We start from the raw sequence: 55,804 nt of genomic DNA, 5'->3' as shown, positions 1-55,804 counted from the left end.
AACCCGAACGACCTCATCGAGGCGGTGCGGGACTCCGGCGTGAAGGACCTCACCGTCGTGTCCAACAACATGGGCGTGGACGGCAAGGGCCTCGGGATCCTGCTGGAGAACGACCAGGTCCGGCGTGTCCTGTCGTCGTACGTCGGGGAGAACAAGCTGTTCGCCCAGCGGTACCTGGACGGCGACCTCGAGGTGGAGTTCGTGCCGCAGGGCACGCTCGCCGAGCGGCTGCGCGCCGGCGGCGCCGGCATCCCCGCCTTCTACACGCCGACGGGCGTCGGCACCCCGGTCGCCGAGGGCAAGCCGGTCGACGAGATCGACGGCCGGCGGTACGTGCTGGAGCGCGCGATCGTCGCGGACCTGTCGCTCGTGCACGCCCGCCGCGCCGACCGGTTCGGCAACCTCGTCTACCGGTACACGGCCCGCAACTTCAACCCGGTCGTCGCGACGGCCGGGCGGGTCACGGTGGTCGAGGCGGAGGAGATCAGCGACGAGCCCATCGACCCGGACGTTGTGGTCACGCCCGGGATCTACACGAAGCGGCTGGTGCGGGCGCGCGAGCGCGTCAAGGACATCGAGCAGCGCACGGTGCGCCCGGCGGCCGCCGACGCGGCGGTCGGCACGGGCTCGACGACGGCGACGACGGGAGGCGTGCGATGAGCTGGACGCGCGACGAGATGGCGGCCGTGGCGGCCACCGAGCTGCACGACGGCGACTACGTCAACCTCGGCATCGGCATCCCGACCCTGGTGGCCAACCACCTGCCCCCCGGCGTCTCCATCACCCTGCAGAGCGAGAACGGGCTGCTCGGCATCGGGCCGTTCCCGGTCGAGGGCACGGAGGACGCCGACCTCATCAACGCCGGCAAGCAGACCGTCACGGCGCTGCCGGGGGCGAGCTTCTTCGACGCCGCCGAGTCGTTCGCGATGATCCGCGGCGGCAAGGTGGACATCGCGATCCTCGGCGCGCTGCAGGTCTCGGCGCGGGGCGACCTCGCGAGCTGGACCGTGCCGGGCAAGCTCGTCAAGGGCATGGGCGGCGCGATGGACCTCGTGGTCGGGGCGCGTCGCATCGTCGTGCTCATGGACCACGTGGCCCGCGACGGCACGCCCAAGCTGCGCACCGGCTGCACCCTGCCGCTCACCGGCGAGGGCGTCGTCGACCGCGTCGTCACCGACCGGGCCGTGCTGGACGTCGGGCCGGACGGCCTGGTGCTGCGCCGGCTCGCGCCGGGCGTCACCGTCGACGAGGTGCTCGAGGCCACCGAGGCGGACGTCACCGTGAGGCTGGACGAGACCGAGGAGCTGTCGTCATGACCGTGATCGTGGGGTATCGCCGCACGCCGTTCGTGCGGTCCAACGGGGCGTTCGCGAACGTGCCCGCGACGGCGCTGGGGGCGCACGCCGTCGCGGCGGCGCTCGCCGACGCGGGCTTCGAGCCCGGCGAGGTGGACGTCACCGTCGGCGGGCAGGTGCTGCAGGGCGGCGCCGGTCAGAACCCGGCCCGGCAGGCCGCCGTCGGTGCGGGGGTGCCGATGACGTCGCCCGCCGTCACCCTGAACGCCGTCTGCCTCTCCGGCGCGGAGGCCGTCGTCCAGGGGCACCGGCTGATCGCGGCGGGGGAGGCGCGCGTCGTGGTGGCCGTGGGGATGGAGTCGATGACGCTCGCGCCGCACGCCTGGGTCGGCTCGCGCGCCGGGAAGAAGTTCGGGCCGGTGGAGCTCGTGGACACGATGGCGCACGACGGCCTGACCGACGCCTTCGAGGGCGACTCCATGGGGCTGAGCACCGAGCGGCACGGGGAGCCCTTCGCCGGGAAGGCGTGGGCCACCCGCGAGGCGCAGGACGCGTTCGCGGTCTCGTCGCACGAGCGCGCCGCGGCCGCCGCGCCCCTGCTCAAGGACGAGATCACGCCGTACGAGGTGCCGGGCCGCCGCGGCACGGTCACGGTCGACGCCGACGACGGCGTGCGGCCCGACGCCACGACCGACGGCCTGGCGCGGCTGCGCCCGGCGTTCCGTCCGGACGGCACGATCACGGCGGGCAACGCGTCGCAGATCTCCGACGGCGCGGCGGCGCTCGTGCTCGTCGCGGACGACCTCGCCGCCGAGCGAGGGCTGACCGGTGCGCGCATCCGGTCCCACGGGCTGGTGTCCGGGCCGGACGCGGGCCTGCACGCCCAGCCGGCCAACGCGATCGTCGCGGCCTGCGGCCGGGCGGGGATCGTGCCGGCCGACCTGGCCGCCGTCGAGATCAACGAGGCGTTCGCCGCCGTCGTCCTCGCGTCGGTCGACGCGCTGGGTCTGAACGCGGACATCGTGAACGCCAACGGCGGGGCGATCGCGCTCGGCCACCCGATCGGGGCCTCCGGAGCGCGGCTCGTGGGGCACCTGGCCCGCCGGCTGCGCGAGCTCGGGCCGGGCTCCGTCGGCGCCGCCGCCCTGTGCGGAGGCGGGGGCCAGGGCTCGGCGGTCGTCCTGGAGGTGTGACCCGGATCTTCCCTTTGAGAACGCCCTTGTGGACGAAACCCGGGCTGGTTTCGTCCACGAGGGCGTTCTCAAGGGGAGATCCGGGCGGAGCGGGGGCTGCCCTCGATGTCCGTCAGCGCGCGGCGGCGACCGTCACGAGCACGAACCCGGCGACGATGAGGGCGAGCCGCACCAGGTGGAGGCGGTCCCACCGGGTCGACTGCTCGCGGTGGTCGGCGGGCGCGGTCTCGGGGGTCCAGGTCTTCGAACGGTCGTTGATCGGCACCAGCAGCGTGACGGACAGGACCACGCTGGCGACGAGCAGCCCGACCGCGGTCCAGGCTGCCGCCGCACCGGCGGGGACCACGAGCGCCGTGCCCGCGACGAGCAGGGTCGAGCCGATGTACCAGAACGGCATGAGGCGCCCGAGCATCCGGCCCCCGTGGGCGCGGGCGAGCACCCTGGCGTCCTCGGGCAGGGCGTCGGTGATCGGGTTGATCACGAACGCGACCGACAGCTCCACCCCCACCATCAGCCCGACGACCACGACGGCGACGATCGGCAACCACTCCATGACGGCCTCTTCCTCAGGACGGGATCTAGCAGTGCTAGGGAACCTATCAGCGATTCCCTAGCAGTGCTAGAGTCGGCGTCATGACGACCCCCGCCGCAGCACGACGAGCACGGCGGACCGAGGAGCGACGGGAGCGGATCGTCGCCGCGGCGCGTGCTCTCGCCGAGGAGCAGGGGTGGGAGGCCGTGACGACCCGGCGGCTCGCGGAGGCCATCGAGTACAGCCAGCCCGTGCTCTACGGGCACTTCCCGCAGGGCCGGACGGAGATCGTCACCGCCGTCGCCCTCGCCGGGTTCGAGGAGCTGGCGGCCGCGCTCGCGCCGTCGACGCTCGGCGACGCAGGGAGCGACGACGGGCGGATCCGTGCTCTGGTGGGCGCCTATCTCGACTTCGCCGCGCGGCACCCGGCGACCTACGACGCGATGTTCCTGCTCCCGGTGCTCGTCCCGTTCGCGTCCCGGGAGACTCCGGCGGTCCTGCGCGAGGGCTTCGAGGCCATCGCGGGCACGCTGCGCCGCCTCGACGACCCGCCCGCGGACGTCGAGACCACCGCGGAGGTGCTCTGGGGCGCCGTGCACGGCCTCGTCGCGCTGCACCGGGCCGGCCGCCTCTCAGTCGAGAACGGGGACCGCCGGGTCGACACGCTCGTGCGCCTCGTCACCGGCTGACCTGCGTCCCCATCCCCTTCGAGAACGCCCTCGTGGACGAAACCCGCCCGGGTTTCGTCCACGAGGGCGTTCTCGAAGGGGATGCCCCGCGGGGCCGGGCTACTGGATGTTCGCCAGCAGCGCGCTCAGCGCGCTCGCCTGGGTGCGCCAGTCGAACACGTTGCCCTTCTCCGACCCGTCGCCGCCGGCCCAGCGCAGGCCGAGACGGTCGTCGCCGTTGCGGTCCTCGGCCCAGATCGAGGCCGCCTGACGGTCGAGGAACTCCGTGTACGGGGCGCCCGAGAGCGAGCGGTTCAGGTCGTCGACGTACCGGACGAAGATGCCCTTGAACTGCTTGGCGTTGTCGTCGCAGGTGCCGGCCGGGTCGCACTCCTCGGTGAGGATCCCGTCCGTGACCAGCTCCGGGTCCGTCGTGCCGGCGTCGGCCAGCTCGCGGACCGTCTCCAGCACGGCCTCGTCGCCCGTGGCCCGGTACAGCTCGAGCCCGCCGCCGAGGAAGACCCCCTGGTTGTACGTCCAGACCGTGCCGCCGTTGTTCTCGCAGTCGTCGGTGAGGCCGTCGTTGACCAGCCCGTCCGCGTTGATCATGCCGCTGGAGGTGATCCAGTCCCAGCCGGCCTGCGAGCGCTCCAGCCACTGCGTGTCGCCCGGGATGCGCTGGTGGAGCTCCGCCGACAGCCGCACCCACAGCCCGTTCGTGACGGCGTTCTTGTAGGTGCGCTCGTGGTCCCACCACACGCCGCCGCCGCAGGTGCCGGTGTCCCAGTACCCGTGCACGAACTCGCCGATCGTCTCGGCCATGTCCAGGTACTTCTGGTCGCCGGTGAGGTCGTAGGCCTGCACCCAGGCGAGGCCCCACCACTCCGCGTCGTCGATGGCGCGGCTGGTGAAGTTGCCCCACAGCTCGTCGCCGGACAGCTCGCCCGCGGGGAACGTGCCCTTGTTGCGCTCGAACGTGCGGTCCACCTGCGGCAGGTAGCTCTCGTCGCCGGTGCGCTGCATGTACTCGATGACGGTCTCCGTCGCGACGGCGGAGTTCCACCAGCTCGAGGGCCACCAGGCCTTCTCGTCGTCCCGGTCGGCCATCAGCACCGCGGCCGCACGGGTCGCCCGCTCCACCGACGGCGGGGAGGCGATCAGCGCGTCGACGAGCGGCAGGAGCGCGTCCTTGGCCTGCCGGCTGACGTGCTGCGGCTTGGCGTCGGCGACGGTCGAGCGCAGCCGGGTGAGCGTCGCGGCCAGGTCGACCGCGTGGCTCCCGTCGACCTGCTCCTGCGCCCGGGAGATCAGCCCGACCAGGTCCCGCGAGACCCGCTTGGCGACGTCGCCGCTGCGGGTCAGCTCGCCCACCTGCGCGCGGAGCTGGTCCAGCCCGGCGCCCGGCGCCAGCCACTGGGAGATCACCAGCTCGAGGTCCTCGCGGACGTCGTCGCCGAGCTCGCGGGCGGTCATCGTGTCGATCGCCGCCTTGAGGGCGCGCACCTGGGTGCGGACCCCGTCGGCGTCGCCCGCGTCCTCGGCCTCCTGCGCGGCGGCCACGAGGTCGCCGAGCTCCCGGGCGGTGCGGCCGGAGATGTCGTGGTCACGACGCGCGTCGTCGACCACCTCGGCGAGCTCGCCGACCTGGGGGCGGTGGGCGAGCACCTCGAGCTCGGACAGCGCCACCGGGCCCTCGGCCGCGGTGACCACGAGCCGGTAGTGCCGGTAGATCCCGGGCCGGTCGATCGAGAACGCCCGCGTGTACCGGCGCTCGGCGAACGTCTCGCCGGTGCGGGTGTCGAGCGTGCGCCACCGCTTCCCGTCGCGAGAGCCCTGCAGCTCCCAGGCCGTCGGGTCCGCGCCCGCGTCCTTCGCCGACGTGAGCGTGTACATCCTCGCCCGCGCCGTCGGCCCGTCCAGCGCGAACGAGACGGTGGGCGTTGCCGACGAGAACGTGGCCTGCGTGGCCGACGTGTCGTCGAACAGCACCGCGGCGTCCGCCTGCTCGTCGTCGGTGCTCGCCGTGCCCTTCGCCGCGCCGGTCACGTCGGCGAGCGGGTCGGGGACCTTGTCGCCGGAGGTGATCGACGGCGGCACGTCGTCGTCGCCGGTGCCCCAGTCGGAGGGCTCGGGGCCCATGTCGAAGACGATCTCGCCGCCGCCGGCGAGCTGGTCGTGGGTGAAGGACGACGTGGTCTGCGGCTCGCCGTTCACCGTGACGCCCTGCACGTAGACGTTCTCAGCGCTGTTCTCCGGCGCGCTGATGACGAGGTCCTTGCCCCCGGCGAGGTGGATCGTCGCCTTGGTGAACAGCGGCGAGCCGATCGAGTAGTGCGGGCTGCCCACCTGCAGCGGGTAGAAGCCGAGCGCGTTGAACACCTGCCACGCCGACATCTCGCCGTTGTCCTCGTCGCCGGGGTAGCCCTGCCCGATCTCGCTGCCGACGAACCCGCGGGCGAGCGCCTCGCGGACGATCGCCTGCGTCTTGTACGGCTGGCCGGCGTGGTTGTACAGGAACGGGACGTGGTGCGAGACCTGGTTGCTCAGGCCCCACTGGCCCATCCGCACGGCCTTGGCCTCGCGCATCTCGTGGATGACGCCGCCGTACGACCCGGGCTTGTCCGCGTCCTCCGGCGTCGCGAAGAACTCGTCGAGCTTGTCGGCGAGGCCGTCACGACCCCCGTAGAGGTTGGCGAGCCCCTGGCCGTCCTGGACGGCGTGGAACGCGAAGTTCCAGCCGTTCGTCTCGGTGAACTCGTGGCCCCACACCTCGGGGTCGAACTCCGCGGCCGGCTGGTGCCAGCCGCCGTCGGCGTCCTTGGCGCGGAAGAAGCCGGTGGCCGGGTCGAACAGGTGCACGTAGTTCTGCGCCCGGTTGAGGTAGTACTCGTGGTTGTCCGCGTACTCCTGGTACCGCGGGTCGGACTCGTCCGTCTCGTCCAGGAGCTTCTGCGACATCAGCGCGATGCCGTAGTCGTTGAGGTAGTCCTCCAGCGACCAGGACGCGCTCTCGTGCGTGGACGCCGGCGTGTACCCGAGGAAGACGGCCCGGTCGTGACCCTTGCGGCCCACGTTCTCGTTCGGGGGCGCCACCGACGCGTTCTTCAGCGCGGCGTCGTACGCCCGCTGCACGTCGATGTCCTCGACGCCCTTGAGGTAGGCGTCGGCGAACGCCACGTCGGAGCTGGTGCCGGTCATCGAGTTGGCGTAGCCCGGCGCCGACCAGCGGGCGACCCAGCCGCCGTCGTCGTACTGCTGGGTGAAGCCGTCCACCAGCTCGGCCGCCTGCTCCGGGTAGAGGAGGGAGTAGGCGGGCCAGGCGGTGCGGTACGTGTCCCAGAAGCCGTTGTTGACGTAGACCTTGCCGTCCACGATCTCGGCGCCGGTCTCGGTCGCGGTGGCGCCGCCGCGGGCGGTGTCGGTGGACGTCGAGGACTGGTTGACGTGCTTCCACTCCGGCGCCGCCGCGGTGCCGACGTTCTCGTGCGCCGAGTTCGGGTACAGGTTGAGGCGGTACAGGTCCGAGTAGAGCGTGGTGAGCTGGTCGGCACTGGCGCCCTCGACCTCGATCACGCCGAGCTTGGCGTCCCACTGCGTCTGCGCGCGCTCCATGACCGACTCGAACGTGTCGTCGCCGGAGATCTCGAGCTCGAGGTTGCGCTGCGCCTGCTCGACGCTCATGAGCGACGTCGCGATCCGCATCTCGACGACCTTGTCGGACGACGTGTCGAGCGTCAGGTGGCCGGCGACCTTGTCGCGCCCGCCCGGGGCGAGCTTCCCGCCGCCGGTGACCGCGCCGTCGACCGTCGCGTAGACGAACATGCGCGTGGAGCCCGCGGCCTGGTCGCCGCTGATGACGTCGGTGTACCCGGTGAGCGTGCCTGCCTGCGGGTCGAGCGTAAGCCCGCCGGAGTTGTTGACGTTGTCGAAGATGAGGTTCGACTCGTCGCCGGTGAACGTGAAGCGGAACATCGCCGCGTGGTCGGTCGGCGTGATCTCGGTCTTCAGGCCGTCGTCGAACGTGACGCCGTAATAGTGCGCGCGGGCGGTCTCGTTCGCGTGGTCGAAGGGCAGCCGGCGGGCGTCGCGGTTCGCGTCCGGCACGCCCGCCTGCGGCGACGGCATGACCTGGAACGTCTGCCGGTCACCGATCCACGGGCTCGGCTCGTGGCTGAGCGAGAACGCCTCCAGCGTGGGCCGGTTCTGCGCGTCGTTGCGCCGCTGGTACTCGTACAGCCAGCGGTAGGTGCCGGCGTCGGTGGTCGGCGTCCAGAAGTTGAAGCCGTGCGGCACGGCCGTGGCGGGGAAGTTGTTGCCGCGGGAGAAGTCGCCGCTGGAGTTGGTGCCGCGCGTCGTCACGACGTGGTCGGACGGCCGCGTCGCGGCGTCGTCCTCGGCGGCCCCGGACCCTGCGGTGATGGCGATGTCGTCGATCCAGCCGCTGAAGTCTGCGGGGCCGGTGTCCTTGTCGTAGCCGACGAGGACCCGGTCGACCGTCTTGCCCGCGGCCACCTCGCCGAGGCGCGCGCGCACCGCGTTCCACTGGTTGGTGTGCAGCACCTTCGAGGCGCCCTGCCCCTGAGGGCTCAGGCCGAAGCCGTGCTGGTCGACGGCGCCGAGCTCGCTGAGGTAGGTGCCGTCGGTGAAGGCGAGGTCGACGGCGACGTGGGTGCTGGCCCACGTCCGGTCGGCGTCCGACGCCTCCGGGAAGATCACGTACGACAGCTCGGAGGCCTCGCCGACGGGGACGTCGACGTCGAGCACGCGGTTGTACGCGTACCCGCGGCCGTCGACGGCGTGGCTGCCGGCGTAGTGCAGCGCGTGCAGCCCGGTCCAGCCGGCCTCGGTCTTCGCGGTGGGGGCGCTGGCCGGGCCCGAGCCGACGGTGGTCGTCATGTTCGAGTCGGCGGCCGCCTCGGTGGAGATCAGCCATTCGGCGAGCTGGGTGGCCTGGCTGCCGGAGTTCTCGGTCACGTCGAGACGGTAGAACCGGAAGGGCCGCGGCTCCGCCACCGTGAACTGGCGGGTCTCGAACCGGTCGGTGAAGGTCTGGTTGGCGCGCTCGTCGAGCGTGGTCCACTCCTCGCCGTCGTCCGAGCCCTGCAGCCGCCAGGCGCGCGGGTCGCGGTCGGCGGCGTCGTTCGCGGAGGCGAGCGCGTAGGTGGCGATCGCGGCCGGCTCGGCGAGCTCGTAGGTGGCGTGGGCCGTGGGCGAGCCGGCGAACCACTTGGTGCCGACGTCGCCGTCGGCCAGGTTCGCCGCCCCCTCGGCCGGCGGGTTCTCCGCGGAGGCGGTGACGCCCGCGACCGTGCCGGTGACGTCGCCGGGGAACTCGACGTCGCCCGGCACGAGCCGGCGGACGGACGTCCCGGACACGACGGCGCCGATCTCGCCGGCGGCGTGCGTGCGGACCTGGAACTGGGGCCTGCCGCCGCCGTCCGCGGGCCGCGTGAAGTCGACCGTGAGGGTCTGCGGGTCGTCGGACAGGGTGACCTCCTCGCCGCCGACGTCGCGGCTGCCGCTGTACACGTTCAGGAATACCTTGCCGCGGCCGGTCAGCGTGACCTCGCCGCGCAGCGGGGTGGCCCGCTCCAGGTCGGGCATCGGCACCTGGATCCACGTCTCGCCGGCGGACGTCATCGTCCAGCGGACCGCGGCCGGGTCGCCGTCCGTCGGCTCGACGGTGCCCGGCACGGACCCGACGCCGTTCTGGAACGGGCCCTCCCAGCCGAGCTCGGACGTCGGGGCACCCAGCAGGTCGTCCCCGGCAGGGGTGCTCGGGGAGCGGTCGAGGATCGTCGTGCCGACCACCCCGGAGACCTTGGGGCCGCTCGTGGTCTGCTCGGGCTCGCTGAGCCAGTCGGGCTGCGGGTCGTCGGGCTCGAGCGACGTCGCGTAGTCCCCGGCGGCCGCCGTGGCGGCGGGGGCGAGCGCCGTGGTCGCGACCCCCACGCCGGTGACGCCGAGGGCGAGGGCGAGGGCGGAGGAGACCGTGCGGCGGAGCGCAGGCGGGAGCCCCCGGGGCGGGGCGAGCTGCGGGCTGCTGTGCTGCTGGGTCGGGCGAGAAGGCATCGGTGACCTCGTGCTCGGGGGCGGGTCCGTCCCCGCCACGGCTTGACAGCGCTGTCAAGCGTTCAGCCTGCCAGTCGGCCCGGGGGCGGTCAAGAGGGAGCGACCGCGGAGCGTGCAGGATGGGGGCGTGACGACGACGCGCATCCTTGTCCTGGCCGGCCGCGGCCGGCACGAAGACCCCTGGCACGACCACGCCGCCACCTCCCACCGGCTGGCCCTGCTGCTCGCCGGCCTCGACGTCGGGGGGCGGACGGCGGACCTCGCCGTGCGCTCCACGTTCCCCGACGCGCTCGACGACCTCGACGACGTCGACCTGCTCGTCGTCAACGCGGGGACCTCGTGGCCCGGGCTGCGGGAGGCCGGCATCGGGCCCGACGACGAGGCGTGGGCGCCGTTCCACGCACGGCTCGACGCCTGGGCGCGCGACGGCGGCCGCATCCTCGCCGTGCACCAGGCGGCCAACGCGTTCGGCGACCGGCCGGAGTGGGAGGAGGTGCTCGGCGGGCGCTGGGTGCCGGGGGAGTCCATGCACCCGCCGCTCGGCGCGACCACCGTGCCCCTCGCCGTCGGTGCGCACCCGATCACCGAGGGCCTCGCCGCCGTCGACGTGGTCGACGAGCGGTACTGCCGGCTGCGGGTCGCGCCCACGTCCCAGGTGCTCGGCTGGGTCACCGACGACGACGGCGAACGGCACCCGGCCCTCTGGGTCGCGGACGGGCACGGCGGTCGCACCGTCTACAGCGCGCTGGGGCACGACGTGCGCGCGTACGACTCGCCGTCGCACGCCGAGCTGCTGCTGCGCTCCGCCACCTGGCTGCTGGAGGGCTGAACCGTGCGACTTCATCACGTGCAGGTGGCATGTCCGACCGGCGGCGAGGACGCGGCCCGCGTGTTCTACGGCGCGGGGCTCGGGCTGACCGAGGTGGCGAAGCCGCCGGAGCTCGCCGGTCGGGGTGGCTGCTGGTTCCGAGGCTACGACGCCGCCGGCGAGGTGGTCGCCGAGATCCACGTCGGCGTCGAGGAACCGTTCGCTCCGGCACGCAAGGCGCACCCGGCGCTGGTGACGGACGACGTCGCCGCCCTGGACGCGACGGCCGACCGGCTCGAGGCAGCGGGCTTCGCCGTCGACCGGACCGAGCGAGAGTCGTTCACCGGCTTCCTGCGGTTCCACACCCGTGACGGCGCGGGCAACCGGGTCGAGGTGATGGCTCCGCGCCCGGGAAACGGCGGCGCATGACGAGGGGCGGCCGGGCTGGTGCCCGGCCGCCCCTCGCGGCCGATGACGCCGAGGATCAGCTGCCCGCGTTGGCTCCGGCCTCGATCACCTGCTCGTTGATCTCGCGGACCGGGCCCGGGTCGACCTTGAGGTCCTTGCGGTCGTAGGTCCAGAACCCGTTGAGCTCGGTCTCCAGGTCGGTGACCTGGGTGTAGACCGAGCCGGAGAGGTCGTCGCCGGCGCGCTGCAGGTAGAACTCGCGCGTGTTGTCGACGTACTTCTGCGTGAGCGCGGCCTTGTCCTCCACGCCGCTGTAGATGGCGGCGGGTGCGCCGGGCCACTGGTGACCGGGCGTGCGCAGCGTGAACCCGCCGTGCTCGCCGTCCATCGCCATGCGGGCCTCGTCCGGGAACGGCGGGTCGGTGTTGGTGTAGTCGTGGTGGTCGACCACGTCGCCCCTGCCCGAGTCGCCGAGCGAGTCGCAGCAGTTGACGCCGCTGTGCGCGTTGACGATGCGGCTCGGGTCGAGCTCGGCGACCTCGTCCGCGATCTGGCCGGTGACCTCGCGGTCCCACTCGCCCCAGCCCTCGTTGAAGTTGACCCAGCCGATCACCGAGGGCGAGCTGTGCAGCTGGTCCATCATCTCCTTCGCCTCGTCGAACCAGGCCGTCTGGCCCGCCTCGGTCGGCAGGTCGCCGGAGACGAAGTCCTGCCACACCAGCAGGCCCATCCGGTCGGCGTGGTAGTACCACCGCATCGGCTCGACCTTGATGTGCTTGCGCACCGAGTTGAAGCCGAGGTCCTTCTGCCCCTTCAGGTCGAAGACCAGCGCCTCGTCGCTCGGCTGGGTGTACAGGCCGTCGGGGTAGAACCCCTGGTCGAGCATCGCGAGGGAGAAGATCGGCTCCCCGTTGAGCACCATCTTGGGCACGCCGCCGACGTCCTCGACGCCGACGGACCGCATGGCGAAGTAGCTCGACACCTTGTCGGTGCGGCCGCCGTCGCGCAGCCGCACGTCGAGGTCGTACAGGTACGGGTCGTCGGGGCTCCACAGGCGCGTGCCCGCGGAGTCGTCGAGCTGCAGCGTGAGCGGCTCGTCGGCAGGTCCCGTGACGCTCCCCACGCGGCGGCCGTCGTCGTCCCGCGCGACCGCCGTGACGACGGCGTCGTGGGACGCGGACGCGGACGCCACCTCGACCTCGAGGCTGTCGCCGGCGACGTCGGGGGTGGTGCGCACGTCGTCGATGGCGGCCGCCGGCACCGGCTCCATCCATACCGTCTGCCAGATGCCGGACGACGGGGTGTACGTGATCGCGCCGGGGTTGAGGGTCTGCTTGCCCTTCGGCTGGTCGTCGCCGGTGAGGTCGGTGGCCGTGACCACGATCTCCTGCGTGCCGCCGCGCTCGAGGGCGTCGGTGATGTCGGCGCTGAACGCGGTGTAGCCGCCGGTGTGCTCGGCCACCTGCTCGCCGTTGACGTAGACGGCCGCCTCGTAGTCCACGGCGCCGAAGTTCAGCCGGACCCGCTGGTCGCCCGCGCGCCACGACCGCGGCACCTGGACCTCCTTGCGGTACACCATGTGCGGCTCGTGGCGCTCGATCCCCGACAGCTGCGACTCGACCGGGAACGGCACGACGATCTCCTCGTCGAGGTCCTGGCCGAACGTGGGCCGCTCGCCTTCGCGGACCCCGGCGAACTGCCACGGGCCGTTGAGGTTGAGCCACCGGTCGCGCACCTGCTGGGGGCGCGGGTACTCGGGCAGCGGGTGCTCGCGGTCGAGCTTCTCGCCCCAGGGGGTCAGCAGCCGGTGCGTGGAGCTGTTGGTCGCGTCGCGCAGGAGCTGCGGCACCGGCTCGCCGCCCACCGCGAGCCCGCCGTCGCCGTCGTAGGAGAACCGCACGCGCTGGTCCTGCTGGACGGGCGCGTCGAGGTCGACGACCACGCGGGTGTCGTCGGCCGGGTCGACGCGCACGTCCGAGACGGGGAACGGGACGGTGTCCACCTCGACGGCGAGGTGGTCGGCGAGCTCGCCCAGGTCGGTGACCGGTTCGGCGAACCGGGCGACGACCTGCCGCTCGCCGGCGGTCAGCTCGACGGGGTAGACCTCGTAGTCGTCCGGCGGGGTGAACATCGAGCTCGGCACGATCTCCTTGTCGATGCCGGGCCCGGACCAGCGCAGGAACAGGTTGGCGCCGCCGACGTCCTGGAAGTGCTCCATGCGGATCGTGTGCTCACCGGCCTCGAGGGCCACCTTCTCGCTGGTCTGCTCGACGTCCCAGACGTCGGGGTTCCAGTGGTCGATGACGAGCTCGTCGTCGATGAAGAGTCGGAACCCGTTGTCGCCGGTCGCGTAGAAGGTGTAGTCGCCGGTGGTCGGCGCCGTGACGTTCCCGGTCCACCTCGCAGTGGTGTGCTCGGCCTGCCCGGTGAGCGACTCGAAGGTCGGCACCAGGTTGGGCAGGTCGATGTTCGGGTCGAGGGCGACGCCCCCGAGCTCGGCGAAGTCGCGGGCCTCGGGCGCGGACGCGGAGAAGTACTCGCCCTTGAGGCCGTGGACCACGATCTCGTCCCCGTCTGCCTGGGCGAGCGGGGCGGCGGCGAGCCCCGCGAGCGCCGTGGCCGTGGCCGCCAGGGCGGCGCAGAGGGCGCGTGGTCGCGATGGTGACAGCGCTGACATCACAGACATCCTTGTCTCTCGGTCGACGTGCTTCACGTGCGGATACCGCACCACAGATCGCCCGGGGCGACAACAGGAAGGGGCCGGGCCCCGCCGGTCACTGCTTGGTCGGCAGCGGGTGCCCTTCGGAGGCCTGGACGACGACGAAGCCGTTGCCCGTGAGCCCGAGCTGGTACGCCTCGCCGGACCCGCGCCCGATCGCGGCGCCGAGCTTCGCCGTCTTGCGCACCGAGCTGGTGAGGGACGTGGACCAGAGCACCGCGCTCTGCATGTCGACGAACGTCGGCTCGTCGACGTTCAGCACCACCGGGGTGCCGTAGGCGGTGACCGCGAGCGCCCCGGTGCCCGTGAATGTCGTGTTGAACAGCCCGCCCGTCATCATCGACGCGCCCTCGACGCGGTTGATGTCCCACGTGAGCGAGCTCTCGAACGCGAGGATGCTCGAGCCGCTGACGGTGACGCTCTCGCCCTCCAGGTACAGCACGAACACCTCGTCGGCGTCCTGGGCGAGGAAGACGTCGCCGCTGCCCGAGACCTTCATCAGCGACATGCCCTCGCCGGTGAACGCCTTCTTCAGGAACTTCGACATGCCGCCGCTGCCCTCGTAGGCGAAGTCGACGTCACCCTGGTAGGCGACCATCGACCCCTGCTTGGCGTAGAAGAACCCGCCGCTGCCGGCGAGGTCGACCTTGAGCATCTTGCCGTTGGCGAGGACGAAGCTGCCGGGCTCGCCCTCGGGCTCCGTGTGGTGGAAGAGGCTGCTGCGCATGGCCCCATCCTGCCGCGTGCACGCAGCTCGCGGTATCCGTCGAAAGTATCCAAGGGGTCGGCCGGAGGGGCGACCGTGGCCTCAGCCGTCGCGGCCAGCCGGGTGACGACGGGCGATGGCCTCCTCGGTCAGCTCGATTTCGAGCGGCGAGTCCGACCCGAGGTCGAGCGCCGGGATCAGCGCATGGACGTGGTGCCGGCCGGGGGCGACACGGGCCCATTCGGCGGCGCTGATCGTGACAGCCTCGCGCGCGTACTCGCCCGGGTCCAACGGCACGGCCGTGCGCTGGCCCGCGTGGTAACCGAAGGAGACGGCCCCGCGGCCCTCGTCGACCGGTCGCAGAAAGCCCAGTGCGACGAAGTTCTCCCCCTGCTGCGGTGACCAGCGATCGGGGCCTTCGTTGACGACGTCGACCGCCAGGACGTCGAGGTCGGGTGTCGATCTCGTCGGCCCGGCCCACCGCAAACGCAGCCCCTGACCCCGCTCCGCCCGGCTCGGGCGCAGCGGGACGGCGTCGTCGCGGGCGCGCCACACGGGTGGCGCGCCCCCCGCCCGGCGCGACACCAGGCCGATCCACCAGCGGGTCGCGCCGTCGTCCACGGGCGACCCCAGCACCACCGTGCCAGGTGCCGTGCTGCTCAGCTCGCGCCACCCGTCCGGCGGAAGGCCGCCCGACGTCGTCGCGGGGTCCGGCGCGCCCAGCTCGGCGAGCAGCTCACGAAGCTCGCGGCCGGGCGCGGTCAGGGCGGCCGGGTCGACACTGACGTCGCCCACCCGGGGCCACTCGCGTGGGGAGCTCACGGGCAGAGCATCCCATGAGTGCCCGACGCTGCTCAGGCGCCGCGGCGGCGCGAGATGGTGCGACCGAGCCAGACCAGGGGGTCGTAGCGACGGTCGGCGACGCGCTCCTTCATGGGGATGAGCGCGTTGTCGGTGATCTTGATGCCCTCGGGGCACACGTCCGTGCAGCACTTGGTGATGTTGCACCGGCCGAGGCCGTGCTCGTCCTGCGCCGCCGGCACCCGGTCGGCGACGTCGAGCGGGTGCATCTCGAGCTCCGCGACCCGCATGAGGAAGCGGGGCCCGGCGAACGCCTCCTTGTTCTCCTCGTGGTCGCGGACCACGTGGCACACGTCCTGGCACAGGAAGCACTCGATGCACTTGCGGAACTCCTGGGACCGCTCGACGTCGACCTGCGCCATCCGGTACTCGCCCGGGGCCAGGTCGGCCGGCGGCGTGAACGACGGGATCTCGCGCGCCTTCGCGTAGTTGAACGACACGTCGGTGACGAGGTCGCGGATCACCGGGAACGTGCGCAGGGGCGTCACGACGAGCTCGTCGTATTCGGTGAACACGGACATCCGCGTCATGCACAGCAGCCGCGGCCGGCCGTTGATCTCCGCCGAGCACGACCCGCACTTGCCCGCCTTGCAGTTCCAGCGCACGGCGAGGTCCGGTGCCTGGGTGGCCTGGATCCGGTGCAGGACGTCGAGCATCACCTCGCCCTCGTTGACCTCCACCCGGAAGTCCACGAGCTCCCCGTCGTCGGCGTCGCCGCGCCAGACGCGGACGAGTCGCGTGTCGCTCATGTCGTGCCCCTCTCGCCTGAGCCCTGCGGGTGGGCGGTCAGCTCGGCCGGCGTGTAGTACTTGCCGAGCTCGTCGATCTCGAAGAGCGCGAGCAGGTCGCCGCGCATCGGGTCCCGCTCGGCCGCCTCGACCTCGACGCGCGGCACCACGCCGTCGCGGCCACCCGGGGTGCCGGGCACACAACGGGTGACCAGCACCCGGTGGCGCCACTGCGCATCGAGCGCCGGGTGGTCGTCGCGGGTGTGCCCGCCACGGCTCTCGGTGCGGCGCAGCGCCGACGCCGCCACCGCCTCGCCGACCATGAGCATGTTGCGCAGGTCGAGCGCCAGGTGCCAGCCCGGGTTGTACTGCCGGTGCCCGGAGACGACGACGTCGCGCAGCCGGGCGCGCAGCTCGCCGAGCCGGTCGAGGGCGGCCCTCATCTCCGCCTCGGTGCGGATGATGCCGACGAGGTCGTTCATGGTCCGCTGCAGGTCGGCGTGCAGGGTGTACGGGTTCTCGCCGGACCCGGCGTCGGTCCCGGCCCCCGCGAACGGCGCCACGGCCAGCGCCGCGGCGGCGTCGACGTCCTCGTCGCGGACGGCGGGCCGCCCGGCGCCACGTCCCGCGTCCCGGCCCGCCAGGCCGGCGACGTGCTCGGCCGCGCCGATCCCCGCGCGGCGCCCGAACACGAGCAGGTCGGACAGCGAGTTGCCCCCGAGCCGGTTCGAGCCGTGCATCCCGCCCGCGCACTCGCCGGCGGCGAACAGCCCCGGCACGCTCGTGGCACCCGTGTCCGGGTCGACGTCGATCCCGCCCATGACGTAGTGGCACGTGGGGCCGACCTCCATCGACTCCGCCGTGATGTCGACGTCCGCCAGCTCCCTGAACTGGTGGTACATCGACGGCAGGCGCCGCTGGATCTCCTCGGGCGCCATGCGGCTCGCGATGTCGAGGTAGACGCCGCCGTGCGGCGACCCCCGGCCCTCCTTGACCTCCGTGTTGATCGCGCGGGCCACCTCGTCGCGCGGCAGCAGGTCGGGGGTGCGGCGGTTGTTCTCCTGGTCGTCGTACCAGCGGTCGGCCTCGTCCTCCGTCTGCGCGTACTGGCCCTTGAACACGTCCGGCACGTACCGGAACATGAAGCGCTCGCCGTCGGCGTTCCGCAGCACGCCCCCGTCGCCGCGCACCCCCTCGGTCACGAGGATGCCCTTGACGCTGGGCGGCCACACCATGCCGGTGGGGTGGAACTGGACGAACTCCATGTCGACGAGGTCCGCGCCCGCGCGCAGCGCCAGCGCCTGGCCGTCGCCCGTGTACTCCCACGAGTTGGACGTCACCTGGAACGACTTGCCGATCCCGCCCGTGGCGAGCACCACGGCGGGCGCGGAGAACACCACGAACCGCCCCGACTCGCGCCAGTACCCGAACGCGCCCGCGACCGCGCCGTCGTCGTCGCGCAGGAGCTCCGTGACGGTGCACTCGGCGAACACGCGCAGCCGCGCCTCGAAGTCACCGGTCTCGGCGTGGTCGGCCTGCTGCAGCGCCACGATGCGCTGCTGCAGGGTGCGGATGAGCTCGAGCCCGGTCCGGTCGCCGACGTGCGCGAGGCGCGGATAGGTGTGCCCGCCGAAGTTGCGCTGGTGGATCCGGCCGTCGGCCGTGCGGTCGAAGAGCGCGCCCCACGTCTCGAGCTCCCAGACGCGGTCGGGGGCCTCCTTCGCGTGCAGCTCCGCCATCCGCCAGCTGTTGAGGAACTTCCCGCCACGCATGGTGTCGCGGAAGTGCACCTGCCACGAGTCGTTCTCCGCGACGTTGCCCATCGCCGCCGCGCACCCGCCCTCGGCCATCACGGTGTGCGCCTTGCCGAACAGCGACTTGCAGACGATCGCCACCCGCAGCCCGCGCTCGCGCGCCTCGATCGCCGCGCGCAGGCCGGCGCCGCCCGCGCCGATGACCAGGACGTCGTAGTCGTGGCGTTCGGTCTCCGTCAACTCTCGTCTCCTGTCCCGTCCGGTCCGGCGCTCAGCCGACGAGCCGCAGGTCGGTGATGGTCCCCGCCGCCACGAGCGCCACGTAGAGGTCGGTGAGCACGAGCGTGCCGAGCGTGACCCACGCGAAGAGCATGTGCCGCGTGTTCAGCGCCGACACCCAGGTCCACAGCCGGTACCGCACGGGGTGCTTCGAGAAGTGCGTGAGGCGCCCGCCCATCACGTGCCGGCACGAGTGGCACGACACCGTGTAGCACCACAGCAGCGCCACGTTCACCAGCAGCACGAGGTTCCCGACGCCGACGACGAACCCGTCCGTGGGATGGCGGAACGCCACGACCGCGTCGTAGGTGTTGATCAGCGACACGAGCAGCGCGACGTAGAAGAAGTACCGGTGGACGTTCTGCAGGACCAGCGGGAACCGCGTCTCGCCCGTGTACGTCGCGTGCGGCTCCGGCACGGCGCACGCCGGCGGCGACAGCCAGATCGAGCGGTAGTACGCCTTGCGGTAGTAGTAGCAGGTCAGCCGGAAGCCGAGCAGGAACGGCAGGCTCAGCGCCGCGTACGGGATGAGCGGGCTGTCCGGCAGGAACATGCCGAAGTGCGCGGCGCCCGGCTCGGACGCGCAGCCGAGCGAGACGCACGGCGAGTAGAACGGCGTCAGGTAGCGCTCGTCCGCGAAGAAGTACTGCTGCTGGAACGCCCGCACCCCGCCGTACACGAGGAAGGCCAGCAGGCCCGCGGTGGTCGCCGCGGGTGCCAGCCACCAGCGGTCCGCGCGCAGCGTCCCCGACCCGACGGCGGCGCGCCCGGGGGAGTGCACCCCGCGCGCGTCGACGCCGCGCGCGGTCGTCACGTGCGGTCGCCGTGGTAGCCGCCGACACCCTCGTCGTCGGCGTCGCTCCACATGGTCTCGTCGAGCGGGGTGTCGGGGACGACGACGTGCTCCGGCACCTCGGCTCCCGGCTGCCGCACCGGCGGCGACGACGCGAGGTCGCCGGCGTCGATCTCCAGCCGCTCGAGGTCGTTCGCGAGGCGGCGGACCGCCGGCGCGTCGCCGAAGGCCCGGTGCACCTCGGCGATGCCGTGCCGCAACTGCTCGATCGAGTGCTGGAGCGTCGCAATCTCAGGGCTGGTCACACGCCACCTCCTCGGCGTCGTGCCCACCACGGTGTGAGGCACGTCACTGACGACTCTCCCGCGAATGCCCCGGTCCGGCAAGGGCGCGCCAGGCGTGCGGGAGGGGCGCGGGGAGCGGCGCCGGAGGTCAGGCGCCGGCGAACCCCGTCTGCCGCCACGCCTCGTAGACCGCGACGGACGCGGCGTTGGTGAGGTTGAGCGACCGGCGCCCGGGCAGCATCGGGATCTTCACGCGGTCCGTGACGCGGGGGTGGGCGAGCACGTCGTCTGGCAGGCCCGTCGGCTCCGGGCCGAAGAGGAGCACGTCGCCCGGCTCGTACGCGACGTCCGTGTGCGTCGTCGCCGCGTGGGCGGTGAAGGCGAAGACGCGCGCGCCCGGCAGGGCGTCGAGCGCGGCGTCGAACGTCGGGTGCACGTCCATGACGGCGAGGTCGTGGTAGTCCAGCCCGGCCCGGCGGAGCTTGGCCTCCGACAGGTCGAAGCCCAGGGGCTCCACCAGGTGCAGGCGCGCCCCGGTCACGGCGGCCAGCCGGATCGCGGAGCCCGTGTTCCCGGGGATCCGGGGCTCGAAGTAGACGACGTGCGCGAACGGTGCGGACGGCGGGGCGGGCGAGGGGGCGTCGGCGGGCACGGCCCGATTCTCCCACCCGGGTGACTTGCCCCCCGCAGCCGATGACGGATCGGCCCGGTGGCCCCTAGTCTCGTTCGATGACGGCTGTCCCAGAGGTGATGAAGGCGGTCCAGCTCGTCGGCCACGGTGGCCTCGACCAGCTGCTCTACCGCGACGACGTGCCCACGCCGGAGCCCGCGCCGGGCGAGGTGCTGGTCGACGTCCATGCGTGCGGCATGAACAACACCGACGTGTGGGTGCGCGAGGGCGCCTACGGCACCGAGACCGACGCGGCGGAGGTCTCCACCTGGAGACGCGGCCGGTCCACGCTCACGTTTCCCCGCATCCAGGGCGCGGACACCGTCGGCGTCATCGCGGCGGTCGGCGAGGGCGTGCCTGCGGAGCGGGTCGGCCAGCGGGTGATGGTCGACTTCAGCATCTACCACCGCCCCGAGGGCGACGACAGCCTGGCCGACATCGACTACATGGGCCACGGGCGCGACGGCGGGTACGCCGAGTACCAGGCCGTGCCGGCGGAGAACGCGTACGAGATCACCGCCGACATCACCGACGCGGAGCTGGCCACGTTCTGCTGCGCGTACCTCACGGCGGAGCAGATGCTCGTGCGCGCCCGGCTCGCGGCGGGCGAGCGGGTGCTGGTGACCGGCGCCTCCGGCGGGGTCGGTTCCGCGATCGTCCAGCTCGCCCGGGTGCGCGGCGCCGTCCCGTACGCGGTGACCAGCGCGGGCAAGGAGGCGGCGCTGCGGGAGATCGGGGCGCAGGACGTCGTCCTGCGCGACGTGGACGACCTCGTGGCCGAGGTCGAGCGCGTCGCAGGCGGCCCGGTCGACGTCGTCGCGGACCTGGTGGCCGGGCCGATGTTCAACGACCTGCTGCGCGTCCTGCGGCCCGAGGGGCGGTACACGACGGCGGGCGCCATCGGCGGCCCGGTGGTGCAGCTCGACCTGCGCACGATGTACCTCAAACAGCTGGAGCTGCACGGCTCCTCGCAGGGCACGCGCACGGCGTTCCGGCGGCTGGTGCGCTACATCGCAGGCGGCGAGGTCCGGCCGCTGCTCGACCGCACGTTCCGGCTCTCGGAGTTCCACGACGCGCAGCGCGCGTTCATGTCCAAGTCCTACGTCGGCAAGCTGGTGGTGGTCCCGGACCGGCACTGGGAGCAGGTCGGGGCGCACCATGCGGCACCGTGAGCGCACCCTGCAGCTGATCGACACCCAGTCGGGAGGCGACGTCAGCCGCATCGTCACGTCCGGCGTCGAGCCGCTGCCGGGCGCCACCGTGCTCGAGAAGGCCCGTTGGCTGCAGAACGAGGGCGACGGGCTGCGCCGGCTGCTGCTGTCCGAGCCGTACGGCGACCCCGCGATGTCCGTCGACCTGATCGTGGAGCCGGCGCACCCGGAGGCGCAGGCCGGCTACATCATCATGGAGGCGATGGGGTACCCCCTGTACTCGGGCTCCAACACGATCTGCACCGCCACGGCCTTGCTGGCCAGCGGCGCGATCCCGATGACGGAGGGCCTGCAGGACGTCGTGCTGGAGTCGCCGGCGGGGCTGGCGCGCATCTCCGCGCGGGTCACGGACGGGCGGGTCGTGTCGATCACCACGCAGGGCGAACCGGCGTTCGTCGCCGAGGAAGGGCTGTCCGTCGAGGTGCCGCACTACGGCACGGTGCGCTTCGACCTCGTCTGGAGCGGCGCCTACTACGCGATGGTCGACGCGACCGAGCACGGGTTCACCCTCGGCGCGGCCGAGCAGATCGCCCTGACCGCGTTCGGCGACGCCTTCGTGCGGGCCGCGCGCCCGGGTCTGCGGCACGAGCATCCCGAGCTGGGCGACGTCGGGCCCCTGCCGTTCGCGCACTTCATGGGGCCGCTGCGCACGTCCGGCGACGGCGCGTACGAGTCGCCGTCGGCCACCTACGTCCACCCCGGCGTGCTGTGCCGCAGCCCGACCGGCACGGGCACGTCGGCCCGCATGGCGCTGATGGCCCGCCGCGGCGAGATCGGCGAGGGCGACACGCTGGAGACCGTCTCGCCGCGCGGCAGCCGGTTCGTCGGCACCGTGCTGCAGGAGGCGCGGGTCGGGGCGTTCCCCGCGCTGCACTCGACCATCACGGGCACCGCCCGCCTGATCGCACACTCGCACCTCACCGTCGACCTGGACGACCCGCTGGTGGACGGCTCCGACCTGGAGCACGTGCTGTCCGTGCAGTCCGACGCCGGCCTGACGTCGGCCTGACGTCCGACGTCGCCGGGCCGCACGGCGGCGTATCCTCGGCCTGTGCTGAAGCGCAACGACTGGTGGTGGCTGCACCCGCAGCCCTGACCTGTCGCGCCCCCACGCCCACGTCCCGAGCTGCCCGTCGCAGCCGGGACGTCGTCGTGTCCGGGCCCGGCGGGCGGCGCCCGCAGAAGGAGCCCACCATGCTCGTCCCCACCGCCGCCGGCACTCCCGCCGCCCCCGCCGGCTCTCCCGCCGACACCGCCCCGTCCGTCTCGGCAAGCACCGCCGTCGCGCAGGCGCGCTCCACCGAGGTCGAGGAGCAGCTCGCCCGCGACCCCGGCCGCTTTCGCGTCCTGACCGGCGACCGCCCGACGGGCGCCCTGCACCTCGGGCACCTGCTCGCCACACTCGACAACCGTGTGCGGCTGCAGGACGCCGGCGTCGACGTCGTCCTCGTCGTCGCGGACTACCAGGTCATCACCGACCGGGACGACGCCGGCGACCTGCCCGCCGTCGTGCGCGAGGTGGTGCTGGACTACCTCGCGGCCGGCATCGACCCGGCCCGGAGCACGGTCTTCACGCACTCGGCGGTGCCCGCGCTGAACCAGCTGCTGCTGCCGTTCCTGTCGCTGGTGAGCGTGGCCGAGCTGGAGCGCAACCCCACCGTCAAGGCGGAGGCGGTGGACGCCGAGCGGCGCCAGGGCCGCGGCATGTCGGGGCTGCTGTTCACCTACCCCGTGCACCAGGCCGCGGACATCCTGTTCTGCCGCGCGAACCTCGTGCCGGTGGGTCAGGACCAGCTCCCGCACCTGGAGACCACCCGGACCGTGGCGCGGCGGTTCAACCAGCGCTACGCGCCCACGACGGGCTACTTCCCCGAGCCCGAGGCCCTGCTCACCCCGTCGCTGACGGTGCTGGGCGACGACGGCGCCAAGATGAGCAAGTCGCGCGGCAACGCCCTGGAGCTGCGCGCGTCCGAGGACGAGACCGTGCGCTTCTTCCGCCGCGCCCGGACCGACTCCGAGCGCCACATCACGTACGAGCCGGAGCGCCGGCCCGAGGTGGCGAACCTGCTGCGCATCGGCGCGCACCTGGCGGGCACCACGCCGGGCGAGCTGGCCGACGCGGTGGGCGCGGCGGGGGCCGGGCGGCTCAAGACGGTCGTGACGGAGGCGGTCGTCGAGGGGCTGCGGCCGCTGCGCGAGCGCCGGGCGGCGCTGGCCGCGGACGGCCCCGCCGTCGTGCGCGACGTCCTGGCACGGGGCAACGCGCGGGCGAACGAGATCGCCGACCGCACCCTGGCGGACGTGCGCGAGCTCATGGGCACCATGTACTCATGAGCACCCTGGCGTTCCGCCGCACGCGTCGCGACGACCTGCCGCGCCTCCAGGCGTGGCTGCGCCGGCCGCACGTGGCGCGCTACTGGGCGCACGACACGAGCGACGCGGCGGTGGAGCGCGACTTCGCGGGCAGCTTCCTCGGCACCGAGCCCTCCGAGGACTTCGTGGTGTCCGCCGACGGCGTCCCGGTGGGCTTCGTCCAGCGGTGCCGCATCCACGACTACGCCGACGAGGAGCGCGAGCTGATCGAGCTGGTGGACGTGCCCGCCGGCGCCCTGACGATCGACTACTTCGTCGGCGAGCCGGACCGCGTCGGGCAGGGCCTCGGCACCCACCTGATCAGGGAGTTCGTCGCGCTGTGCTGGCGCGACCACCCCCGGGCGCCGGCGATCGTCGTGCCCGTGGCGGCGGGGAACGTCGCGTCGTGGCGGGCGCTGCGCTCTGCCGGGTTCGGGTGGGTCGCCACCGGGTACCTGACCCCGGACAACCCGGTCGACGACGGTCGCCACCACGTGTACCGGCTCGACCGGCCCTCCGGGCCGGCGTAGGCCGGGCCGAGCGTGCCGGAGCGTGCAGGACCGGCGCGGGCACGGCAGGATGTGCGCGTGACGACCCAAGCAGACCAGGCGGTCGCCGAGGTGGACGGACCGTCGACGAGGCCGGGCGACCTCGTCGCGCTCGTGGGGCTCGGGGACGACGCCGTCGAGGTCGTGCGGGACATGGCGGCCCGGCTGGGGGTGCTGCCCGGCTGCGCGGGCCTCGCCGGGGGGGACGGCCTCCTGCGCCTCGACAGCCGTCGCGACGCCGTCGAGGCGCGGGCCATGGCGGTCCGGGCCGGCACGTCCGCGGTCCTCGCCGTCGGGACGGGGCCGGACGGCGAGGTCGCGACCGCGATCCTCCCGCGGCTGGAGCCCGACGAGGTGTGGGTGGTCGTCGACGCGTCCCGCAAGCCGGACGACACGCAGACGTGGGTCGGCGTCGTCCACCGGACCGCCGTCGTGCGGGCGATGGCGGTGGTCGGGCGGGAGCTCACCGCGTCGCCGCGGACCGTGGACGCGCTCCGGCTGCCCGACGGCTGGACGACCGACGGGTGACGGCCGTCGCCGTTACGGTGGGTCGATGACGTCGGTCAGACAGGTCCAGGTCACCTTCGACTGCGCCGAGCCCGAGCGGGTCGCCCGCTTCTGGTGCGAGGTGCTGGGTTACGTCGTCCCGCCGCCGCCCGAGGGGTTCGCGTCGTGGGGCGACTTCGACCGCTCCCTCCCGCCCGAGGACCAGGGGTCCGCGTTCGCCTGCGTCGACCCGACCGGGGTGGGACCGCGGCTGTTCTTCCAGCGCGTGCCCGAGGGCAAGGTCGTCAAGAACCGCGTGCACCTCGACGTGCGGGTCGGCACGGGTCTCGTGGGCGACGAGCGGCTGGCCACGCTGGAGGCGGAGCGTGACCGTCTCGTCGCGCTGGGCGCGACGCACGTGCGCACGATGCTCGCCGACGGCGTGGAGGAGTCCTGCATCGTGATGCAGGACGTCGAGGGCAACGAGTTCGACCTCGACTGAGGAGCGCCGCCCCGGACGCGGGGCGGGGAGGTTCGGGTCCGCCGGTGCCTCAATCCCGGCGGACCCGAGTCGTGGAGGGCCGACGCGCGTCAGGACGCGCCGTCGAGCCGTTCGGTGAGGCGGGCGAGCTGCGCCCACAGCTGGACCGGCACCTTGCCGCCGAAGGTCTCGAAGAACTCGGCGGTCAGCTCGGCCTCCGCCCGCCACGGGGCGGCCGGGACGTCGAACAGTGCGGCGAGGTCGTCGTCCGACAGCTCGAGACCGTCCGTGCGCAGCGCGCCCGGCGCGGGCAGCAGCCCGACGGGGGAGTGCACGGCGCCGGCGTCGGTGCGCAGGCCGCGCGACCGGTCGACCTGGGTGACGATCCACTCGATCACGCGCGAGTTCTCGCCGAACCCGGGCCACAGGAAAGAGCCGTCGTCGCCCTTGCGGAACCAGTTGACCTGGAAGACCTTGGGGCGCTTGTCGGCCTCGAGGGCCTCGCCGACCCGCAGCCAGTGGGCCCAGTGGTCGGCCATGTTGTAGCCGCAGAAGGGCAGCATCGCGAACGGGTCGCGACGCAGCTCGCCGACGGCCCCCTCGGCCGCGGCGGTGCGCTCGGAGCTGATGGTGGCGCCCATGAAGACGCCGTGGTCCCAGCTCAGCGCCTGCGTCACCAGGGGCACGTTGGTGGCCCGGCGGCCGCCGAAGACGATGGCGTCCAGGGGCACGCCGTCCGGGTCCTCCCAGGAGTCCGCGATCGACGGGCACTGCGCGGCGGCCACGGTGAACCGTGAGTTCGGGTGCGCGGCGGGCGTCTCGGAGTCCGGCGTCCAGTCGTTGCCCCGCCAGTCGACGAGGTGCGCCGGCGGCTCGGGCGTCAGACCCTCCCACCACACGTCGCCGTCGTCGGTGAGCGCGACGTTGGTGAAGATCGCGTCGTGCGTGAACGTCTCGACGGCGGTGGGGTTGGTCTCGGCGCCGGTGCCGGGCGCGACGCCGAAGAAGCCGGCCTCCGGGTTGATGGCCCGCAGGCGCCCGTCGGGGCCGGGGCGCATCCACACGATGTCGTCGCCGAGCGTCTCGACGGTCCAGCCGGGGATGGTGGGCCGCAGCATCGCGAGGTTCGTCTTGCCGCAGGCGCTGGGGAACGCGGCCGCCAGGTGGTAGCGGCGCCCCTCGGGCGACGTCGCGCGGATCAGCAGCATGTGCTCCGCCAGCCAGCCCTCGTCGCGGGCGATGGCCGACGCGATGCGCAGGGCGAAGCACTTCTTGCCCAGGAGGGCGTTGCCGCCGTACCCGGAGCCGTACGACCAGATCTCGCGCGTCTCGGGGTAGTGGACGATGTACTTGGTGTCGTTGCAGGGCCACGGGACGTCCTGCTCGCCGCGGGCCAGCGGTGCGCCCACCGAGTGCACGGCCGGCACCCACTGGCGGCCCGCGTCGATCAGCTCCATCACCTGCGCCGACACACGCGTCATGACGTGCATCGAGACGACGACGTACGGCGAGTCGGTGACCTCGATGCCGACCTGGGAGATCGGCCCGCCGACCGGGCCCATGGAGAACGGCACCACGTACATGGTCCGGCCGCGCATCGACCCGGCGAAGACGTCGCGCAGCTCGGCGCGCATCGCGGCCGGGGCGCGCCAGTTGCTGGTCGGCCCGGCGTCCTCCTCGCGCTCGGAGCAGATGAAGGTGCGCGACTCGACGCGGGCGACGTCGGACGGGTCGGACCGGGCGAGGTAGGAGTTCGGGCGCTTGACCTCGTCGAGCTTGAGGAGCGTCCCCGCCTCGACCATCTCGTCGAGGAGCCGCTGCTTCTCCGCGGGGGAACCGTCGCACCACACGACCTCGTCCGGCTGCGTGAGCGCGGCGATCTCCGCGACCCAGGCACGGGCGTCCTGCGGGCGCCTCGCCGCGGCGCCGGTCGCGCCGGTCGCTGCACCGGTGGCCGGTGCGCCGGCCGTCTCGCGCAGCACGGTGTCGGGGGCGAGCTCGGCGATGGCGAGTCGCGTCCGGCGCGGGTTCGCGGTGAAGGTCATGACTGCTCCGTCCGTCGGCGTGACCCACGGTGCGTGCCGGGGCCCTGCATCCAGCCTCCCGGTCCGGCAGCACAACTTTCCAACGGTTCACCCGTGAAGATTCGACGATCTTCACGTACCGTGAAACCCATGGCCGCACGAGACACCTCCGCCCCTGCCGACGGCGCCGCGGGGGAGGCGCCGGACCTCATCACGCTCGGGCGCCGCATCCGCCACGCGCGCACGTCGCGAGGGCTGACGCTGGAGGCGCTCGGGGAGCGTGTCGGCTCGGCGCCGAGCCTGCTCTCGCTGGTCGAGAACGGGCGGCGGGAGCCGCGGCTGTCCCTGCTGCGCGCCATCGCCGAGGCGGTCGGCGTCCCCGTGCCCGACCTGCTCGCGGAGGAGCCGCCGTCGCGCCGTGCCGAGCTCGAGATCGCGCTCGAGCGCGCGCAGCGGGGGCCGATCTTCGCGTCGCTGCGGCTGCCCGGGATCAAGCCGAGCCAGCGCCTGTCGATGCCGGTCCTGGAGCACCTCGTCGGACTGCACGCGGAGCTCGCGCGGCGCGAGGAGGAGGCGATCGCCACCCCCGAGGAGGCGCGGCGCGCCAACACCGAGCTGCGCCGCGAGCGCGAGGACCGGGACAACTACCTGCCGCAGCTGGAGGCGGTCGCCGAGGAGCTGACCGTCAAGGCCGGGTACGCCGGGGCCGGGGCCCTGACCCACCGCACGGTGGCGCGCATGGCCGAGCAGATGGGCTTCACGATCCTGCACGTGGACGACCTGCCGCGCTCGGCCCGGTCGGTCACTGACCTCAAGAACGGGCGCATCTACCTGCCGCCGGCCTCCATCCCCGGCGGACACGGCCTGCGGTCGCTGGCCCTGCAGGCGATCGCGCACCGGGTGCTGGGCCACGAGCGTCCGCGCTCCTACGCCGAGTTCCTGCGCCAGCGCGTCGAGATCACCTACTTCGCCGCGAGCTGCCTCATCCCGCAGTCCGTCGCCGTCGAGTTCCTCACGCGGCGCAAGCGGGAGAAGGACCTCGCGGTCGAGGACTTCCGGGACGCCTTCGGCGTCACGCACGAGGCGGCCGCGATGCGCATGACCAACCTGGCGACGGTCCACCTCGGCATCCCGCTGCACTTCCTGCGCGTGGGCGACGACGGTGCGCTGTTCCGCGGGTACGCGAACGACGGGCTGCCGCTGCCCCGCGACGTCACCGGCGCGATCGAGGGGCAGCTCGTGTGCCGGTGGTGGGCCGGGCGCGAGGCGTTCACCCGCCGCGACCGGGCCACCGAGTCCTACCAGTACACCGACACCCCGGCGGGGACGTTCTGGGACTCGGTGCAGACGGGCACCGCCGCGGACGGCCGGCAGTTCTCCATCACGGTCGGCGTGCCGTACGCGCACGCCAAGTGGTTCCGCGGCCGGGACACCCACGTGCGGCGCAGCTCCACCTGCCCCGATCCCGCCTGCTGTCAGCGCCCGCCGGCCGACCTCGCCGACCGGTGGGAGGGCGTCGCGTGGCCCAGCGCGCGCATGCACCAGCAGGTGCTGGCCGCGCTGCCGCGCGGCGCGTTCCCGGGCGTCGACGACACCGACGTCTTCGCATTCCTCCAGCAGCACGCGCCGCCGGACGACGGCGCCTCCTGACGCCCTCCGCCCCGCCGGGTGCGTTGCTGCGAGGCCGACAGGTCCGGTGTAGCGTCGAGACGTGGGTGATCGACAGGTCGGCCCGCACGAGGCCGCTCGCAGAGAGTCGTCGACGGAAGCGCAGAGCTCCCGTCGTGAGAAGGAAGCCGCCGTCGCGCGGTGGAAGGACGACGGTGGCATGGTCCCCGACGTGGTGACCGGCGCCGACCCCGACCCCGACACGAACGAAGCCGGCGAGGCCCGCTGAGAGGCCGGCCGAGAGGCGCCGTCGAGATCACGGCGGTGCATGTCAGCAGGCGCTGAGCGCCCCTCCGGCGGAGGTGCGTTCGCGCGGCAGGAGCAGAGGCAGCACCGTGTCAGATTCGAGCCACCATACGACCGCACCGGTGAGTGCGGCCCCGGGGACGACTGCCCCCGGGGCGACGGCGCCCACGACGGCGCCCCGGACACCCGCCGCCCGACAGGTGACGCGCGACTACTCCGTGCTGGCGAAGATCGTCCGCCAGTCGGGCCTGCTCCGGCGGCGCTACGCGTACTACTGGGCGCGGCTCATCCTCACCGTGATCGCGCTAGGAGCGGTCTGGGCAGGGATCGTCCTCCTCGGCGACACGTGGTGGCAGCTCCTGCTCGCGGTGGCGCTGGCCGTCGTGCTGGTCCAGCTGGCGTTCCTCGGGCACGACAGCGCGCACCGGCAGGTCTTCCGGTCGCGGGCCTGGAACGACTGGACCGCCCGCATCCTGGCCAACGTCTTCGTCGGCCTGAGCCACGCGTGGTGGACCACGAAGCATGACGCCCACCACGCCGCGCCGAACAAGGAGGGCAGCGACCCGGACGTCTCCCCGGGGGTCATCGCGTTCACCCCGGCGGTCCTGGCCAGCCGCCAGGGCTGGCGGGGCTGGTTCGCCCACCGGCAGGGGTGGTTCTTCTTCCCCCTGCTGACGCTCGAAGGGCTGAACCTGCACGTGGCGAGCGTGCGCACCGTCCTCGGCCGCGGCGTCGTGCCGCACCGTCGGGTGGAGGCCCCGCTGCTCCTGGCGCGCCTCGTCCTGTACGTCGGGGCGATCGTGCTCCTGCTGCCGCCGGCGATCGCCGGCGCGTTCCTCGCGGTGCAGCTCGGCCTGTTCGGGGTGCTCCTCGGCGGCGCGTTCGCCCCGAACCACAAGGGCATGCCCATCGTCCCGGCGGACGCCGACGTCGACTTCCTGCGCCGGCAGGTGCTCATGAGCCGCAACATCCGGGGGAGCGTCGTCGTCGTCTTCTTCATGGGCGGGCTCAACCGGCAGATCGAGCACCACCTCTTCCCGAGCATGCCGCGCCCCAACCTCAGGTACGTCCAGCCCATCGTCCGGGAGTACTGCTCCACGCTCGGCGTGACGTACACCGAGGTCGGGTTCTTCACGTCCTACCGGATCGTCGTCAGCTACCTCAACGACGTCGGGCACCAGGCGCGCGACCCCTTCTCGTGCCCGCTGGCGGCCCAGCTGGGCCGCTAGCTGTCGTTCCCCGAGCGGGACGAAAGGGGCGTACGGTCGGAACATCCGGGACGAAGGCCCCCCACCTGAGGTGCTTGGGCCCGGAGATGCGAGGAGGCCGTCATGGCCACCGCCCCCAACCCTGTCCCGCCCCTGGCGTCGGCGACCAACGGCAACCCCAGCAGGCCGGTGTCCGGATCGTCCGGGTCGCGCCGGGTCGCCCCCGCGAGCTCCCGGACCGGGAAGACCCCACGCAGCCGCGCCGGCGCCGTCTGGGTCGGCATCTGCATCGCAGCGGTCGTCCTCGTCGCCCTGATCGTCTTCATGCTGCAGAACACCCAGGAGGTCCTGGTCTCGTTCCTGGGGATGGAGGGCTCCGTCCCGCTCGCCGTCGCGCTGCTCATCGCGGGCGTCGGCGTCGGCGTCGTCGCGCTGGTCATCGGCACCGTCCGCATCACGCAGCTACGGCGTCGCGTCCACCACCCGGACCGAGCAGGCCGCGGAGCGTGACCGCGGTCGCAGAGCGCATGCGTCAGCGGAAGCGCTGCGCCGCCAGCGGCGCGGCCGTGGCCAGGTCGCGGACGGCGACGTGCGCGTCGTCGTCGCCGGCGGCGGCGAGGATCTGCGGCAGCGGACCGGACGCGACGAAGACGCCGTCCGCGAGGACGTGCACGGTGGGGCACAGGCGGCCCACGAGCTCGACGTCGTGCGACACCAGCAGCACGGCGGTCGACTGCTCGCGGGCCGTGTCCGCGAGGCGGCGCGCGATCTCGCCCCGCATCGACGGGTCGACGGCGGTGAGGGGCTCGTCGAGCAGCAGCACGTCCGGACGGGTCGTGAGGGCCAGCCCGAGGGCGAGCCGCTGCTTCTCGCCGCCTGAGAGCGAGTGCACGGTGCGCGAGGCGAGGCGCGGCTCCAGCGCGACGTCCTCCAGCAGGTCCGCGACCGAGCGCCCGTTGGCGCGGCCGGCCTTGCGCGCGTCGGTCAGCGCGCCGGTGAGTGCCCGGTCCACGGTCCAGCGCAGGTCGATGTCGAGGCCGTTCTGGGCCACCGTCCGCACGGCGCCGCGGAAGCGCTTCTTGTCGCGCCGGCCGAGCCTGGAGACCGTGCGCCCCTCGAACGTCACCTGGCCGCCCGTCGGGCGCACCTGACCGACCAGCGCCTGCACCAGCGTGGACTTGCCCACCCCCGACTCGCCGAGGATCCCGACCGGCGCGGCGCCCGGCGTCAGCTCGAGGCCGACGCCGCGCAGGACCGCCGGCCCCCCGTAGCCGGCGACCAGCTCCGTGGCGCGCAGGATCGGGGTGGGGGAGGTCGCGCTCATGTGGTCACCTTCTGGCTCGAGTGGTGCGGGCCGCGCGGGAGCGGCCGGTACGTCCGACGAACGACGGTACCCGCTGGTTCCCGACCGTCCGGCACACGGGACTCCCGACCGCCCAGCCGGAGGCCGCGTCCGGCCTGCCGTGCCGGCCCGGCGCGCGCCATACTGCTCGGATGGCGGTGGACCGGGAGTCGGTGCAGCAGTGGGTGGCGGCGTACGAGGACGCGTGGCGCAGCGGTGACGACGGCGCCGTCGAGCGCCTGTTCACGCCGGACGCGCGGTACGCCCGCTCGCCCTACGACCCCGACGAGCTGCACGGGCACGCGGCGATCCGCGGGTTCTGGCTCGTCGACGAGGGCGCCACGTTCGCCGTGACGGCCGAGCCGCTGGCCGTCGAGGGCGACGTCGCCGTCGTCCGGCTCGAGGTGCGCTACCTCGAGCCCGAGGCGCAGGAGTACCGCGACCTGTGGGTGCTGCGCTTCGCCCCCGACGGGCGCGTGGCCGACTTCGAGGAGTGGGCGTACTGGCCCGGCAAGGCCTGGACGGCTTCCTGACTCACGCGCCGTCCGACTCCCAGTAGTCCAGCTCGACCTTCCAGGGCCGGGGGAGTGCGGCTGCCAGCGCGTCGCGCAGCGCCTCGGCCTCCGCGCGGTGCGCGGCGGCCACCCGGGGGTCGTCCCAGCCGTGCTCGTGGTGGAAGTGCTCGTTGAACGCCCCCGCCCATGCCCGCAACCGTGCGGCGAGGTCGTCGTCCACTGCCGCGTCCCCCGCGGCTTCGGCCGCGGGGTCGAGCGTCCATATCGGCCAGTCGGCGTTGTAGTCGTTCATCAGCTTCACGAGGTGCCGGTCAAGTGGCGGTGGGCTGGGTGCGTCGCCCGTGGACCGCCGCGGCACGAACACTTCGCCGGTCCGCGGCGCACAGGCGTACCAGCCGTAGTTGCCGCGGTCGTCGTTCGTCCCCATGGCGGACAGCGTCGCACGCCTGTGCCGTCACGTCGCCGGCCGGCTCGCGCTCGATCGCGGTGGCCGTGCACCACCTCGGAGGGCGGTGGTGCTACCTCGCGGGGAGGGCGCCGCCGCGGGAGTCCATCCGGGCCAGCAGGCGCGGGAAGATGTCGCCCAGGCGCAGCCCGTCGTGCTCGAACTCGTTGGTGACCCACGCGCGGGCGTTGCCGACGTGCGAGGCGGTCTCCAGGGAGGCGCCGGCGTCGACGAACATGTCGTCGAAGTACACGGCCGCTTCCATCGGCACCTCGCTGCCGGCGAGGACGTCGAGGTCGTACAGGTCGCCCCAGTCGGTGCGCGCGGCCAGCGCCTCGGCCGCGTCGCGGAACGGGCGCAGCGCGGCGATCTGCTCGAACATCCAGGGGTAGATCATCTCGCCGGTGAAGAGCAGCGGGCGGGCCGACGTCGCGAAGGCCGGCGCGTCGTCGCGCACCCGCTGCGCGGCCCATGCCGTCGCGCCGGACGCGGACTGGCCGTAGATCGACTCGTGCAGCACCGCGTACATCGGGTTGGTGGCGAAACCGGTCGCGGCCTCCACCTCGGCGAGGAACGTGTCGGTGAGCTCGTCCTCGTGGCCGGGCGCGTCGTCGAACGCCTCGTCGACGACCCAGTGCACGCGCTCGAAGCCGGGGCCCATGCCGAACGCCGTGCCGAGGGTCTGGAACCGCTCCACGGTGAGCTGGTCGCCGCCCGGCAGCCGCACGTCGCCTGCGGCGATGCGGTCGGCGATGCGCGCCACCTGCTCGACGTCGTCCGGGTACCGCTCCCGGTAGAGCGCGTTCTTGGCGACGACGCGCGGCTGGGTGCGCCGGTACACGTCCTCGGCGCTCGCGGTGAGGCCCACGAGCCCACCGGTGACGTACGACGCCGCCACGCCCTCGGGAGCCCGGGAGAGGTACGTCAGCGTGAGGAAACCGCCGTACGACTGCCCGAGCGTCGACCAGCGCCGCCCGCCGTAGACGGCCTTCCGCACGTGCTCGGCGTCGGCGACGATCGAGTCGGCGCGGAAGTGGGCGAGGTAGTCGGCCTGGGCGGCGCCGTCGCCGAGCGCCGTCAGCGCGCCCGCGCGCACCGCCGTCGACCGGCCGGTGCCGCGCTGGTCCAGCAGCACCACGCGGAACCGCTCCAGCGCGGTGCCGAGCCAGCCGTCCGGGCCGGTGGGCCGGGGCCCCTTGCCGCCCGGGCCGCCCTGCAGGAAGACGAGGAGCGGCAGGTCCTCGCGCCGCTTCGTCGGGTCGACGACCTCGCGCACGAACACCGACAGGGTGCGGCCGTCGTCGGGCCGGCTCCAGTCCAGCGGCACCTGCACGGTGCGGTCGGTGACATGGACGCCGGGGATCGTGTACTCGCGCGTCGCGGTGACGGTTCCGTTGCTCACCGGCCCAGCCTAGGCCGGGTTGCATTAGTGGAGTATCTGCTCCAACAATTGTCCTCGTGTCGACCCTCACCCCCTCCGAGGTGCGCCAGCCCCGCTGGGTGCCGCTCCTCCTGCTGCTCGCGACCGCCGCCCTCGGCGTCGGGCTGGGCTACCTGCTCCCGCCGCTCGCCCGCTGGCTGCACGGGCTGCTCCAGCGGAGCCCCCTGCCGAGCATCGGACCGGTCGAGCTGCTCGCGGGCCTGCCCCTCGCGTGGTCCGTGCCGATCCTCGGCGGGCTGGGCGTGGTGGGCGGCGTCCTCCTGGCGCTGACCACGATCGGGGAGTCGCTGCGGCTGACCGTCGCCGACGACCACCTTGAGCACCGCACGGACGACCATGAGGGGTGGATCGAGCGGTCCGACGTCACCGACGTCTTCCGGGACGGCCGCCACCTGGTGCTCCTCGGCTCGACCGGGGCACCGTGGGCCCGGCTCGACGCGGACACGCTGCGCCGGGCCGAGATCCGGGCCGCCTTCGAGGCGCACGGGTGGCCGTGGCGGGACGCCGACCCCCACGAGGGCGCCTACGAGCGGTGGATGGACGGGCGGCCGGGGTTCTCGGCGGCCGAGCACGGGCTGCTGCGCCGCCGGCTCGCCGAGCGCAAGGACGCCGCGGCGGTCGCCGAGGTCGACGACGCGCTCGCGACGCACGGCCTCGCCGCGCGCGTCCGCGAGGACCGGCTCCAGGTGCGGCGGGTCGGCGCGGGCGGTCCGGACCCGGCGACCGGTGGTGCCGCGGAGGGCGCCCGTGGCACGCAGGGTTGACCCGGAGCGCCACGAGGCGCGGCGGCTGCAGATCATCGGTGCCGGCCTGACGGTGCTCGCCGAGCGCGGGTACGAGGGCGCGACGACGGCCGCGATCTGCCGGGAGGCGGGGATCGGCTCGGGCACGTTCTTCCACTACTTCGCCACCAAGACGGAGCTCGTCCTGGCGATCCTCGAGCTCGGCACGGCCGAGACGGTGGAGAAGGCGGCGGCCCTGGAGGGCCGCACCGACCCGCTCGGCGTCCTGCTCGACCTCCTGGGCTCGTGGGCCGACGACGCCGCGGACCCCCGCATCCCGGGCTTCGTCCGCGCCGTCGCCGGCGTCATGCACCTGCCGACGGTCGCCGCGGCGCTCGCCGCAGACGACCGCGCGCAGCGCGACCTGCTCCTGCCGTGGATCGAGCGCGGGCAGGCGACGGGCGAGGTCCGCACCGACCTCCCGCCGGCCCGCATCGCCTCCTGGCTCGCCCTGCTCTCCGGGGGCTTCCTCGAGCGCGTCTCCGTCGACGACGCCTTCACCGTCGACACGGAACGCGACCTCCTGGTGGCCACGGCGCGGGTGTTCCTCCTCGGTCACGGGTCCGCTGCGGATGCGACCACCGGGACCCGCCGCTAGGCAGGTGTGGTGCCCGACGTCGACCGTCGTCCCCACCCGGCGCCCGCCCGCTGATCGTGGGCGCCCTGCTCGCGCTCGCCTCGGCGCTCCTGTACGGGGTGTCGGACGTCGTGGGCGGCGTCGTCTCGCGGCGGATGCCTTTCGTCCGCGTCGCGCTGCTGGGCCAGGCCGGCGGGCTCGTCGTCACGGCCGCCGCCGCGCCGTTCGTGGCGGGCGCTTCGCCGTCGGCGCCCGACCTGCTGTGGGGTGGCCTCTCCGGCGTCGGCACCGGCGTCGCGATGGTCGCGCTGTTCCGGGGGATGAGCCGGGGTGCGATGTCGCTGGTGGTCCCGGTGAGCGCGGTCGGCGGCCTCGCCCTGCCCGTCGTCGCCGCAGCCGTCCTCTTCCACGAGAGGCCGGGGCCGTGGACCTGGGCAGGGGTGCTGCTCGCGCTGCCCGCGCTCTGGCTGGTGGGCCGGGGGAGGTCGGGGTCGTCGCCGGACGCGCGCGCGGTGCGTGACGGTCTGGCCGCGAGCGTCGGCATCGGCGTCCAGTACCTCGCGCTGGCGCAGGCCGGCCCGGGTGCGGGCATCTGGCCGGTGGCCGCCGGCCGGGTCATGGCGGTCGTGTGCGTCGCGGGGCTCGCGCTCCTCGGGGCGCGCCGCGCGACGGTGAAGGCGACGCCGGCGACGCTGGCGACATCCGCGACGCCGGCCCTGCGGCTCGCCGCGGCCGGGTCGGGTGTCCTCGCGGCGGGCGCCCTGGTCTGCTACCTGCTGGCCGCCCGCACCGAGCTCGTCGCCGTCGCTGTCACGCTGTCGGCCCTCTACCCGGTGGTCCCGGTCCTGGTGGGCCTCACCCTCCTGCGCGAACGGATCGGCCGGCTCCAGGTGCTCGGCCTGGCCCTGGCCCTCGCCGCCTCGGCTCTGATCGTCGCCGCGTAGCCGCCCGGCCCGCACCAACGGTCCACGGCGCCGCCGTCGCGCCCGCCCCCCACCCACGCAGTCGGCCGGACGCAGAGCGGCGGGGAAGGACCTCGTGCGGGCGGCCGTATCTTTCCCGAAGTGGAGGGCGCCCTGGCGCCCGTGAACGCGGCCGCCCGCACGAGGTCCTTCCCCGCCGCGGGCTCAAGCGAGCGGACTACTGCACGTCAGCATCCACCCAGTCGAAGGTCTTCGTGACGGCCTTCTTCCAGGACCGGTAGAGCCGCTCGCGCTCGTCCTCGGCCACGACCGGGGTCCAGCGCTTGTCCTCGGCCCAGTTGGCGACGACGTCCTCCTCGCCCTTCCAGAAGCCGACGGCGATGCCGGCGGCGTACGCGGCGCCCAGCGCGGTCGTCTCCGCGACCTTGGGGCGGACGACGTCGACGCCGAGCTGGTCGGCCTGGAACTGCATGAGCAGCTCGTTCTGCACCATGCCGCCGTCCACCTTGAGCTCGGTGAGCTCGACGCCCGAGTCGAGGCGCATGGCGTCGGCGACCTCTCGGGACTGGTACGCGACCGCCTCGAGCGAGGCACGGGCGATGTGGTTGCGGTTGACGTACCGCGTGAGCCCCACGAGCGCGCCGCGTGCGTCGGGCCGCCAGTACGGGGCGAACAGGCCGGAGAACGCGGGCACGAAGTAGGCGCCGCCGTTGTCCTCCACCTTGCGGGCCAGCCACTCGACGTCGGGGGCGTCCTCGAACATGCCGAGGTTGTCGCGCAGCCACTGGATGAGCGACCCGGTGACGGCGATCGACCCCTCGAGCGCGTAGCGGGCCTCCTGGTCGCCGATCTTGTAGCAGACCGTCGTCAACAGACCGTTCTTGCTCGCCACCTTCTCCGTGCCCGTGTTGAGCAGCATGAAGTTGCCCGTGCCGTAGGTGTTCTTCGCGGTGCCGACCTCGAAGCAGGCCTGGCCGAACGTCGCGGCCTGCTGGTCGCCGAGGATGCCGGCGATCGGGACGCCGGGGACCAGGCCGCGGGGGCGGCCCTGCCCGTACACCTCGGACGATGAGCGGATCTCGGGCAGCATCGACATCGGGATGCCCATGTCGGCGGCGATGTCCTCGCGCCAGCTCAGGGTGTCGAGGTCCATGAGCATGGTGCGCGACGCGTTGGTGACGTCGGTGACGTGCACGCCCCCGTCGGGCCCGCCGGTCATGTTCCACAGCACCCAGGTGTCGGTGTTGCCGAAGAGGAGGTCGCCGCGCTCGGCGGCCTCACGTGCCCCGTCGACGTTGTCGAGGATCCACTTCACCTTGGGACCGGAGAAGTACGTGGCCAGCGGCAGGCCGACGATCGACTTGTACTTGTCCGGGCCCTCGGAGCCGCCGAGCTCGTCGGCGATGGCCTGCGTACGCGTGTCCTGCCAGACGATCGCGTTGTACACGGGCTTGCCGGTGTTCTTGTCCCACACCACCGCGGTCTCGCGCTGGTTGGTGATGCCGATCGCGGCGAGGTCCTCGTGGGAGAGGTTTCCGCGGGTCAGCGCGAGGCCCACGACCTCGCGCACGTTGGTCCAGATCTGCTCGGCGTTGTGCTCGACCCACCCGGCCCGGGGGAAGATCTGCTCGTGCTCGAGCTGGCCGGTCGAGACGATGCGGCCGGAGTGGTCGAAGACGATGGCACGCGAGCTGGTCGTGCCCTGGTCGATGGCGAGGACGTAGTCAGCCATGGGGATTGCCCTTCACGTCGGTGTGGGTGGTGGGGGTGTCGGTCAGGAGTAGGCGGCGCCGACGAGGCCGGCGATCACGCCACCGACCAGCGGGCCGGCGACCGGGACCCACGAGTACGACCAGTCGCTGGAGCCCTTGCCCTTGATCGGCAGGATGGCGTGGGCGATGCGGGGGCCGAGGTCACGCGCCGGGTTGATGGCGTACCCGGTGGGGCCACCGAGGCTGGCGCCGATCGCGACCACGATGAGGGCGACGCCGAGCGGCCCCAGACCGGACGGCGTCTTGCCGGAGACCACGACGAAGAACACCAGGACGAAGGTCGCGAGGACCTCGGTGATGAAGTTCCAGGTGTACGAGCGCACCTCCGGGCCGGTGGAGAACACGGCGAGCTTGGTGGCGCCCGGCGCCTCCAGGTCGAAGTGCTTCTTGTACGCGAGGAAGGCGAGGACGGCACCGATGAACGCGCCGATCATCTCGGCCGCGAAGTACATGAACATGTTGCCGACCGTGGGCTCGATCGTGGCGGTGACCGCGCCGCCCGGCCCGGTCACCGAGTAGAACGGCATGTCGGCGGAGAACAGCCCGATCGTCACGGCAGGGTTGAGGTGCGCCCCGGACTTGTACGCGGCGAAGACACCGGCGAACACGCCGAGGCCCCAGCCGAAGTTGATCAGGAGCCAGCCGCCGTCGAAGCCCTTGGTCTTGGGCAGGATCACGTTGGCGACCACGCCCGCACCCAGCAGGATCAGCGTCGCGGTGCCGATGATCTCGGACCAGAACGCATTCATGAGCAATGTGTCCATCGTCGGTTTCTCTTTCTCTTCTCAGGACCTCGTTGTCCTCTCCGGGAACCGGAGAGACCGCGACGGGCGGGATGCCCGGCGGGGGTGGGCTACCGGCCCGGCAGCGCGCCGAGCCGGCCGTGCGTCAGCCCCGCAAGGGCTGCATGGCGGCGACGTCGGCGGCACGCTGGCGTGCCGCCTCCGCCGTCGCGTCGTCGGTCTGGAGCTCGGCGTCGTCCTCCGCGTCGGCACGGGCGACGTAGGCGTCGATCTCGGCCTGGCGGGTGGCGTCGTCCCAGCCGAGCAGCGGGGCGACGACGTCGGCGATCTCGGGCAGGGCCGCGCGACCCCGGTCGGAGACCTCGTAGACGAGCCGCGTCCGGTGCAGCAGCAGGTCCTCGAGGTGCAGGGCACCCTCGTGACTCACGCCGAAGTGGATCTCGGCGCGCAGGTAGGCGGGCGCGTGCTCCAGCGGGCGGGCGAGGGACGGGTCCTGCTCGCAAAGCTCGACCAGGTCGCGCAGGGACGACCCGTACCGGTGCAGCAGGTGGTCCACCATCGGCGGGGTCCAGCCGAAGCGCTGCGCCCAGGCGCGGGCCTGGCGGCGCGCGGCGGTGAGGCCGACCGCGCCGAGCAGGGGGATCTGGTCCGTGATCGAGGGCAGGGCGGCGGCGCGCTGGCCGATCGCGAAGTCGACCGCGTCCTTCGCCATCACGCGGTAGGTGGTGAGCTTGCCGCCGGCGATGACGGTCAGGCCGGGCGCGGGGCTCGCGACGGTGTGCTCGCGCGAGACCTTCGCCGAGCTGGTGCCCTCCTTGGTGCCGGGCTGCAGCAGCGGGCGCAGGCCGGCGTACGTGCCGACGACGTCGTCCCGCGACAGCGGGTGCGCCAGCACCGCGTTGGCGTGGTCGAGCACGTAGTCGATGTCCGCCGACGTCGCGACCGGGTGCGTGAGGTCCTGCTCCCAGGGCGTGTCGGTGGTGCCGACGATCCAGTACCGCGACCACGGGATGACGAACAGCACGGACTTCTCGGTCTGCAGGATCAGGCCGACCGTGCCCTTGATGCGCTCACGCGGCACCACGATGTGGATGCCCTTGGAGGCGAGCACCCGCAGCCCGCCCTCGTCGCCGGCGAGCGCCTCGGTGTCCTCGGTCCACACGCCGGTCGCGTTGATGACGTGCCGGGCGCGCACGGTGATCTCGCGCCCGGTCTCCAGGTCGACGACGACGGCGCCGTTGACGGCGCCGGTGGCGCTCTTGGTCAGGCCTACGACCTGGGTGCGCGACGCGGCGTGGGCGCCGTAGCTCGCGGCGGTGCGCACGAGGGTCGTCACCAGCCGGGCGTCGTCGACGGACGCGTCCCAGTACTGCACGGCGCCGATCGCGGCGTCGTGCGCGAGGTCGGGGAACTTGGTCTTCATCTGCCGGCGCGACAGGTGCCGGTGCAGGGGCATCGCGCGGCGGCCGGGGGCGAGCGCGGCGAGCGTGTCGTACAGGGCGATGCCGGCCCCGACGTAGGCGCGCTCCCAGATCCGGTGCTCGAGCGGGTAGAGGAACGGCACGGGCTTGACCAGGTGCGGCGCGATGTTCTTCAGCAGCAGGTCGCGCTCGGTGAGCGCCTCGTGCACCAGGTGGAAGTCGAGCATCTGGAGGTAGCGCAGCCCGCCGTGGACCAGCTTGCTGGACCGGCTGGAGGTGCCGGAGGCCCAGTCCTGCGCCTCCACGATCGCCGTCGACAGACCGCGGGTGGCGGCGTCGAGCGCGATGCCGGCGCCGGTGACGCCACCACCGATGACGAGCACGTCCAGCTCGGAGCTGGCGGTCTGGGATCCCTCGAGCGCGGCCAGAGCCTGGTCCCGCGCGGTGGCCGTGAGCCGGGTGGAGGCCATCGGTGTTCCTTCCGTTCGACGACGACGCTCCCAGGTCACCATCGGGGGAACGTGTGCGCAAGCCAGGTGCACGAACGTGCAGAACGGTGGCACCCTGGGGCGGTGACGACCGACCGGGAACGCGACGTGGTGATGGCCGCGACCATGTACTACCTGCAGGACATGAAGATGGAGACGATCGCGCGACACCTGCGCACGTCCCGCTCCACCGTGTCGCGCCTCATCAAGCGGGCCCGGGACACCGGCATCGTCGAGATCACGCTCCGGCCCGGGCACTCCCGATCGCCGGGGCTCGGCCACGAGATCACCCAGCGGTACGGCATCGACGCCTACGTGGTGCCCGTGCCGGACTCCGCCGGCGACGCCGAGCGGCTCGACCAGGTCGCCCTCACCACCGCCCGGCTGCTCGCGCGGTGGTTCGACTCCGAGATGGTGCTCGGCATCGCCTGGGGCACCACCCTCGCCGCCATCTCCCACCACCTGCCGCACAAGCCCACCCGGGGCTCCGCCGTCGTCCAGCTCAACGGGGCCGCCAACACCCGGACCTCGGGGATCAGCTATGCAGGTGACCTGATCGCAGGGTTCGGGGAGGCGTTCGACGCGCACGTGCACCACTTCCCGGTGCCGGCCTTCTTCGACTTCGCCGAAACCCGCGAGGCCATGTGGCGCGAACGCTCCGTCCGCCGCGTCCTCGACGTCCAGGCCCGCGTCGACATCGCGCTCTTCTCGGTCGGGGCGCTGTCCGGCGGGCTGCCGTCCCACGTGTACGCCGCCGGCTATCTCGAGCCCGACGACGTGGCCGTCCTGGACGCCGAGGGCGTCGCCGGCGACGTGTGCACGGTCTTCCTGCGACCCGACGGCACCTACCGCGACATCCCGCTCAACGCCCGGGCCACCGGCCCGTCGCCCGCCGAGCTGCGTCGCATCCCGCGCCGGCTGTGCGCCGTCGCCGGGGACAACAAGACGGGCCCGCTGCGCGCGGCGCTCGCGGCCGGGGTCGTCACGGACCTCGTCATCGACGAGATCACGGCCGCGCGGCTCGTGGCGGGACGGTGAGGGCCGTGTGAACGTCCGTGCACGGCGTGGACCGTCGCGAGACGGCCGGGCCCGGCGCTGCGCGCGCTCGTAGAGTGACGACGTGCCCGAGGAACCCGGTGCCTTCGCCGTCCGCCCCGCCCTGCCCGTCGACATGCGCGCGGTGCGCGGGCTGGTCGAGCCGTACGCCCGCGGCCGCATCCTGCTGGCCAAGGAGATGGTCGGCTACTACGAGGCGGTGCAGGAATTCCTGGTCGCGACCGGCCCCGCGCCCGGGTCGCAGCTCGACTCCGACGCCCACGCCCACGCCCACGCCGACGCCAACTCAGACTCCGACTCCGCGGTCGTGGGCTGCGGCGCCCTGCACGTGATGTGGGACGACCTCGCCGAGGTGCGCACGCTCGCCGTCGACCCCGCGTGGCGCGGACGGCGGGTGGGGCACGCCCTGCTCGACGCGCTGATCGAGCGGGCGCGGGGCCTCGGCCTGCGGCGCGTCTTCTGCCTCACGTTCGAGGTCGAGTTCTTCGCCGCCCACGGCTTCCGCGAGATCGACGGGACGCCCGTCACCGCCGAGGTGTACGCCGAGCTGCTGCGCTCGCACGACGACGGCGTGGCGGAGTTCCTCGACCTCGCGCGGGTGAAGCCCAACACGCTGGGCAACGCGCGCATGCTCCTCGAGCTCTGACGCAGGCCGGCCGGCCGTGACGGCCGGCATCGGCGGGATCAGGCCGGGAAGTGGAAGCGGCCCGCCTCGTCCTGCTCGATCAGGCCGTCCTCGACCAGCCCGCCGAGGCACCGGTCCACCTGTACGGGGTCCGGGCCGGAGTCGGCGAGCAGCGCGCGGGGCACGGGCGCGTCGGCCGCGCGCAGGGCCGCCATCACGCGGCCCCGGACCTGCCGGTCGGTGCCGTGCCAGGCCTGGGTGCGTCTCCGGTGCGCGTGCTCGTCGGGCGGGTGGCCGGCGGCGCGCCACGCGCACAGGTCCGCCACCGGGCAGGCGTGGCAGCGCGGGGCGCGGGCCGTGCAGACGACGGCACCCAGCTCCATCGACGCGGCGGCCCACCGGGCGGCCGTCGCGTCGTCGAGGGGCGCGGTGTCCGCGGCGAGCGACCGCTCGGCGGCGGTGGGGGAGGGCGCGCCGAGCGCGGTGCCGCCCAGCGTCCGCGCCAGCACCCGGCGCACGTTGGTGTCGACGACGACGGAACGCCGCCCGAACGCGAACGCCCGCACCGCCGCCGCGGTGTACTCCCCGATCCCGGGCAGGGCGAGCAGCGCGCCCTCGTCGTCCGGGACCGTGCCGTCGTGCCGCTCGACGATCGCGCGGGCGCAGTCCTGCAGGCGCAGCGCACGGCGCGGGTAGCCGAGGCGGCCCCAGGCGCGCAGCACGTCGGCGGTCGGTGCGGCGGCCAGGTCGGCCGGCGCGGGCCAGCGGCGCAGCCACTCGCGCCACACCGGCTCCACCCGCACCACCGGCGTCTGCTGCAGCATCACCTCGCTGACGAGCACGCCCCACGGCGTCCGGTCCGCGTGCCGCCACGGCAGGTCGCGCGCGGCGTCCTCGAACCACGCGACCACGCGCGGGACGAGGCCCGGGGCGGGCTCGCGCAGGAGCTGACGGGAGGAGGAGACGGGCGACACGATGCCCCATTCTGGCCCACCCCGCCCGGGAGTCGTCAGCACCGGGAGAAGGGACGGAGCGGTGCGGCACCGGCGACCGGGCCGGGACGCTGCTCCGACGTTGCGGAGGACGGCGGCGCGGCTCCCCGACGTGCGCCGACCCGCGTCGTACGGTGGCGCCGGCACGGTTCGAGACGGAGGAGTGGCCTGTGGCACCTGCGGACGACAGGCGTCGGGGTTCCGGGACCTCGCGTGGCGGGTCGTCGCGCCAGCCGCGTTCCGGGACGCCGCGATCCGGTGCGTCCCAGCCCGCACGGAAGACCTCGTCCAGGGCGGGCTCGCCGGCGCCGCGGTCGGGCACGACGCGCGGCAAGACCAGTTCGACGTCGGGCGCCTCGAAGTCCGGCGCCTCGAAGTCGGCTGCGTCGCGCGCGACGTCGGCCCGTTCGGCCGCTCCACGGTCGGGCGCGTCGCGTCCGGCATCCGCCCGTTCGTCCTCGGGCGGCCGCGGCGCCGGCGGGCGCGCGAAGGTCACCACGAACGGGCTCGTCGCCCCGGGTACGGCGCGCCGCGCACCGCGCAGCGCTCCGTCGGGAGCGCGGGCGCCGCGCCGCCCGACGAAGCGGCAGCAGGCTGACACGGACCGCGCGCGTCGCCGACTGGTCGGCATGCTCGCGACCGTCGTGCTGCTGTGCGGCGTCGGCGTGCTGGGCGGGTACGGCCTCGGGCTGGGCGTCGACGCCGTCCGGGGGATCCTGCCGGGGTCCGACCCCGGGCTGCCGGCGGACAAGGCCGCGCCGCCCGACCCGATCGACCTCACCGGGCCCGCCACGGCCTGCGGCGCCGACGGCGTCGACGTCGGGCTGTCCGTCGCCAGCCCCGCGGTCACGCTCGGCGACCCCCAGGTCTTCTCGGTGCGGGTGACCAACACCGGCCGCGTCCCGTGTCTCATCGACGGGTCCGAGGCGAGCCGCACCGTCACCGTCACCGACCCGTCGGGCAAGGAGCGGGTGTGGTCGTCGGCGGACTGCGCCGAGGGCGAGACCATGCTGCTGCTGGGGCCGGAGGACGTCGCCCCGCACGACGTGCGGTGGGGCACGGAGCGGTCCGCGCCCGGGTGCAAGGGCGAGCAGCCTGCGCTCGAGCCGGGGACCTACCAGGCCCGCGCCGAGCTCGCCGACGTGCCCGGCTCCCGGACCGCGCCCGTCACCTTCACGGTCGCCGAGCCCGAGCCCGACCCTGCGGCGAGCCCCGAGGGCGACGGTCCTGAGGGCACGGCGGACGCGGAGAAGGGCGACGACGGAAAGGCGGGCGGCGCCGAGAAGGACACCGCCGAGAAGGACGGCGCTGCGAAGAGCGACGCGGCTACGACCGATGCCACGACCGACGGGGGCGACGGCGCATAGGCCGCGCACGGGCAGGGAGCAGGCTCGCGGCGCTCGCGTTCGCGACCGACCGGGCCCGGAGGGCCGGGACGGTGCGGGTCAGACGTAACGCTCGAGGATGCTGGACTCCGCCAGCCGGGACAGGCCCTCGCGGACGGCGCGCGCCCGCTGCTCGCCGACGCCGTCGACGGACATGAGGTCGTCGACGCTGGCGGCGAGCAGCTTCTGCAGGCCGCCGAAGTGGCCGACGAGCCGGTCGATGATGGCCGCCGGCAGGCGCGGCACCTTGGCCAGCAGCCGGTAGCCGTGCGGGGCGACCGCGGCGTCGAGCGCGACTCCGCCGCCGGGCAGCTCGAGCACGCGGCCGATCTGGCCGAGGTCCAGCAGCTGGGCCGAGTCGAGGGAGGCGAGGTCGGTCTGCACGCCGCCCAGGGAGCGGCCCGCCCGCTCGAGCTCCACGTAGTCGCGCACCACGAAGTCGCGGTCGGCGCCGATGCCGCCGATGAGCTCGTCGAGCTGGAGGGCCAGGAGCCGCCCGTCGGCGCCGAGCTCCACCACGTACCCGTCGATCTCCTCGGAGATCCGCCGCACCATCTCCAGGCGCTGGACGACGGAGCACACGTCGCGCACGGTGACGAGGTCCTCGATCTCGAGGGCGGAAAGCGTGCCGGACACCTCGTCGAGCCGGGAGCGGTAGCGCTCGAGCGTCGCGAGGGCCTGGTTGGCGCGCCCCAGGATCGTGTCGGGGTCCTCGAGCACGTGCCGCCCGGCGCCCACGTAGATCGCGATGATCCGCATGGACTGGCTCACGGAGATGACGGGCAGGCCCGTCTGCTTCGCGACCCGCTCGGCGGTGCGGTGCCGGGTGCCGGACTCGCTGGTCTCGATGGTCGGGTCGGGCAGGAGCTGGACGGCGGCGCGCCGCACGCGGGTCGCGTCGTGGTCCAGCACGACGGCGCCGTCCATCTTGGACAGCTCGCGCAGCCGGGTGGCCGAGAACTCGACGTCGAGGACGAAGCCGCCGGAGCACATCTCCTCGACCACGTCGTCGAGCCCGAGGACGATGAGGGCGCCGGTGCGGCCGCGCAGGATCCGCTCGAGGCCGTCGCGGAGCTCGGTCCCGGGCGCCACGGCCGCGAGCGTCTCCCGGAGCAGGGCGTCGGGGTGCGAGGAGGGAGCCACGACCCGAATCCTACGACGACCGGCTGCGTTCGCCCTGGGAGCGTCCATGATCGCGGCCCGGCGGGTCGGCGACACCGGCCAGCTCGACCGCCTCGGCGAGGTGGCGGGCCTCCAGCAGCTGCATGCCGGCGGGCGCCTTGACCGCCGCGCCCGCGGGGACGACGGCGCGCACGAATCCCAGCCGCGCGGCCTCGCCGACGCGCCGGTCGAGGCCCGTCACCGGCCGGATGTCGCCGGCGAGGCCGACCTCGCCGAGGGCGACCGTGCCCGTGGGCATGGGCTCGCCTGTGCGCGCCGAGACGATAGCGAGCGCGGTGGCGAGGTCGGCGGCGGGCTCGGTGACCCGCGCGCCGCCGATCGTGGAGACGTACACGTCCTGGTCGGCGAGGCGCAGGCCGCCGTGCCGGTGCAGCACGGCGAGGATCATCGCCAGCCGGGAGGACTCGAGCCCGCTGGTGGTGCGGCGGGGGTTGGCCAGCGGCGACGGCGCGACGAGCGACTGGATCTCGAGGGCGAGCGGCCGCCGGCCCTCCAGGGTGACGGTCACGCAGGTGCCGGGCACGCCCGCGCCCAGGTGGGAGAGGAAGAGGCCGCTGGGGTCGCTCAGGCCGACGATCCCCGCCTCGGACAGCTCGAAGCAGCCGACCTCGTCCGTCGGCCCGAACCGGTTCTTCACCGCCCGCACCATGCGCAGGCGCGAGTGGCGGTCGCCCTCGAACTGGCAGACGACGTCGACCAGGTGCTCCAGGGTGCGCGGCCCGGCGACCGTGCCGTCCTTGGTGACGTGGCCGACGAGCAGCACGGGGACCTGCCGCTCCTTGGCGACCTTGATGAGCGCTGCGGCGACCTCGCGCACCTGGCTCACCCCGCCGGGCGCGCCGTCGACCTCCCCGGACGCGATCGTCTGCACCGAGTCGACGACGAGCAGGTCGGGCTCCGTGGCCTCGACGTGGCCGAGCACGGTGGCGAGGTCGGTCTCGGCGGCGAGCAGCAGGGTGGGCGCGAGCGCCCCGACCCGCTCGGCGCGCAGCCGCACCTGCCCGGCCGACTCCTCGCCCGTCACGTAGAGCACGGTGCGGTCGTCGCGGCCGTCGGCACCCCGCGCGTACGTCGAGGCGACCTCCAGCAGCAGCGTGGACTTGCCGACGCCGGGCTCCCCGGCGAGCAGCACCACCGCGCCGGGGACCAGCCCGCCGCCGAGCACCCGGTCGAGCTCGTCGACCTGCGTGGGCGCGGCCTGCGCCGAGTGCACGTCGATCTCGGAGATGGGCCGGGCGGGCGTGCGCGCGGGGCTCGCCGCCACCGTGCGGGGGCCCGACGACGCAGGCCCCTCGTCGGTCACGGTGCCCCAGGCCTGGCACTCGCCGCAGCGCCCCACCCACTTGGGGGTGGTCCACCCGCACTCGGTGCAGCGGTAGGCCGGGCGGTTGCGCGTGCGGGACGCCGTCGAGGTGCTCACGTCGAGACACGCTAGGGCGCGCCACCGACAGCGGGCCGCCGGGCCTCTAGGCTGCCCGGGAGCCGACCGCACCACGAGGAGGACCCGGATGAGCGACGCGCGCAGCCCGCGACCCGGCGGGGGCCGCCCCGGCGGCGGCCCGAGCCGCCCGTCGGCGGCGGTGATCCGGCGCCGCCGCATCGTGGTGGGGTCCGGTGCGGGCCTGCTCGTCCTGCTGGTCGTGCTCCTGACGGCGTTCGTCTGGCCGGGTTTCGCCAGGTCGGAGCCGGAGCCCGCGACCACCGTGACCGCCGAGCCGCCCACACCGACCATCGAGCCCAGCGGCCGGCCGAAGGAGCAGACCGCCTTCCTCATGGCGCAGCCCGACACGGTGCTCCAGCTCGCGCTGAGCGACGCGGCGCCGGACAAGGCCTGGGTCGACGACGCGGGGGCGATCGAGGCCTGGACCCTCACCTACGCGGACGCCGAGGGCGAGGGCGCCACGACCGTCGACGTGCACGCCGGCCAGTGGGAGGACGACGACGACGCGACCGAGGCCTACGGCGCCCTGGTCAAGGCCGCCGGCGAGCCCACGGACGAGGGCGGGGTCGCCGTGCAGGAGGAGACCGTCGGGGAGTACGTCGTGACGCCCGGCTCGGCCGAGGGCACCGCCGTCGTCACCTGGCGCAACGCCACCGCCGTCGTCCAGGCCACCGGCCCCGCCGACCTCGTGCGCGACTTCTACTCCGCCTACCCCCTGTAGCGGCCGCGCTCGGTCCCCCGCGGTGGCCAGGGCCCGCCGCGGGGGACGTACCGTGGTCCCCGTGAGCGAGCAGACTGACCAGCAGGACCGTGCCCGGACGAGCGGCACCACGATGGCGTTCCTCGGCACGGGGAACATGGGCGAGGCGGTGCTGGCGGGCGCACTGGCCGCCGGCGTCCAGCCCGGGGACGTCGTGGCCACGGCCCGCCGCGACGAGCGTGTCGCGCACCTCGCCGAGCGCTACGGCGTCCGCACGACGTCCGACAACGTCGCGGCCGTGGCGGGGGCGCACGTCGTGGTGGTCGGCGTGAAGCCGAAGGACGTGGGCGCCATGCTGGACCGGGTCGCTACCGCGCTCGCGCCGGGCGCGGTCGTGGTGAGCGTGGCCGCGGGCCTCCCGCTGTCCTTCTTCGAGCAGCGGCTGCCGGCCGGGACGCCGGTGGTGCGGGCCATGCCGAACACGCCGGCGCTCGTCGGTGCGGGCGTCACCGCCGTCGTCGGCGGCGCGGCCGCGAGCGAGGACGACGTCGCCCTGGTGGAGCGGGTGCTGTCCGGCTCCGGGCACGTGTTCCGCGTCGCGGAGAAGGACATGGACGCGTTCGGCGCGCTCGCCGGCTCGGGGCCGGCGTACGTCTTCTACGTCGTCGACGCGATGGCGGAGGCGGGGGTGCTGCTCGGGCTCACGCGTGACGTCGCGCGCCGGCTCGCCGTCGAGACGGTGCTCGGCTCGGCGAAGCTGCTCGACGAGACGGGCGAGCACCCCGTGCTGCTGCGCGAGAAGGTGTCGTCGCCCGGCGGCACCACCGTCGCGGCCCTGCGCAAGCTGGACGACGGCGGGGTGCGCGCCGCGTTCCTCGACGCGCTCGCCGCCGCGCGCGACCGCTCCCGGGAGCTGGCCTCCGAGCACGCCTGACCGCACCGCTCGTTGGGGCCGGGGGTCAGCGGGTGATGGCCAGCACCTCGCCGGCGGGGGACTCCAGGCGGTAGGGGCCGTGGCCCGCACGCTCGGCCGGAAGCACCACGCGGTCGCCGTGGATCATCCGCCGCCTGCCGCAGGTGTCGGCGAGCACCGTCCCGTCGGCGGCGAGGGCGGCCAGGTCGTCGCCGAGGCGCACCAGCGCGGGCGCGTCCGGGGTGGGCAGCCGCGTGATCGTCGTCCGGCCGGCACGGATGCCGTCGAGGATCCCCTCGGGGCTGTTCTCCTCGGCCGCGACCCAGGTGACGGGCGCCCCGGGCAGGTACCCGTGGCGGGGGTGGTGGTAGTCGCTGCCGCCGAGCAGCGTCACGTCGTCGCGCCACCGGGACAGCAGCGTCCAGGGCGCCGTCGCCCGCGGCTGCTGGAACCAGGACACGTGCCACAGCTCGAGCGCGTCCGGCAGCGCGGCCAGCGGGTGCTGCCACGCCCACTCCTCCTGCAGGGGGTGGTTGATGCTGAGCACGCCGCCGCGCTCCGCGACGCCGGCCACCCAGCGGTCCGGGGGCTCGCGGAAGTCCACCCAGCCGATGTCGCCGAACGCGTTGGCGTGGCCGCGCGCCGTCGTGACCTCCTGGCCTGGCAGCAGCGTGATGCCGTGCGCCGCCCCCACGCCGGCGAGCAGCGGGTGGTGCGACACCGTGTTGTGCTCCGTGACCGCGAGGAAGTCCAGCCCGTTCCCCACGGCCAGGGCCGCCAGCTCGCCGAGCGACTGCTCGCCGTCCGAGTGGGTGGAGTGCGCGTGCAGGTCGCCGGCGAACCAGGTGAGGCCGTCGCGGGCGGGCAGGCCGCGCGCGCTCGCCCGGGGCGCCGACGGCCGCGGGTCGCCCGGCGGCTCCGGCGGGACGGCCGACGACGCGGGCAGCTCGATCGTCACGCGGACCTCGATCGGCTCCGCGGGCAGCCGGTACAGGCCGAGCTGGACGTGCCACTCGCCCCGCTCCAGCGCACCGGGCACGTAGCCCGGCGTCGCGGCGCCGGGGCCGACGACGAAGGTCCGCCGGGCGCCGCCCGACCACCCGCGCCACCCGGCCGGCCCCTCGAACCCCAGGTCGACGACGGCCCCGGGCTCGTGCTCGAGGGTCACCTCGACGCTCGGCTCGCCGGCCACCTCGAACGCGACGGTGCGCAGCTCGGACTCGAGCAGGTCCTCGAGGCCGAGGCGCAGCGTGCGGACCAGCCGCGTCACGACGCCCACCCCCGCGCGAGCCCGACGCCCGCCCGGTCGAGGGCGGCGTGCCAGGCCGGGTCGCGCAGCAGCCGCGCCTCCCAGGCGCGGACGGTGCCGGCGTCGTCGTCGAGCCCGGGGGCGCCGGTGGTCGAGGGGTGCAGGAACAGCTCGCTCACTCCTTCGGGCAGGTCGTCCAGGCGGGCGACGAGGTCGGCGCGCAGCGTCTCGTACGACCCGAGGTCGGCCGCGCTGCGCCGGTTGGTCCAGACGGTCGCGGGCAGCGCGACGCCGAGCGAGCCGGCGAGCGCCACCGCGCGGGCGTGCGCCTCGGCCAGCGGGGCGGGCGGCGGGCCGCCGAGGTACGGGGCGGGGTCCGCCGGAAGGCGGAACGCGAGGCCGTGGCGGGCGCACCAGGCGAGGGTCTCGGCGAGGAACGACCGTCCGTGCAGCCCGTACAGCGTGCCGGCGTGCGAGTCGGCGACGGCGGGGCGCAGGCCCGCCTCGTGCGCCCACGCGAGCTGGGCGTCCAGCTCGGCCACGACGTCGCCGGGCTCCGCGCGGGAGCCCACCGCGTGCGGGTCGGCGGGGAGCGCGCCGTCCGGTCCGGCCAGGCTGGCGCCGCCGGACAGCGGGCGCCACGGCGGCAGGCCGCGCTCGCCGGTGAGCGTGAGGTGCAGGTGCGGCTCGACGCCGGCCGCGCGGGCCCGGCGCGCGGCGTCGCGCGCTCCCGGGGCGACGGGGATCAGCGTGGTCGCCGTGACGTGCCCGGCGGCCGCCAGGTCGAGGACGATGTCGGTCGAGGCGGGGTCGCGACCGAGGTCGTCGGCGGTGACGACCAGGCGCCTCACGTCGGTGCCCCCTGGTCGTCGGCCGCGTCGTCGGCCGCGTCGTCGGTCGTGTCGTCGGGGGTGTCGTCGCCGATCACGGCGGCGAGGCTGGTCTCGGGCGCGGGTACGTGGACGAACCGCGACGCCACCGCCCCGACGGTGGTGAGCACGAAGGGGTAGGCGCACAGGTACACGCGGAACGCGAGGCCGGGGTCGGTGCCCGGGTCGGCGCCGGAGTTGTAGCCGAAGAACACGCCGAGCGAGGTGAGCGCGAGGCCGATCAGCACCCCGTTGAGGCGCCCGAAGAACCCGAACGCGGACAGGAACAGCCCCTCGCGGTGCTCGCCGTGCGCGGCGGCGTCGGCGTCGAGCACGCGGGCCACGACGAGGTCGTTGGTGGCGAGCATCCCGGACCAGCCGAGGCCGACGACGGCGCCCGCGACCATGGCCGTGACCAGGTCGTTCGCGAAGAACAGCCCGACGAAGCTCACCGCGAGCACGGCGTAGGCGACGCGCCACGTCCACAGGGCGCCGCGGCGCGCGACGACCCGCGTCCACAGCACGAGCCCGCCGGCCGAGACGAGGATGACGACGGCCTGCAGGAACAGCGCGTTCGCCACCGGCAGCCCGAGCGAGTACCGCACGTACAGCTGCACGCCCGACAGCACCAGCCCCATCGCGACCGCGTAGCAGGCGCCGACGAGGCCGACCTTCCAGAACAGCGGGTTGCGCAGGATGGCGAGGATCCCGGACCACAGGGCCGGCCGCCGGTCCGTCGCGTACTGCGGGTTCTCGCGCACGCCCAGGGCCATGAAGAGGATGACCGCGCACGCGAGGACCCCGTACAGCGCCGCCGTCGTCGTGAACCCGTCGGTCGTCTCCTCCGTGCCGAAGACGCTCGTCGTCAGCACCGGTGTGACCGCGAGGGAGAGCACGAGCGCGACGAGCTGGAACCCCTGCCGCAGTCCGTTCGCCACGGCGCGCTTCTTCTCCACCGGGAACAGCTCGGGCAGGAGGGCGCCGTAGTTCGCGTTGAGGACGGAGTCGAACGCCTCGCACAGGATCGCGAAGACGGCGAACCACAGCACGAGGCCGACGCCGTCCAGCCCGGTGGGCACGGAGAACAGCGCGATCATGCTGGCTGCCAGCAGCGGCGCGGCGACCACGAGCCACGGCCGCCGGCGCCCGAACCGCGTGCGCGTGCGGTCCGACAGGTAGCCGAGGACGGGGTTGTCGATCGCGTCGATCACGGCGTAGACGGTCATGACGATGCCGTAGGCGCGCACGTCGAGGCCGAGGATGTCGACGTAGTAGAGAATCACCGACCCGCGGACGAGGTTGATGGGGATCGACGTGCCGAGCATGCCGATCGCATACCGCCAGGGAGGGGTTCGTGCCTCGGTGCTCACGTCGCCTCCGCGGGCCGCCTGCGTGTGTGCCAGGCCACACAGTAGCCGCCTCGTCGTCGTGCCGTCGTCGTGCCGTCGTCGTGCCGCGGGGCACGGGGGCGGCGGCGTGCTGGCACGATGTCCCTGTGCCTGACGCCGCGCGCAGTACGACCGCCCCGTCCGGCCGCCGCGGCCGTCGCCCGGCGGGCCAGGACACGCGGGCGGCGGTGCTCGACGCGGCGCGCGCGGAGTTCGTGGAGCGCGGTTACGAGGCGACGTCGGTGCGCGGGGTGGCGCGCCGCGCCGGCGTCGACCCGGGCACGGTGCGGCACTGGTTCGCCGACAAGTCACGGCTCTTCACCGCGTCGCTCGGGATGGCGGACGTCGACCCGTCGGTGGTCGTGCGGGCGGTCGTCGACGGCCCGGTGGACCGGCTGGGGGAGCGGCTGGTGCGGGCCGTCGTCGAGGCGTGGGACGCCGACGCCGGGGACACCGTCCGCCTTGTCGTCCCCGCCGTGATCTCCGACCCGGGCCTGCGCGCCCTGCTGCCGCAGTTCCTCGGCGCGGCGGTCCTCGGGCCGATCGTGCGGCGGCTCGACGTCGCGGACGCGCGCCTGCGGTCGTCGCTGGTCGCGTCGCAGATGGCGGGCGTGCTGATGACGCGCTACCTCGTGCCGGTGGAGCCGCTGGCGTCGCAGGAGCCCGCGCGGGTCGCCGCGCTCGTCGGCCCCACGCTGCAGCGCTACCTCGTCGGCGAGCTGCCCGGCTGACCGGCCGCCTCGAGGCCTTGCGTGCGGCGGCCGGGAGGAGCAGTATTCCTCACATGGTGAATAACGGTGACGCGGTGCGGGCACGCCGGCTGCGCGTCGAGCGCGGCGGCCGCACGATCATCGACGGAATGGACGTCGCGGTGCCCACGGGCCAGGTGGTCGGCCTGCTCGGGCCCTCCGGCTCCGGCAAGACGACGCTGCTGCGCGCCGTCGTCGGTGTCCAGGCCCGGGTGACCGGCGAGCTCACCGTGCTCGGCGAGCCCGCCGGCACGCCCTCGCTGCGCCGCCGCGTGGGCTACGTGACCCAGGCCGCGTCGGTGTACACCGACCTCACCGTCGTGCAGAACCTGCGGTACTTCGCCCGCCTCGCCGGGCTCCCCGGGGCGGGGGCCGAGGCGGCCGTCCGGCGCGCCGTCGCCGCCGTCGACCTCGGCGGTCACGAGAAGCAGCGCGTCGCGACCCTCTCGGGCGGCGAACGCTCCCGGGTGTCGCTGGCGGCCGCGCTCGTGGGCGACCCCGAGCTGCTGGTGCTCGACGAGCCCACCGTCGGCCTCGATCCCGTGCTGCGACGCGACCTGTGGGCGATGTTCCGCCGCCTCGCCGGCGAGGGGCGCACCCTGCTGGTCTCCAGCCACGTCATGGACGAGGCCGTCCAGTGCGACCGGCTGCTCCTGCTCCGCGAGGGCGTGCTGGTGGCCGACACGACGCCCGCCGAGCTCCTGGAGACCACCGGTGCGCTCGACGCCGAGCGCGCGTTCCTCGCGCTCGTCGAGCGGCAGCCCGACGCCCAGCCCGACGCCCAGCCCGACACCCAGCCCGACACCCAGACGCCGGAGGGCTCGCGATGACGCTCACCACCACCACCGCGAGCCGGGTGGTCGCGCAGCTGCGCTTCGACCGCCGCACCGTGGCCCTGATCCTCGTGCTGCCGTGCCTGCTGCTCGGGCTCATCGCGTGGATGTTCGACGGCACGCCCGTGCTCGACCAGTTCGGGCCGATGCTCGTGGGGCTGTTCCCGCTGATCGTCATGTTCCTCGTGACGAGCGTCGCGACGCTGCGCGAGCGGCAGTCCGGCACCCTCGAGCGGCTCATGACCACCCCGCTGGGCAAGGGCGACTTCGTGGCCGGCTACGCCCTGGCGTTCGCGGCCCTCGCCCTGCTGCAGTCGGTGGTCGTGGTGGGCTTCGCCCTCGCCGTCGGGATGGACGTGCTCGGGCCGCTGTGGCTCGTCGTGGTGGTGGCGATGCTCGACGCCGTGCTGGGCTGCTGCCTCGGGCTGGCGGCCTCCGCCCTGGCCCGCAGCGAGTTCCAGGCGGTGCAGATGATGCCGGCGATCATCTTCCCGCAGCTCATCACCTGCGGGCTCCTCATGCCCCGCGACCAGATGCCCGAGGTCCTCGAGTGGCTCTCGCGCGTCTTCCCGCTGACCTACGCCGTCGAGGCCATGCAGGAGCTGGCGGCCGGGGGCGGGTGGTCCGAGGTCGCTGGCGCCGTCGGCGTCATCGCGCTGTTCATCGTCGGCGCCGTCGTGCTGGGTGTCGCGACGCTGCGCCGCCGCACCGCCTGACGGGCGGCGGGTCTGCTGCGCGCCGATCGCGCGGCACGCGTGCGGGCATCGGGGTCGTCGAATCGGTTACCTTCGGCGCTCCGCGGACATGAAGGGGTGTGGAGAGCATCCAGGAAGGTCCCGGCGAGAGCTTGTCCGACGCCGCGGCGGCGTCCCACGCTTCGTCGCGCTGTGGGACGAGTACCTCGGCCGGGTGCACCGGTATGTGTGCCGGCACGTCGACGCGCACACCGCGCACGACGTCGTGTCCGAGACGTTCCTCGTCGCGTGGCGGCGCATCGACGAGGTGCCCGACGAGGCGCTGCCGTGGCTTCTCGTCGTAGCCCGGAACACGATCTCGAACACGCGGCGTGCGACGAGCCGGCGCCGGGCGATGGAGAGCCAGCTGGCCCGCGTCGGGCACCTCGCGGCTGCGTCACCAGCGCCAGGGAACGTGGTCCCCGAGCGCGACCACGTCCTCGCAGCGCTCGGGCGGCTGTCGCCGCAGCACCGCGAGGCGGTGCTGCTCGTCGCCTGGGACGGACTGGACGCCGCCGGCGCCGCCCACGTCCTCGGTACAAGCCCCGCCGCGTTCAAGATGCGGCTCTCCAGGGCGCGGCGTCAGCTCCGTCGTGAGCTCGACGACGAGACCTCGACGGACCGTGCGCGGCGCACGCCGCCGACCGCCACCGCCGTCCCTGCCATTGCCGAGGGCCCCGCGACTCCGAGGAGCGCACGATGAACCGCACGACCCCAGCACGCCGCGCGGACCCCCTCGAGGCCGTCGCTGCGTACGCACCCTCGTTCGAACCTCCCGCGGAGCTGAGGAGCGCGCGGGAATGGGTCATGAGCAGTGGGGCCCAGGACGGTCGGGATGCCTGGCGCCCTGCTCGGGTGCACCGTCAGGGGCACTCTGTCGTGCGCCGCCGGGTCTTCGCCGGGGCGGCCGTCGGTGGACTGCTCATTGCGGGAGCCGGGCTCACGACCCCATGGCTGGATCACCAGGACGCCTTCGCGTCGTGGACCTCCACTCCTGCAGTGCTGACGGGTACGGCTCTCGCCGAGGCCGAAGCCGAGTGCGACAGCACGTCGGCTCCGGGGGCGACCACGATGCTGGCCGAGCGACGCGGCGTCTTCCGCTTCCTCCTGCGCACCGACGGCGAGGAGGTGTTCGACTGCCTCGTCGACGAGGCAGGGACCGGAGGGCTCGGATCAACGGGGCTCATCCGATCTGAGGGTGTAGCAGCGGTGCCGTGACCGGGTCGGGAGATGGGTCGAGGTCCC

53 protein-coding genes (1 of these 53 cut by a window edge) are annotated in these 55,804 nt (G+C 73.9%); 30 read left to right on the top strand and 23 right to left on the bottom strand.

What is annotated here, in order from left to right; all coding sequences use genetic code 11:
- The 3 genes in view from IEW03_RS00265 to IEW03_RS00255 are tightly spaced (each overlapping or abutting the next) and all read left to right on the top strand, a layout consistent with a single transcriptional unit that may run on beyond the window.
- Nucleotides 1–660, top strand: the 3' portion of a protein-coding gene (locus IEW03_RS00265; RefSeq protein ID WP_188521652.1) for a CoA transferase subunit A. The gene continues 93 nt to the left of window position 1, outside the view; the window shows 660 of its 753 coding nt (coding positions 94–753); the start codon falls outside the window, past its left edge; its stop codon occupies nt 658–660.
- Nucleotides 657–1,316, top strand: coding sequence for a CoA transferase subunit B (locus tag IEW03_RS00260; RefSeq protein ID WP_188521651.1), 660 nt, complete (start codon nt 657–659; stop codon nt 1,314–1,316). The genes IEW03_RS00265 and IEW03_RS00260 overlap by 4 nt, the downstream gene beginning before the upstream one ends.
- Nucleotides 1,313–2,488 (top strand): acetyl-CoA C-acyltransferase, encoded by a 1,176-nt coding sequence (locus IEW03_RS00255; RefSeq protein WP_188521650.1) that lies wholly within the window; start codon nt 1,313–1,315, stop codon nt 2,486–2,488. Before IEW03_RS00260 ends, IEW03_RS00255 begins: the two co-directional genes overlap by 4 nt.
- Nucleotides 2,489–2,600: 112 nt before the next feature.
- Here the strand turns inward: IEW03_RS00255 and IEW03_RS00250 are convergent, their stop codons facing one another.
- The gene (locus tag IEW03_RS00250; RefSeq protein WP_188521649.1) at nt 2,601–3,041 is read right to left on the bottom strand and encodes an anthrone oxygenase family protein; all 441 of its coding nucleotides are present in this window, start codon (nt 3,039–3,041) and stop codon (nt 2,601–2,603) included.
- Between the two features lie 80 nt (nt 3,042–3,121).
- Here IEW03_RS00250 and IEW03_RS00245 point away from each other — a divergent pair, with 80 nt between their 5' ends.
- The gene (locus tag IEW03_RS00245) at nt 3,122–3,709 is read left to right on the top strand and encodes a TetR/AcrR family transcriptional regulator (protein ID WP_188521648.1); all 588 of its coding nucleotides are present in this window, start codon (nt 3,122–3,124) and stop codon (nt 3,707–3,709) included.
- 99 nt (nt 3,710–3,808) lie between these two features.
- Here IEW03_RS00245 and IEW03_RS00240 read toward each other — a convergent pair whose 3' ends face one another.
- Nucleotides 3,809–9,760, bottom strand: a complete 5,952-nt coding sequence (locus IEW03_RS00240) for a GH92 family glycosyl hydrolase (RefSeq protein WP_188521647.1) — start codon at nt 9,758–9,760, stop codon at nt 3,809–3,811.
- 127 nt (nt 9,761–9,887) lie between these two features.
- On the opposite strand from IEW03_RS00240, the gene IEW03_RS00235 reads away from it, so the two are divergent.
- Entirely contained in the window at nt 9,888–10,589 is a 702-nt protein-coding gene (locus IEW03_RS00235; protein WP_188521646.1) for a ThuA domain-containing protein, read from the top strand.
- A gap of 3 nt (nt 10,590–10,592) precedes the next feature.
- A complete protein-coding gene (locus tag IEW03_RS00230) occupies nt 10,593–10,997 on the top strand; it encodes a VOC family protein (RefSeq protein ID WP_188521645.1) in 405 nt (134 codons plus the stop codon).
- Between the two features lie 55 nt (nt 10,998–11,052).
- On the opposite strand, the gene IEW03_RS00225 is transcribed toward IEW03_RS00230, so the two are convergent.
- The 8 genes from IEW03_RS00225 to IEW03_RS00190 all read right to left on the bottom strand — a co-directional run bounded on the left by IEW03_RS00225 (nt 11,053) and on the right by IEW03_RS00190 (nt 19,752).
- Nucleotides 11,053–13,653, bottom strand: a complete 2,601-nt coding sequence (locus tag IEW03_RS00225) for a PA14 domain-containing protein (RefSeq protein ID WP_188521644.1) — start codon at nt 13,651–13,653, stop codon at nt 11,053–11,055.
- A 97-nt stretch (nt 13,654–13,750) separates the two neighbouring features.
- Entirely contained in the window at nt 13,751–14,422 is a 672-nt protein-coding gene (locus IEW03_RS00220) for an AIM24 family protein (RefSeq protein WP_188521643.1), read from the bottom strand.
- Between the two features lie 81 nt (nt 14,423–14,503).
- Nucleotides 14,504–15,223: a hypothetical protein gene (locus IEW03_RS00215; RefSeq protein WP_188521642.1), complete on the bottom strand. Its 720-nt coding sequence runs from the start codon at nt 15,221–15,223 to the stop codon at nt 14,504–14,506.
- Between the two features lie 32 nt (nt 15,224–15,255).
- Complete coding sequence (locus IEW03_RS00210) at nt 15,256–16,011, bottom strand: succinate dehydrogenase/fumarate reductase iron-sulfur subunit (RefSeq protein WP_188521641.1); 756 nt, start codon at nt 16,009–16,011, stop codon at nt 15,256–15,258.
- Nucleotides 16,008–17,984: a fumarate reductase/succinate dehydrogenase flavoprotein subunit gene (locus tag IEW03_RS00205; protein ID WP_188521640.1), complete on the bottom strand. Its 1,977-nt coding sequence runs from the start codon at nt 17,982–17,984 to the stop codon at nt 16,008–16,010. Before IEW03_RS00205 ends, IEW03_RS00210 begins: the two co-directional genes overlap by 4 nt.
- 31 nt (nt 17,985–18,015) lie before the next feature.
- On the bottom strand, nt 18,016–18,837 hold the full coding sequence (gene sdhC, locus IEW03_RS00200) for a succinate dehydrogenase subunit SdhC (protein ID WP_188521639.1): 822 nt from the start codon (nt 18,835–18,837) through the stop codon (nt 18,016–18,018).
- Nucleotides 18,834–19,121 carry an Rv0250c family protein gene (locus IEW03_RS00195; protein WP_188521638.1) on the bottom strand — a complete coding sequence of 96 codons (288 nt, stop codon included), beginning with the start codon at nt 19,119–19,121 and terminating at the stop codon, nt 18,834–18,836. Before IEW03_RS00195 ends, sdhC begins: the two co-directional genes overlap by 4 nt.
- Nucleotides 19,122–19,248: 127 nt before the next feature.
- Nucleotides 19,249–19,752, bottom strand: coding sequence for a tRNA (cytidine(34)-2'-O)-methyltransferase (locus IEW03_RS00190; RefSeq protein ID WP_188521637.1), 504 nt, complete (start codon nt 19,750–19,752; stop codon nt 19,249–19,251).
- A gap of 77 nt (nt 19,753–19,829) precedes the next feature.
- Here IEW03_RS00190 and IEW03_RS00185 point away from each other — a divergent pair, with 77 nt between their 5' ends.
- The 6 genes from IEW03_RS00185 (at nt 19,830) to IEW03_RS00160 (ending at nt 24,869) form a co-directional block, all read left to right on the top strand.
- Nucleotides 19,830–20,942, top strand: coding sequence for an alcohol dehydrogenase family protein (locus IEW03_RS00185; protein WP_229737274.1), 1,113 nt, complete (start codon nt 19,830–19,832; stop codon nt 20,940–20,942).
- Nucleotides 20,929–21,990, top strand: coding sequence for a proline racemase family protein (locus IEW03_RS00180; protein ID WP_188521636.1), 1,062 nt, complete (start codon nt 20,929–20,931; stop codon nt 21,988–21,990). The genes IEW03_RS00185 and IEW03_RS00180 overlap by 14 nt, the downstream gene beginning before the upstream one ends.
- Before the next feature lie 185 nt (nt 21,991–22,175).
- Nucleotides 22,176–23,315, top strand: a complete 1,140-nt coding sequence (gene trpS / locus IEW03_RS00175; RefSeq protein ID WP_188521635.1) for a tryptophan--tRNA ligase — start codon at nt 22,176–22,178, stop codon at nt 23,313–23,315.
- On the top strand, nt 23,312–23,863 hold the full coding sequence (locus tag IEW03_RS00170) for a GNAT family N-acetyltransferase (RefSeq protein WP_188521634.1): 552 nt from the start codon (nt 23,312–23,314) through the stop codon (nt 23,861–23,863). Before trpS ends, IEW03_RS00170 begins: the two co-directional genes overlap by 4 nt.
- 57 nt (nt 23,864–23,920) lie before the next feature.
- Nucleotides 23,921–24,409, top strand: coding sequence for a hypothetical protein (locus IEW03_RS00165; RefSeq protein ID WP_188521633.1), 489 nt, complete (start codon nt 23,921–23,923; stop codon nt 24,407–24,409).
- 25 nt (nt 24,410–24,434) lie between these two features.
- Nucleotides 24,435–24,869, top strand: coding sequence for a VOC family protein (locus tag IEW03_RS00160; protein ID WP_188521632.1), 435 nt, complete (start codon nt 24,435–24,437; stop codon nt 24,867–24,869).
- Between the two features lie 89 nt (nt 24,870–24,958).
- On the opposite strand, the gene IEW03_RS00155 is transcribed toward IEW03_RS00160, so the two are convergent.
- Nucleotides 24,959–26,893, bottom strand: coding sequence for a phosphoenolpyruvate carboxykinase (GTP) (locus IEW03_RS00155; RefSeq protein ID WP_188521631.1), 1,935 nt, complete (start codon nt 26,891–26,893; stop codon nt 24,959–24,961).
- Between the two features lie 129 nt (nt 26,894–27,022).
- Between IEW03_RS00155 and IEW03_RS00150 the strand changes: the two genes are divergently transcribed.
- The 4 genes from IEW03_RS00150 (at nt 27,023) to IEW03_RS00135 (ending at nt 30,504) form a co-directional block, all read left to right on the top strand.
- The gene (locus tag IEW03_RS00150) at nt 27,023–28,522 is read left to right on the top strand and encodes an XRE family transcriptional regulator (RefSeq protein WP_188521630.1); all 1,500 of its coding nucleotides are present in this window, start codon (nt 27,023–27,025) and stop codon (nt 28,520–28,522) included.
- A gap of 61 nt (nt 28,523–28,583) precedes the next feature.
- A complete protein-coding gene (locus tag IEW03_RS00145; protein WP_188521629.1) occupies nt 28,584–28,769 on the top strand; it encodes a hypothetical protein in 186 nt (61 codons plus the stop codon).
- Nucleotides 28,770–28,908: 139 nt separating this feature from the next.
- Complete coding sequence (locus tag IEW03_RS00140; protein ID WP_229737273.1) at nt 28,909–30,015, top strand: fatty acid desaturase family protein; 1,107 nt, start codon at nt 28,909–28,911, stop codon at nt 30,013–30,015.
- A gap of 102 nt (nt 30,016–30,117) precedes the next feature.
- A complete protein-coding gene (locus IEW03_RS00135) occupies nt 30,118–30,504 on the top strand; it encodes a LapA family protein (RefSeq protein WP_188521628.1) in 387 nt (128 codons plus the stop codon).
- 22 nt (nt 30,505–30,526) lie between these two features.
- Here the strand turns inward: IEW03_RS00135 and IEW03_RS00130 are convergent, their stop codons facing one another.
- On the bottom strand, nt 30,527–31,318 hold the full coding sequence (locus tag IEW03_RS00130; RefSeq protein ID WP_188521627.1) for an ABC transporter ATP-binding protein: 792 nt from the start codon (nt 31,316–31,318) through the stop codon (nt 30,527–30,529).
- 170 nt (nt 31,319–31,488) lie between these two features.
- Between IEW03_RS00130 and IEW03_RS00125 the strand changes: the two genes are divergently transcribed.
- A complete protein-coding gene (locus IEW03_RS00125) occupies nt 31,489–31,869 on the top strand; it encodes a YybH family protein (RefSeq protein WP_188521626.1) in 381 nt (126 codons plus the stop codon).
- A 1-nt stretch (nt 31,870) separates the two neighbouring features.
- On the opposite strand, the gene IEW03_RS00120 is transcribed toward IEW03_RS00125, so the two are convergent.
- Nucleotides 31,871–32,278 carry an immunity protein CdiI family protein gene (locus IEW03_RS00120; protein WP_188521625.1) on the bottom strand — a complete coding sequence of 136 codons (408 nt, stop codon included), beginning with the start codon at nt 32,276–32,278 and terminating at the stop codon, nt 31,871–31,873.
- 91 nt (nt 32,279–32,369) lie between these two features.
- Nucleotides 32,370–33,698 carry an alpha/beta fold hydrolase gene (locus IEW03_RS00115; protein WP_229737272.1) on the bottom strand — a complete coding sequence of 443 codons (1,329 nt, stop codon included), beginning with the start codon at nt 33,696–33,698 and terminating at the stop codon, nt 32,370–32,372.
- Nucleotides 33,699–33,754: 56 nt separating this feature from the next.
- Here IEW03_RS00115 and IEW03_RS00110 point away from each other — a divergent pair, with 56 nt between their 5' ends.
- Genes IEW03_RS00110 through IEW03_RS00100 form a run of 3 tightly spaced genes read left to right on the top strand, consistent with a single transcriptional unit; the run spans nt 33,755 to nt 36,040 of the window.
- On the top strand, nt 33,755–34,501 hold the full coding sequence (locus tag IEW03_RS00110) for a YqeB family protein (RefSeq protein WP_188521624.1): 747 nt from the start codon (nt 33,755–33,757) through the stop codon (nt 34,499–34,501).
- A complete protein-coding gene (locus tag IEW03_RS00105; protein WP_188521623.1) occupies nt 34,485–35,117 on the top strand; it encodes a TetR/AcrR family transcriptional regulator in 633 nt (210 codons plus the stop codon). Before IEW03_RS00110 ends, IEW03_RS00105 begins: the two co-directional genes overlap by 17 nt.
- 56 nt (nt 35,118–35,173) lie before the next feature.
- Nucleotides 35,174–36,040, top strand: coding sequence for an EamA family transporter (locus tag IEW03_RS00100; RefSeq protein WP_188521622.1), 867 nt, complete (start codon nt 35,174–35,176; stop codon nt 36,038–36,040).
- A 196-nt stretch (nt 36,041–36,236) separates the two neighbouring features.
- Here the strand turns inward: IEW03_RS00100 and glpK are convergent, their stop codons facing one another.
- The 3 genes from glpK to IEW03_RS00085 form a co-directional block, all read right to left on the bottom strand.
- Nucleotides 36,237–37,751, bottom strand: coding sequence for a glycerol kinase GlpK (gene glpK, locus IEW03_RS00095; RefSeq protein WP_188521621.1), 1,515 nt, complete (start codon nt 37,749–37,751; stop codon nt 36,237–36,239).
- Between the two features lie 42 nt (nt 37,752–37,793).
- Nucleotides 37,794–38,555, bottom strand: a complete 762-nt coding sequence (locus tag IEW03_RS00090) for an MIP/aquaporin family protein (protein ID WP_188521620.1) — start codon at nt 38,553–38,555, stop codon at nt 37,794–37,796.
- 124 nt (nt 38,556–38,679) lie between these two features.
- The gene (locus IEW03_RS00085) at nt 38,680–40,425 is read right to left on the bottom strand and encodes a glycerol-3-phosphate dehydrogenase/oxidase (RefSeq protein ID WP_188521619.1); all 1,746 of its coding nucleotides are present in this window, start codon (nt 40,423–40,425) and stop codon (nt 38,680–38,682) included.
- A 102-nt stretch (nt 40,426–40,527) separates the two neighbouring features.
- On the opposite strand from IEW03_RS00085, the gene IEW03_RS00080 reads away from it, so the two are divergent.
- Nucleotides 40,528–41,481, top strand: coding sequence for a sugar-binding transcriptional regulator (locus IEW03_RS00080; protein ID WP_188521618.1), 954 nt, complete (start codon nt 40,528–40,530; stop codon nt 41,479–41,481).
- 82 nt (nt 41,482–41,563) lie between these two features.
- The gene (locus tag IEW03_RS00075; RefSeq protein WP_268236071.1) at nt 41,564–42,145 is read left to right on the top strand and encodes an amino-acid N-acetyltransferase; all 582 of its coding nucleotides are present in this window, start codon (nt 41,564–41,566) and stop codon (nt 42,143–42,145) included.
- 38 nt (nt 42,146–42,183) lie between these two features.
- On the opposite strand, the gene IEW03_RS20270 is transcribed toward IEW03_RS00075, so the two are convergent.
- On the bottom strand, nt 42,184–43,098 hold the full coding sequence (locus IEW03_RS20270; protein ID WP_371870578.1) for an iron-sulfur binding domain-containing protein: 915 nt from the start codon (nt 43,096–43,098) through the stop codon (nt 42,184–42,186).
- Between the two features lie 647 nt (nt 43,099–43,745).
- Between IEW03_RS20270 and IEW03_RS00065 the strand changes: the two genes are divergently transcribed.
- Nucleotides 43,746–44,483, top strand: a complete 738-nt coding sequence (locus IEW03_RS00065) for a hypothetical protein (RefSeq protein ID WP_188521616.1) — start codon at nt 43,746–43,748, stop codon at nt 44,481–44,483.
- Between the two features lie 78 nt (nt 44,484–44,561).
- Here the strand turns inward: IEW03_RS00065 and disA are convergent, their stop codons facing one another.
- Both disA and radA read right to left on the bottom strand, forming a co-directional pair.
- Entirely contained in the window at nt 44,562–45,692 is a 1,131-nt protein-coding gene (gene disA, locus IEW03_RS00060; protein ID WP_229737271.1) for a DNA integrity scanning diadenylate cyclase DisA, read from the bottom strand.
- Nucleotides 45,655–47,103, bottom strand: a complete 1,449-nt coding sequence (gene radA, locus IEW03_RS00055) for a DNA repair protein RadA (protein WP_188521614.1) — start codon at nt 47,101–47,103, stop codon at nt 45,655–45,657. Before radA ends, disA begins: the two co-directional genes overlap by 38 nt.
- An 88-nt stretch (nt 47,104–47,191) precedes the next feature.
- On the opposite strand from radA, the gene IEW03_RS00050 reads away from it, so the two are divergent.
- Nucleotides 47,192–47,845, top strand: coding sequence for a hypothetical protein (locus IEW03_RS00050; protein ID WP_188521613.1), 654 nt, complete (start codon nt 47,192–47,194; stop codon nt 47,843–47,845).
- 112 nt (nt 47,846–47,957) lie between these two features.
- Nucleotides 47,958–48,758, top strand: coding sequence for a pyrroline-5-carboxylate reductase (gene proC, locus IEW03_RS00045; protein WP_188521983.1), 801 nt, complete (start codon nt 47,958–47,960; stop codon nt 48,756–48,758).
- A gap of 25 nt (nt 48,759–48,783) precedes the next feature.
- On the opposite strand, the gene IEW03_RS00040 is transcribed toward proC, so the two are convergent.
- From IEW03_RS00040 to IEW03_RS00030, 3 genes are read right to left on the bottom strand one after another with little or no spacing between them, the layout of a single operon-like run.
- Entirely contained in the window at nt 48,784–50,007 is a 1,224-nt protein-coding gene (locus IEW03_RS00040; protein WP_188521612.1) for a CehA/McbA family metallohydrolase, read from the bottom strand.
- The gene (locus IEW03_RS00035) at nt 50,004–50,837 is read right to left on the bottom strand and encodes a ChbG/HpnK family deacetylase (protein ID WP_188521611.1); all 834 of its coding nucleotides are present in this window, start codon (nt 50,835–50,837) and stop codon (nt 50,004–50,006) included. Before IEW03_RS00035 ends, IEW03_RS00040 begins: the two co-directional genes overlap by 4 nt.
- Nucleotides 50,834–52,180: an MFS transporter gene (locus IEW03_RS00030; protein ID WP_188521610.1), complete on the bottom strand. Its 1,347-nt coding sequence runs from the start codon at nt 52,178–52,180 to the stop codon at nt 50,834–50,836. The genes IEW03_RS00035 and IEW03_RS00030 overlap by 4 nt, the downstream gene beginning before the upstream one ends.
- 170 nt (nt 52,181–52,350) lie before the next feature.
- On the opposite strand from IEW03_RS00030, the gene IEW03_RS00025 reads away from it, so the two are divergent.
- The 5 genes from IEW03_RS00025 to IEW03_RS00005 all read left to right on the top strand — a co-directional run bounded on the left by IEW03_RS00025 (nt 52,351) and on the right by IEW03_RS00005 (nt 55,777).
- The gene (locus IEW03_RS00025) at nt 52,351–52,974 is read left to right on the top strand and encodes a TetR/AcrR family transcriptional regulator (RefSeq protein WP_188521609.1); all 624 of its coding nucleotides are present in this window, start codon (nt 52,351–52,353) and stop codon (nt 52,972–52,974) included.
- Nucleotides 52,975–53,027: 53 nt separating this feature from the next.
- Nucleotides 53,028–53,822: an ABC transporter ATP-binding protein gene (locus tag IEW03_RS00020; RefSeq protein ID WP_188521608.1), complete on the top strand. Its 795-nt coding sequence runs from the start codon at nt 53,028–53,030 to the stop codon at nt 53,820–53,822.
- Nucleotides 53,819–54,541, top strand: coding sequence for an ABC transporter permease (locus IEW03_RS00015; RefSeq protein WP_188521607.1), 723 nt, complete (start codon nt 53,819–53,821; stop codon nt 54,539–54,541). Before IEW03_RS00020 ends, IEW03_RS00015 begins: the two co-directional genes overlap by 4 nt.
- Nucleotides 54,542–54,710: 169 nt before the next feature.
- Nucleotides 54,711–55,262 (top strand): RNA polymerase sigma factor, encoded by a 552-nt coding sequence (locus IEW03_RS00010; RefSeq protein WP_268236072.1) that lies wholly within the window; start codon nt 54,711–54,713, stop codon nt 55,260–55,262.
- A complete protein-coding gene (locus IEW03_RS00005; RefSeq protein WP_188521605.1) occupies nt 55,259–55,777 on the top strand; it encodes a hypothetical protein in 519 nt (172 codons plus the stop codon). The genes IEW03_RS00010 and IEW03_RS00005 overlap by 4 nt, the downstream gene beginning before the upstream one ends.
- Nucleotides 55,778–55,804 lie beyond the last annotated feature (27 nt).

Source organism: Isoptericola cucumis (assembly GCF_014635665.1).
Classification (GTDB): domain Bacteria; phylum Actinomycetota; class Actinomycetes; order Actinomycetales; family Cellulomonadaceae; genus Isoptericola; species Isoptericola cucumis.
This window is presented reverse-complemented; position numbering and strand designations above follow the sequence as displayed.

Excerpts from the sequence above, each read along its gene's own strand:
- IEW03_RS00260 (WP_188521651.1), top strand. The coding sequence starts at position 657 with ATGAGCTGGACGCGCGACGAGATGGCGGCCGTGGCGGCCACCGAGCTG.
- IEW03_RS00255 (WP_188521650.1), top strand. The coding sequence starts at position 1,313 with ATGACCGTGATCGTGGGGTATCGCCGCACGCCGTTCGTGCGGTCCAAC.
- IEW03_RS00250 (WP_188521649.1), bottom strand. The coding sequence starts at position 3,041 with ATGGAGTGGTTGCCGATCGTCGCCGTCGTGGTCGTCGGGCTGATGGTG.
- IEW03_RS00245 (WP_188521648.1), top strand. The coding sequence starts at position 3,122 with ATGACGACCCCCGCCGCAGCACGACGAGCACGGCGGACCGAGGAGCGA.
- IEW03_RS00240 (WP_188521647.1), bottom strand. The coding sequence starts at position 9,760 with ATGCCTTCTCGCCCGACCCAGCAGCACAGCAGCCCGCAGCTCGCCCCG.
- IEW03_RS00225 (WP_188521644.1), bottom strand. The coding sequence starts at position 13,653 with ATGTCAGCGCTGTCACCATCGCGACCACGCGCCCTCTGCGCCGCCCTG.
- IEW03_RS00220 (WP_188521643.1), bottom strand. The coding sequence starts at position 14,422 with ATGCGCAGCAGCCTCTTCCACCACACGGAGCCCGAGGGCGAGCCCGGC.
- IEW03_RS00210 (WP_188521641.1), bottom strand. The coding sequence starts at position 16,011 with ATGAGCGACACGCGACTCGTCCGCGTCTGGCGCGGCGACGCCGACGAC.
- IEW03_RS00185 (WP_229737274.1), top strand. The coding sequence starts at position 19,830 with ATGACGGCTGTCCCAGAGGTGATGAAGGCGGTCCAGCTCGTCGGCCAC.
- IEW03_RS00180 (WP_188521636.1), top strand. The coding sequence starts at position 20,929 with ATGCGGCACCGTGAGCGCACCCTGCAGCTGATCGACACCCAGTCGGGA.
- trpS (WP_188521635.1), top strand. The coding sequence starts at position 22,176 with ATGCTCGTCCCCACCGCCGCCGGCACTCCCGCCGCCCCCGCCGGCTCT.
- IEW03_RS00170 (WP_188521634.1), top strand. The coding sequence starts at position 23,312 with ATGAGCACCCTGGCGTTCCGCCGCACGCGTCGCGACGACCTGCCGCGC.
- IEW03_RS00160 (WP_188521632.1), top strand. The coding sequence starts at position 24,435 with ATGACGTCGGTCAGACAGGTCCAGGTCACCTTCGACTGCGCCGAGCCC.
- IEW03_RS00155 (WP_188521631.1), bottom strand. The coding sequence starts at position 26,893 with ATGACCTTCACCGCGAACCCGCGCCGGACGCGACTCGCCATCGCCGAG.
- IEW03_RS00150 (WP_188521630.1), top strand. The coding sequence starts at position 27,023 with ATGGCCGCACGAGACACCTCCGCCCCTGCCGACGGCGCCGCGGGGGAG.
- IEW03_RS00135 (WP_188521628.1), top strand. The coding sequence starts at position 30,118 with ATGGCCACCGCCCCCAACCCTGTCCCGCCCCTGGCGTCGGCGACCAAC.
- IEW03_RS00130 (WP_188521627.1), bottom strand. The coding sequence starts at position 31,318 with ATGAGCGCGACCTCCCCCACCCCGATCCTGCGCGCCACGGAGCTGGTC.
- IEW03_RS00125 (WP_188521626.1), top strand. The coding sequence starts at position 31,489 with ATGGCGGTGGACCGGGAGTCGGTGCAGCAGTGGGTGGCGGCGTACGAG.
- IEW03_RS00120 (WP_188521625.1), bottom strand. The coding sequence starts at position 32,278 with ATGGGGACGAACGACGACCGCGGCAACTACGGCTGGTACGCCTGTGCG.
- glpK (WP_188521621.1), bottom strand. The coding sequence starts at position 37,751 with ATGGCTGACTACGTCCTCGCCATCGACCAGGGCACGACCAGCTCGCGT.
- IEW03_RS00090 (WP_188521620.1), bottom strand. The coding sequence starts at position 38,555 with ATGGACACATTGCTCATGAATGCGTTCTGGTCCGAGATCATCGGCACC.
- IEW03_RS00085 (WP_188521619.1), bottom strand. The coding sequence starts at position 40,425 with ATGGCCTCCACCCGGCTCACGGCCACCGCGCGGGACCAGGCTCTGGCC.
- IEW03_RS00065 (WP_188521616.1), top strand. The coding sequence starts at position 43,746 with ATGCTCGCGACCGTCGTGCTGCTGTGCGGCGTCGGCGTGCTGGGCGGG.
- disA (WP_229737271.1), bottom strand. The coding sequence starts at position 45,692 with ATGGACGCTCCCAGGGCGAACGCAGCCGGTCGTCGTAGGATTCGGGTC.
- IEW03_RS00050 (WP_188521613.1), top strand. The coding sequence starts at position 47,192 with ATGAGCGACGCGCGCAGCCCGCGACCCGGCGGGGGCCGCCCCGGCGGC.
- proC (WP_188521983.1), top strand. The coding sequence starts at position 47,958 with ATGGCGTTCCTCGGCACGGGGAACATGGGCGAGGCGGTGCTGGCGGGC.
- IEW03_RS00030 (WP_188521610.1), bottom strand. The coding sequence starts at position 52,180 with ATGCTCGGCACGTCGATCCCCATCAACCTCGTCCGCGGGTCGGTGATT.
- IEW03_RS00020 (WP_188521608.1), top strand. The coding sequence starts at position 53,028 with ATGGTGAATAACGGTGACGCGGTGCGGGCACGCCGGCTGCGCGTCGAG.
- IEW03_RS00015 (WP_188521607.1), top strand. The coding sequence starts at position 53,819 with ATGACGCTCACCACCACCACCGCGAGCCGGGTGGTCGCGCAGCTGCGC.
- IEW03_RS00005 (WP_188521605.1), top strand. The coding sequence starts at position 55,259 with ATGAACCGCACGACCCCAGCACGCCGCGCGGACCCCCTCGAGGCCGTC.